This is a genomic window from Brevundimonas sp. (assembly GCF_027484365.1).
Lineage (GTDB): Bacteria > Pseudomonadota > Alphaproteobacteria > Caulobacterales > Caulobacteraceae > Brevundimonas.
In genome coordinates, this window is the sequence record NZ_JAIXTC010000013.1 from 1 (window position 1) to 54,154 (window position 54,154).

The 54,154-nt window shown below is 67.1% G+C and carries 50 protein-coding genes, 1 tRNA gene and 1 pseudogene; 27 read left to right on the forward strand and 25 right to left on the reverse strand.

Features of this window, described 5'->3' with window-relative positions:
- Positions 1-212, forward strand: a pseudogene (locus Q0044_RS05100) (hypothetical protein); the annotation flags it as partial.
- A 502-nt stretch (positions 213-714) separates the two neighbouring features.
- Here Q0044_RS05100 and Q0044_RS05105 read toward each other — a convergent pair.
- Both Q0044_RS05105 and Q0044_RS05110 read right to left on the reverse strand, forming a co-directional pair.
- The gene (locus tag Q0044_RS05105) at positions 715-1,143 is read right to left on the reverse strand and encodes a CBS domain-containing protein (RefSeq protein WP_298160412.1); all 429 of its coding nucleotides are present in this window, start codon (positions 1,141-1,143) and stop codon (positions 715-717) included.
- Positions 1,144-1,203: 60 nt separating this feature from the next.
- Entirely contained in the window at positions 1,204-1,887 is a 684-nt protein-coding gene (locus tag Q0044_RS05110; protein WP_298160414.1) for a rhomboid family intramembrane serine protease, read from the reverse strand.
- 128 nt (positions 1,888-2,015) lie between these two features.
- Here Q0044_RS05110 and hfaA point away from each other — a divergent pair, with 128 nt between their 5' ends.
- From hfaA to Q0044_RS05130, 4 genes are all read left to right on the forward strand, one after another.
- Positions 2,016-2,450, forward strand: a complete 435-nt coding sequence (gene hfaA, locus Q0044_RS05115) for a holdfast anchoring protein HfaA (protein WP_298160416.1) — start codon at positions 2,016-2,018, stop codon at positions 2,448-2,450.
- A gap of 8 nt (positions 2,451-2,458) precedes the next feature.
- Positions 2,459-3,457, forward strand: a complete 999-nt coding sequence (gene hfaB, locus Q0044_RS05120) for a holdfast anchoring protein HfaB (protein WP_298160418.1) — start codon at positions 2,459-2,461, stop codon at positions 3,455-3,457.
- Positions 3,384-4,628 (forward strand): holdfast anchor protein HfaD, encoded by a 1,245-nt coding sequence (hfaD, locus tag Q0044_RS05125; RefSeq protein WP_298160420.1) that lies wholly within the window; start codon positions 3,384-3,386, stop codon positions 4,626-4,628. Before hfaB ends, hfaD begins: the two co-directional genes overlap by 74 nt.
- A gap of 133 nt (positions 4,629-4,761) precedes the next feature.
- Positions 4,762-7,611: a M16 family metallopeptidase gene (locus Q0044_RS05130; RefSeq protein ID WP_298160422.1), complete on the forward strand. Its 2,850-nt coding sequence runs from the start codon at positions 4,762-4,764 to the stop codon at positions 7,609-7,611.
- A 147-nt stretch (positions 7,612-7,758) separates the two neighbouring features.
- Here the strand turns inward: Q0044_RS05130 and Q0044_RS05135 are convergent, their stop codons facing one another.
- On the reverse strand, positions 7,759-8,676 hold the full coding sequence (locus tag Q0044_RS05135) for a hypothetical protein (protein WP_298160424.1): 918 nt from the start codon (positions 8,674-8,676) through the stop codon (positions 7,759-7,761).
- Between the two features lie 194 nt (positions 8,677-8,870).
- On the opposite strand from Q0044_RS05135, the gene Q0044_RS05140 reads away from it, so the two are divergent.
- Complete coding sequence (locus tag Q0044_RS05140; protein WP_298160425.1) at positions 8,871-9,398, forward strand: PAS domain-containing protein; 528 nt, start codon at positions 8,871-8,873, stop codon at positions 9,396-9,398.
- A 26-nt stretch (positions 9,399-9,424) separates the two neighbouring features.
- Here Q0044_RS05140 and Q0044_RS05145 read toward each other — a convergent pair whose 3' ends face one another.
- Positions 9,425-9,955: a gamma carbonic anhydrase family protein gene (locus tag Q0044_RS05145; protein WP_298160427.1), complete on the reverse strand. Its 531-nt coding sequence runs from the start codon at positions 9,953-9,955 to the stop codon at positions 9,425-9,427.
- A 291-nt stretch (positions 9,956-10,246) separates the two neighbouring features.
- Here Q0044_RS05145 and Q0044_RS05150 point away from each other — a divergent pair, with 291 nt between their 5' ends.
- Positions 10,247-11,035: a PhoH family protein gene (locus Q0044_RS05150; protein WP_298160498.1), complete on the forward strand. Its 789-nt coding sequence runs from the start codon at positions 10,247-10,249 to the stop codon at positions 11,033-11,035.
- 72 nt (positions 11,036-11,107) lie between these two features.
- Here the strand turns inward: Q0044_RS05150 and Q0044_RS05155 are convergent, their stop codons facing one another.
- The 3 genes from Q0044_RS05155 to Q0044_RS05165 form a co-directional block, all read right to left on the reverse strand.
- On the reverse strand, positions 11,108-11,506 hold the full coding sequence (locus tag Q0044_RS05155; RefSeq protein WP_366941102.1) for a DoxX family protein: 399 nt from the start codon (positions 11,504-11,506) through the stop codon (positions 11,108-11,110).
- Between the two features lie 93 nt (positions 11,507-11,599).
- Positions 11,600-12,298 (reverse strand): pirin family protein, encoded by a 699-nt coding sequence (locus Q0044_RS05160; RefSeq protein WP_298160431.1) that lies wholly within the window; start codon positions 12,296-12,298, stop codon positions 11,600-11,602.
- A 144-nt stretch (positions 12,299-12,442) separates the two neighbouring features.
- Positions 12,443-13,189 (reverse strand): SIMPL domain-containing protein, encoded by a 747-nt coding sequence (locus tag Q0044_RS05165; protein ID WP_298160432.1) that lies wholly within the window; start codon positions 13,187-13,189, stop codon positions 12,443-12,445.
- A 210-nt stretch (positions 13,190-13,399) separates the two neighbouring features.
- On the opposite strand from Q0044_RS05165, the gene Q0044_RS05170 reads away from it, so the two are divergent.
- Positions 13,400-13,475, forward strand: a tRNA-Ile gene (locus Q0044_RS05170).
- Between the two features lie 227 nt (positions 13,476-13,702).
- The gene (locus tag Q0044_RS05175; protein WP_298160434.1) at positions 13,703-14,350 is read left to right on the forward strand and encodes a hypothetical protein; all 648 of its coding nucleotides are present in this window, start codon (positions 13,703-13,705) and stop codon (positions 14,348-14,350) included.
- A 1,017-nt stretch (positions 14,351-15,367) separates the two neighbouring features.
- On the opposite strand, the gene Q0044_RS05180 is transcribed toward Q0044_RS05175, so the two are convergent.
- Both Q0044_RS05180 and Q0044_RS05185 read right to left on the reverse strand, forming a co-directional pair.
- Positions 15,368-16,843 carry a right-handed parallel beta-helix repeat-containing protein gene (locus Q0044_RS05180; RefSeq protein WP_298160436.1) on the reverse strand — a complete coding sequence of 492 codons (1,476 nt, stop codon included), beginning with the start codon at positions 16,841-16,843 and terminating at the stop codon, positions 15,368-15,370.
- A 15-nt stretch (positions 16,844-16,858) separates the two neighbouring features.
- Complete coding sequence (locus tag Q0044_RS05185; protein WP_298160437.1) at positions 16,859-18,328, reverse strand: tetratricopeptide repeat protein; 1,470 nt, start codon at positions 18,326-18,328, stop codon at positions 16,859-16,861.
- Between the two features lie 259 nt (positions 18,329-18,587).
- Between Q0044_RS05185 and msrC the strand changes: the two genes are divergently transcribed.
- The 6 genes from msrC (at position 18,588) to Q0044_RS05215 (ending at position 24,496) form a co-directional block, all read left to right on the forward strand.
- Positions 18,588-19,082, forward strand: a complete 495-nt coding sequence (gene msrC, locus Q0044_RS05190) for a free L-methionine (R)-S-oxide reductase MsrC (RefSeq protein ID WP_298160439.1) — start codon at positions 18,588-18,590, stop codon at positions 19,080-19,082.
- 85 nt (positions 19,083-19,167) lie between these two features.
- On the forward strand, positions 19,168-19,845 hold the full coding sequence (locus tag Q0044_RS05195; RefSeq protein WP_298160440.1) for an SDR family NAD(P)-dependent oxidoreductase: 678 nt from the start codon (positions 19,168-19,170) through the stop codon (positions 19,843-19,845).
- Between the two features lie 2 nt (positions 19,846-19,847).
- Positions 19,848-20,681 (forward strand): HpcH/HpaI aldolase/citrate lyase family protein, encoded by an 834-nt coding sequence (locus tag Q0044_RS05200; protein ID WP_298160442.1) that lies wholly within the window; start codon positions 19,848-19,850, stop codon positions 20,679-20,681.
- Positions 20,682-20,713: 32 nt separating this feature from the next.
- A complete protein-coding gene (locus Q0044_RS05205; RefSeq protein WP_298160444.1) occupies positions 20,714-22,792 on the forward strand; it encodes a capsule polysaccharide biogenesis protein in 2,079 nt (692 codons plus the stop codon).
- A 122-nt stretch (positions 22,793-22,914) separates the two neighbouring features.
- Positions 22,915-24,066, forward strand: coding sequence for a beta-ketoacyl-ACP synthase III (locus tag Q0044_RS05210; RefSeq protein WP_298160445.1), 1,152 nt, complete (start codon positions 22,915-22,917; stop codon positions 24,064-24,066).
- Positions 24,067-24,085: 19 nt separating this feature from the next.
- Complete coding sequence (locus Q0044_RS05215; RefSeq protein ID WP_298160447.1) at positions 24,086-24,496, forward strand: hypothetical protein; 411 nt, start codon at positions 24,086-24,088, stop codon at positions 24,494-24,496.
- 10 nt (positions 24,497-24,506) lie between these two features.
- On the opposite strand, the gene Q0044_RS05220 is transcribed toward Q0044_RS05215, so the two are convergent.
- A complete protein-coding gene (locus Q0044_RS05220) occupies positions 24,507-25,706 on the reverse strand; it encodes a M48 family metalloprotease (protein WP_298160450.1) in 1,200 nt (399 codons plus the stop codon).
- 178 nt (positions 25,707-25,884) lie between these two features.
- Between Q0044_RS05220 and Q0044_RS05225 the strand changes: the two genes are divergently transcribed.
- Positions 25,885-26,148, forward strand: coding sequence for a hypothetical protein (locus Q0044_RS05225; RefSeq protein WP_298160452.1), 264 nt, complete (start codon positions 25,885-25,887; stop codon positions 26,146-26,148).
- A gap of 45 nt (positions 26,149-26,193) precedes the next feature.
- On the opposite strand, the gene Q0044_RS05230 is transcribed toward Q0044_RS05225, so the two are convergent.
- The 8 genes from Q0044_RS05230 to Q0044_RS05265 form a co-directional block, all read right to left on the reverse strand.
- Entirely contained in the window at positions 26,194-26,724 is a 531-nt protein-coding gene (locus tag Q0044_RS05230) for a porin family protein (protein WP_298160454.1), read from the reverse strand.
- 157 nt (positions 26,725-26,881) lie between these two features.
- Positions 26,882-27,775 carry a 2-dehydropantoate 2-reductase gene (locus Q0044_RS05235; RefSeq protein ID WP_298160455.1) on the reverse strand — a complete coding sequence of 298 codons (894 nt, stop codon included), beginning with the start codon at positions 27,773-27,775 and terminating at the stop codon, positions 26,882-26,884.
- Between the two features lie 40 nt (positions 27,776-27,815).
- Positions 27,816-30,506, reverse strand: a complete 2,691-nt coding sequence (gene ppdK, locus Q0044_RS05240; RefSeq protein ID WP_298160457.1) for a pyruvate, phosphate dikinase — start codon at positions 30,504-30,506, stop codon at positions 27,816-27,818.
- A 480-nt stretch (positions 30,507-30,986) separates the two neighbouring features.
- Positions 30,987-33,386, reverse strand: coding sequence for a glycine--tRNA ligase subunit beta (gene glyS, locus Q0044_RS05245; RefSeq protein ID WP_298160459.1), 2,400 nt, complete (start codon positions 33,384-33,386; stop codon positions 30,987-30,989).
- Entirely contained in the window at positions 33,386-34,279 is an 894-nt protein-coding gene (locus Q0044_RS05250; RefSeq protein WP_298160461.1) for a glycine--tRNA ligase subunit alpha, read from the reverse strand. The genes glyS and Q0044_RS05250 overlap by 1 nt, the downstream gene beginning before the upstream one ends.
- A 132-nt stretch (positions 34,280-34,411) precedes the next feature.
- Positions 34,412-35,314, reverse strand: coding sequence for a 4-(cytidine 5'-diphospho)-2-C-methyl-D-erythritol kinase (locus tag Q0044_RS05255; protein ID WP_524536149.1), 903 nt, complete (start codon positions 35,312-35,314; stop codon positions 34,412-34,414).
- Complete coding sequence (locus tag Q0044_RS05260) at positions 35,311-37,134, reverse strand: tetratricopeptide repeat protein (RefSeq protein WP_298160464.1); 1,824 nt, start codon at positions 37,132-37,134, stop codon at positions 35,311-35,313. The genes Q0044_RS05255 and Q0044_RS05260 overlap by 4 nt, the downstream gene beginning before the upstream one ends.
- A 64-nt stretch (positions 37,135-37,198) precedes the next feature.
- Positions 37,199-38,854 (reverse strand): electron transfer flavoprotein-ubiquinone oxidoreductase, encoded by a 1,656-nt coding sequence (locus Q0044_RS05265; RefSeq protein ID WP_298160500.1) that lies wholly within the window; start codon positions 38,852-38,854, stop codon positions 37,199-37,201.
- A gap of 197 nt (positions 38,855-39,051) precedes the next feature.
- Here Q0044_RS05265 and Q0044_RS05270 point away from each other — a divergent pair, with 197 nt between their 5' ends.
- Positions 39,052-39,843: a uracil-DNA glycosylase gene (locus tag Q0044_RS05270; RefSeq protein ID WP_298160466.1), complete on the forward strand. Its 792-nt coding sequence runs from the start codon at positions 39,052-39,054 to the stop codon at positions 39,841-39,843.
- A 93-nt stretch (positions 39,844-39,936) separates the two neighbouring features.
- Complete coding sequence (locus Q0044_RS05275) at positions 39,937-41,727, forward strand: lytic transglycosylase domain-containing protein (protein ID WP_298160468.1); 1,791 nt, start codon at positions 39,937-39,939, stop codon at positions 41,725-41,727.
- A gap of 138 nt (positions 41,728-41,865) precedes the next feature.
- On the opposite strand, the gene Q0044_RS05280 is transcribed toward Q0044_RS05275, so the two are convergent.
- Both Q0044_RS05280 and Q0044_RS05285 read right to left on the reverse strand, forming a co-directional pair.
- Complete coding sequence (locus tag Q0044_RS05280) at positions 41,866-42,003, reverse strand: hypothetical protein (protein WP_298160470.1); 138 nt, start codon at positions 42,001-42,003, stop codon at positions 41,866-41,868.
- 89 nt (positions 42,004-42,092) lie between these two features.
- Entirely contained in the window at positions 42,093-42,764 is a 672-nt protein-coding gene (locus tag Q0044_RS05285; RefSeq protein WP_298160472.1) for a glutathione S-transferase family protein, read from the reverse strand.
- 69 nt (positions 42,765-42,833) lie between these two features.
- Between Q0044_RS05285 and purB the strand changes: the two genes are divergently transcribed.
- From purB to Q0044_RS05310, 5 genes are all read left to right on the forward strand, one after another.
- Complete coding sequence (gene purB, locus Q0044_RS05290) at positions 42,834-44,129, forward strand: adenylosuccinate lyase (protein WP_298160474.1); 1,296 nt, start codon at positions 42,834-42,836, stop codon at positions 44,127-44,129.
- Positions 44,130-44,132: 3 nt separating this feature from the next.
- The gene (locus tag Q0044_RS05295; RefSeq protein ID WP_298160476.1) at positions 44,133-44,870 is read left to right on the forward strand and encodes a 2OG-Fe(II) oxygenase; all 738 of its coding nucleotides are present in this window, start codon (positions 44,133-44,135) and stop codon (positions 44,868-44,870) included.
- Entirely contained in the window at positions 44,867-45,376 is a 510-nt protein-coding gene (locus Q0044_RS05300) for a DNA-deoxyinosine glycosylase (protein ID WP_298160478.1), read from the forward strand. The genes Q0044_RS05295 and Q0044_RS05300 overlap by 4 nt, the downstream gene beginning before the upstream one ends.
- Positions 45,377-45,480: 104 nt before the next feature.
- Complete coding sequence (locus Q0044_RS05305; protein WP_298160479.1) at positions 45,481-46,095, forward strand: fasciclin domain-containing protein; 615 nt, start codon at positions 45,481-45,483, stop codon at positions 46,093-46,095.
- A 290-nt stretch (positions 46,096-46,385) separates the two neighbouring features.
- Positions 46,386-46,946, forward strand: coding sequence for a fasciclin domain-containing protein (locus Q0044_RS05310; protein ID WP_298160481.1), 561 nt, complete (start codon positions 46,386-46,388; stop codon positions 46,944-46,946).
- Positions 46,947-47,094: 148 nt separating this feature from the next.
- On the opposite strand, the gene Q0044_RS05315 is transcribed toward Q0044_RS05310, so the two are convergent.
- The 4 genes from Q0044_RS05315 to Q0044_RS05330 form a co-directional block, all read right to left on the reverse strand.
- Positions 47,095-47,259 carry a hypothetical protein gene (locus Q0044_RS05315; protein WP_298160482.1) on the reverse strand — a complete coding sequence of 55 codons (165 nt, stop codon included), beginning with the start codon at positions 47,257-47,259 and terminating at the stop codon, positions 47,095-47,097.
- A 731-nt stretch (positions 47,260-47,990) separates the two neighbouring features.
- On the reverse strand, positions 47,991-48,440 hold the full coding sequence (locus Q0044_RS05320; protein ID WP_298160484.1) for a hypothetical protein: 450 nt from the start codon (positions 48,438-48,440) through the stop codon (positions 47,991-47,993).
- 139 nt (positions 48,441-48,579) lie between these two features.
- On the reverse strand, positions 48,580-49,371 hold the full coding sequence (locus tag Q0044_RS05325) for a sterol desaturase family protein (RefSeq protein ID WP_298160486.1): 792 nt from the start codon (positions 49,369-49,371) through the stop codon (positions 48,580-48,582).
- 68 nt (positions 49,372-49,439) lie between these two features.
- Entirely contained in the window at positions 49,440-49,763 is a 324-nt protein-coding gene (locus Q0044_RS05330) for a DUF1476 domain-containing protein (protein ID WP_298160488.1), read from the reverse strand.
- Positions 49,764-50,054: 291 nt separating this feature from the next.
- Here Q0044_RS05330 and purC point away from each other — a divergent pair, with 291 nt between their 5' ends.
- From purC to Q0044_RS05345, 3 genes are read left to right on the forward strand one after another with little or no spacing between them, the layout of a single operon-like run.
- A complete protein-coding gene (gene purC / locus Q0044_RS05335; RefSeq protein ID WP_298160490.1) occupies positions 50,055-50,813 on the forward strand; it encodes a phosphoribosylaminoimidazolesuccinocarboxamide synthase in 759 nt (252 codons plus the stop codon).
- A complete protein-coding gene (gene purS, locus Q0044_RS05340; RefSeq protein ID WP_298160491.1) occupies positions 50,813-51,049 on the forward strand; it encodes a phosphoribosylformylglycinamidine synthase subunit PurS in 237 nt (78 codons plus the stop codon). Before purC ends, purS begins: the two co-directional genes overlap by 1 nt.
- 52 nt (positions 51,050-51,101) lie before the next feature.
- Positions 51,102-51,566, forward strand: coding sequence for a YbhB/YbcL family Raf kinase inhibitor-like protein (locus Q0044_RS05345; protein ID WP_298160493.1), 465 nt, complete (start codon positions 51,102-51,104; stop codon positions 51,564-51,566).
- A gap of 3 nt (positions 51,567-51,569) precedes the next feature.
- On the opposite strand, the gene Q0044_RS05350 is transcribed toward Q0044_RS05345, so the two are convergent.
- Positions 51,570-52,646 carry a carbohydrate porin gene (locus Q0044_RS05350; protein ID WP_298160495.1) on the reverse strand — a complete coding sequence of 359 codons (1,077 nt, stop codon included), beginning with the start codon at positions 52,644-52,646 and terminating at the stop codon, positions 51,570-51,572.
- A gap of 303 nt (positions 52,647-52,949) precedes the next feature.
- Here Q0044_RS05350 and Q0044_RS05355 point away from each other — a divergent pair.
- Positions 52,950-54,154: HAMP domain-containing protein (locus Q0044_RS05355; protein WP_298160496.1), on the forward strand; the 1,205-nt coding region annotated here is incomplete at its 3' end.

Here is a 54,154-nt window from a genome sequence, read left to right on the forward strand (position 1 = left end):
CGACATGGTTGTATCTTTCAAAAAGACCGCAGATTAACAGTTTCGTCGTATGGCAAAAGCCATCGCCAGAACACCGCCGCCTGCGTTTCTCTTTCCAAATCAACGATTTCAAAGACCAAGACCGGAGGAACCGGCCCCACTGTTTAACGCCGGTGAACGGCGGAGGCGGCGATGTAGTCGCCTCGGAAGTCCGTGTCAAGAAGTTCTTCTGAAAGAACTTTCCGACGTCGTCACCGGCCCGGAGGTCGGCGGAGGCGGCGATGTAGTCGCCTCCGTTTTCTGCGTCAAGTGGTTCTTTTTAAAGAAGAACCTCGGTCTGCAGAGCGGCCCCGGAGGGCTGCGGAGGCGGCTTCCTAAGGAAGGCCGAACCTCGTGTCAACCGGGCTGTTGAGCCATTCCGCGAACCGGTGAAGCCGGGCTTCTGGAGCGCAAAAAACCGTCGGGAGAAGCAAGAGGCCTCCCTCTGTTATCGTTTCCGACGATTCGATTGGAGCGGGGAGATTATGTGGAACCGGCCAGGGAAGCAAGGAGTTTCTAACCCCTCTTTTCCGTCCAGGTCCCTGACGACTTGCGTCCCCGAGGCCCCGGCGGCCAGCCCGTCTCCGAGCGAGGGGGCGATATACGGAGAGGCCTTCCTGCCCGCAAGCGGCATTTTCGCGGCAGGGCCAGTTTCTCGCGGAGTCCGGGTCAGCGACCGCAGTGACGGTCACGCCCCTAGCCCGCGGCTATATAGGTGCGCAGGCTTTCCGCCTCACGGGTGGCCTCGGCGATCTGGCATTTGACCACGTCGCCGATGGAGATCACGCCACTCAGCCGGTTGTCCTTAAGCACCGGCAGATGGCGGATCCGGCGGTCGGTCATCCGCTCCATGAGAATCGCCACCGTCTCGCCAGGCTCGGCGAAGATCACGTCCCGGGTCATATAGGCGGACACCGGCTTGCCCAGGCCGGCGACGCCGTCCGCAGCGACGGCCTTGACGACGTCCCTCTCGGATATGACGCCGACCACGCGATCCCCGTCGCAGACGATCAGGGCACCAACCCGCCGGCTGTCCAGCTCGGCGCAGGCGGCGGAGAGGGAGATGTCAGGCGCGACGCTGAAGACGTCGCCCCCTTTGCTCTTGAGGATTTCAGCGACCAGCACAGTGCGGCTCCTTCCCTTATGTTCTTGGGAACGGCCGTCGGCCGAAGAGCCGAAGCCGCTTCAGGTCGGAGGATCGCCCAGACCGCCGGACGAATCAAACCTTTCCTCCGGCCGCGCGAACACCCGGGCGAGCGGACCGATGGCCAGGATGCCGAACAGGAAACCGAAGGCGTGGGCCTCCCAGGCGATTCTCGCCCCCTCGACCCCCGGCGCGAAACCGATCAGGCCGACAACGGCGTTGACGGCCATCCAGGCGATCGAGGTCGTGACGACGGCGCGGCTGGTCAGGGGCAGAACCCGTCCTCGCCCGCCCAGCAGACGGGTCGCGGCACCGATCAGGCCGAACACCGCCCCGGAGGCTCCCACCAGCGGATCAGGACTGCCCAGGTGGACCAGACCATAGCCCAGGGTCGCAAAAATTCCGGCGCATATATAAAGTGCAAGAAACACCCCCACGCCGACCGTCCCCCGGAACAGTCTGGCCACCGGCGCACCGAAGGTCAGGGCTGCCACGGCATTCATCAGGGCATGCATCCAGCCGCCGTGCACCAGCATGGAGGTAAACAGCCCGCTGTAACGCCCATCGGCGAGGTCGACCGGCGCGAAGGCCAGTCCCAGCCAGTTGTCGCGGGAGCGTTCCTGAAAGAAGTAGAGCGCCGGCATCGAGGAGGCCAGCAGCACCGCCAGAAGGGGCGCGTTGAAGATGCGTTCTCTCGGGGACGGGCCGGCGAATCGGTCGGGCATGGGCTCCATCCCGGTCAAATGCGGAAAGGCCTAACCAATCTCAAGCGCTTCTTAATAACCATAACTCACTTTGGGAGCCGGACCGCGACCTGGCGGCCATGAATCGTGTGCGTATGGGATTGGCCGAAATGCCCTTCAAGAGGACGTCCATCGCCCTGCTGACCGTCGCCCTGGCGGCTCCGGGCGCAGCCCTGGCGCAGTCGAGCGGCTCGGCGGGCCTGTCGACATTCCAGAGCGGCTACGGCGGCGCGCGGCAGTCGGTGACCTCGGCCCAGACCGGATCGACCCGCGACCAGAACGGCAACCGCCTGATCGTCGATGGAATCATCCAGGCCGGTGCCTCGGCCTACTCCCGCCAGTCGGGCGGCGTGTCGAACACCTACTCCGGCGGCGTCGGCAACTCGCAGGGCACGACCATCGCGGGATCGACGGCCATCGGCAACAATCTGAACGTCGTGGTCCAGGGCAGCCACAACACGGTCATCGTCAACTCGCGCCAGACCAATACGGGCAATGTCAGTGCTCGAACGGATCTGACCGGTACCCTGACAGGCTTCGAATGAACGCGCGCATGTTTGGTCCCCGGCTGAAGAGCGGCGTGGCCGCCCTCGCAGCCGCTGCAATGTTGTCCGCCTGCGTCAGTCCCGTGGCGGGGCCCGGCGGTCTCTACGCCCGACCGATCGGCAATGCGCCGGTGACGGCCAACCCGACCCCCTATTCGACAGCACTTTATTGTCTCGCCGACTATGCCCGGCGCTACAACCTGCCCTCGCCCCGGATGGCGGTCGCCCGTATCGCCGACTACACGGGCACGGTGTCCGCTGACGGCGGTCGCCAGATCACCCAGGGCGCTTCACTCATGGCCATGAGCGCCCTGGCGAAGTCGGGTGCCCAGATCGTCGAGCGATACGACACCTCAGTCGGGGAGATGGAGCTCCGCTACGCCAACAACCGCCTGATCGCTGACCAGGGCGGTACGGCTGAGGAGCCGAACTATCGCCGGATCCTCGCGGGTCAGGTTCCCGGCTCGGACTTCTACATCGCCGGCGGCATTACCGAGGTGAACTACAATATCCGCTCGGCCGGTTTCGACGCCGCCGTGGGCGAGACCGACACCGACGTCCCCGGCTCGGGCATCGTGCAGGGCAAGGTCTATGTGATGAATGTCGCCCTGGACCTGCGTCTGATCCAGACGACGACATACGAGGTGGTCGACGTCATCTCCTACCAGAAGCAGATCATCGGCCGCGAAATCTCCGCCGGGGTGTTCGACTTCCTCAACGGCAACGTCATCGACGTCTCGGCCGGCACCGGCGGGATGGAGCCGGTCCAGCTGGCGGTCCGCGCCCTGATCGAGCGGGCGACGCTGGAGATGATGGCCAACCTGTACGGCGCGCCGGGTCCCGAGGTCTGCCTCGACGCCGCCAACGACCCCCTGAACACGGTGGGCGCGACCGGCGGCTACTACGCCGCCTACGACAACACGGGAACGAACAATGGCCAGACTCGCGCCGAACCGTCTCGCTGGCACGATCGCCGCGACGGCGATGTGCGTCGCAGCCGCTACTGAGGCCTGCGCCCAGGACCGTTCGATCGTCCTGAACCAGCAGCTTCAGCTCGGCGACGTCATCGCGGGCCAGACCCTGAACGTCGAGGACGCCTCCGGAGAGGTGGCCGTGAACAACGCCGCCCAGGGCAACAGCCTGTCCGGCACGGTCCAGAACGACGCCCTCAGCCTGAGCTCGACCCAGACGATGCGCGGCAACACCCGCGCGACAACCACAATGACCCTGACCGGCGAGACCGAGGGTCCGGTGAATGCGACGACACAGGCGCGCGGCAACTACCTGGCCGCCGGGGCCTATGGCGCCGATCTGACGATCGAGTCGACCCAGACGGTGGATCCGTCCGAGGTCACGGCCTCCTCCACGATCACGGGATCCTCGGCCCGCCTGATCGGCGGGGCCTCGGTCGGGGTCACGGCCATCGCCAACACCACGGCTATCGGGGCGAGCGGCTCCCACGTCCAGGGCACGGTGATCCAGAACTCCGCCGCCGGGGTTCGCTCCGAGAATTTCGCGGGCACCCAGTACATCCCCGAGACCGGCGAGTTCATCAGCCAGTCGATCGGCAACTCGGTTCTGGTCAACTCCGGCCTCGCGTCCAGCCAGAATCTGACCCTCCGCCAGCGTCAGGCCGGCGATCAGGTCACCGCCTCGACCAGCGCCAACTCCGGAAACGCCTGGGACCTGGCCGGGCGGGCGCGGGCCACGGGCAACCAGGCGGTGCTCTACAATCAGGGCGGCTCGGCCGTCGTGACGACCGACCAGTCCAACCTGTCCCGGATCCAGACCGCCAGCCGCGTCACCAGCTACGACTTCGGCGCGGCGACCTCGAACGCCTACGGCACGGGCAATGAGGTCTCGATCGGCAACAACGATCGCTATCTGGAGATCGACAATTCCCAGGTGAACTCCGGCGGGGTCGAGGTCGCCTCGACGTTCGAAGGCACGAACGGCTACGACGCCCATGTCGCTGCGGAGGCCGTCGGCAACTCGGTCACCGGCTACGCCTGCTCCGCCTGCGACGGCACGATGGACGTCACCAACGCCCAGACCAACTCCGGAAGCGTCTCGGCCACCGCCTCCACCACGATCCGCGGCAACGGCCGGTCGGTGACCACCGGAGCCAATGCCATCGGCAACAGCGCGACCTTCTACGTCTCTCGCCCCGGAACCTGACGTAAAGTTCATTTTACACCCGCGCCGGTTCGGGGCGAAGGTGACGACAACCGGCGGCGTCCGCTGGGATCACATCGTCATCTCTGTCCGGCCGCGCCCTCTACGGTGCGCCGACCGTTCCACCGGAGCCTGCATGTCCAACGCCCGTCGCCTTCTTCTCGTCGCCGCCTCCGGGCTGGCGCTCCTTACAGCCATGCCCGCCGTCGCCCAGACGGCCCAGCCTTCCGCCCCCTGGGCCCAGGCGGCAAGCGACATTCCAGCCGATTCGAACGTGCGCTTCGGTGTCCTGCCGAACGGCATGCGCTACGCCATCCTGCGCAACGCCACGCCTCCAGGACAGGCGAGCCTGCGTCTGCGCATCGCCGCCGGTTCGCTGATGGAGAACGACGACCAGCAGGGCCTGGCCCACTTCATGGAGCATATGGCCTTCAACGGGACGACCAACATCCCGGAGAATGACCTGCTGCGCATCCTTGAGCGTCTGGGTCTGGCCTTCGGCGCCGACACCAACGCCGCCACCAGCTGGGATCAGACCTTCTACCAGCTGGAACTGCCGCGCACGAACGACGAGACGGTCGATACGGCCCTGCGGATCATGCGCGAACAGGTGTCCGAAGCCCTGATGGACCCGGAAGCCATCGACGATGAGCGTAACGTCATCGTCGGCGAGGAGCGGACCCGCAACACGCCCGGACTGCGCTCGGCCAAGGCCCAGTTCGCCCTGCTCGCTCCGGGTCAGCGGATCTCGCAGCGGTTCCCGATCGGTGATCTGGATATCATCCGCACCGCGCCCCGCGATCGCTTCGTCGAGTTCTACAACAGCTACTACAGGCCTTCACGCGCCACCATGTTGGCCGTCGGCGACTTCGATGTGGATCAGATGGAGGCCAAGATCCGCGGCGCCTTCGAAAGCTGGCAGCCCAAGGCCGCCGATGGTCCGGAACCGGATCTGGGCCAGCTCGCGCCTCGTGGTCCGGAGACCCGTATCCTGGTCGAACCGGGTGTCCAGTCGTCGATCCAGCTGAACTGGACGCGCGCCCCTGACCTCGACCCCGACACCGTCGCCGAGCGCCAGTCGCGCATTCTGCGCAGCCTCGGTCTGTCGGTGCTGAACCGTCGCCTCGGCGAACTGGCGCGGGCCGACAATCCGCCGTTCATCGGCGCCGGCGCGTCCAGCTCCACCCTGTTCGACAGTCTGGAGATCGGCGGCGTCCAGGCCTCCTTCAACCCGGGCGGCCTGCAGCGGGCGCTGGAGACCATCGAACAGGAAACCCGTCGTCTGCAGGAATACGGCGTGACCGAGGCCGAGCTGCAGCGCGAGATCACCGACAACCGCACCAGCCTGGAGAACGCCGTCGCCGCCGCTGCGACCCGGACGACGCCCGCCCTGGTCAACGGTCTGCTTTCCGCGACCAATGACGACCGCGTCTTCTCCTCGCCCCAGACCAATCTCGACATCTTCAACGCCGCCGTCCAAGGCCTGACGCCCGCAGCCGTCGATACGGCGGTCAAGGCGGCCTTCGAAGGTCAGGGCCCGCTGGTCCTGGTGGTCACGCCGGAGCCGATCGAGGGCGGCGAGGCCGGGGTCACGGCCCTGCTCGAGGCCTCCCAGGCCACGCCGGTCATCGCCCGTGCGGTCCAGGCCGCTCTGGAATGGCCCTATGCCGAGTTCGGCGCAGCGGCCCAACCCACAGCCCGGCGCGAGATCGCAGACATCGGCGCCACCGTCGTGACCTTCGCCAACGGCACGACCCTGACGGTCAAGCCGACCGCCTTCCGCGACGAACAGATCCTGGTCAGCGTCCGCGCCGGTCTCGGCGAGCTCGGCCTGCCGACCGACCGGCAGGACCCGCAAACTCTCTCGTCATTCGTGTTCACGGCAGGCGGTCTGGGCAAGCTGACGGCGGATGAGCTGACCCGCGTGCTCAGCGGCCGCATCTATGGCGCCAACTTCTCGGTGGACGGCGACGCCTACCAGCTGTCAGGCGCCACCCGGCCCCAGGATCTGGCGCTCGAGATGCAGGTTCTGACCGCCTATCTGACCGACCCGGGCCTGCGTCCCGCCCCGTTCGAGCAGATCAAGGCTCTGTTCCCGCAGATCATCGCCCAGCAGATGGCTACGCCTGCCGGAGCATTCGCTATCCAGTCCTCGGGCCTCCTGGCCTCGGGCGACCCGCGCCAGACCTTCCCGACCGCCCAGGACATCGGCGGCTGGACCATGGACCAGCTCAAGTCCGGCCTGACCACGGGGCTCGGACAGGGTCCGGTCGACGTCGTCATGGTCGGCGACGTCACGGTGGACGACGCGATCGCGGCGGTCGGTTCGACGCTCGCCGCCCTGCCCGCCCGCCCGGCCCTGCCGACCCCGGCCGCCGGTGCCGATGTGCTGCGCTTCCCCGCCGGCACGGCCACGCCGGTCGTGCTGCGTCACACCGGGCCGGCCGAACAGGCCCTGGGCTATGTCGCCTGGCCCACGGTCGATGCGGTCGGCGATCGGACCGAGGCGCGCCTCGCCAATCTGCTGGCGGCCGTCATGGAACTGCGGGTTCTCGACGAAATCCGCGAGAAGCAGGCCCTGGCCTATTCGCCGGGCGTCGGCGCCTCGTCTTCGGATGTCTACGCGGGTTACGGCTCCATCTCCGTCACCGCCCAGACGACGCCGGAGAACCAGGCGAAGCTGTTCGAGGCTGTCGACGTCATCGCCGCCTCGCTGCGCGACACGCCGATCACCGAGGACGAGCTGACCCGGGCCCGCGCGCCCCAGGTAGAGGCCCTGCGCCGCAGCCAGGCAGGCAACGACTACTGGCTGGGCCAGCTCAACGATGTCGCAAGCGATGCGGACGCCGTGACCCAGATCACGACCCACATCTCTGACATCGAGGGCTTCACGCCGGCCGACATCCAGGCCGCCGCCCAACGCTGGCTCGTCGACGCCAAGGCCTGGCGAGCGTCGGTGATCTCGTCGAACGCTCCGGCGCAGTAGGACGAAAGAAGGCCCCGGGGCTTGCGCTCCGGGGCCAGGTTTTCACTCAGGATCGCCGGCGATGACCGACGATTGAACTATGCGCCCAGGACGATGCGCCCGGCGTGAACGGCGCGTTGTCCGCCGTTCACGTGGCGCGGGCGGCCACTAGAAGACCCGTCCGCCGACCCCGCCGTCCAGCATCATGGTCGCACCGACGATGGAGGCACCGGCCTGCTGCACGACCTCCTCGCGGTATTCGGTATAGACTTCCTCGCGGACCCAGGTGACCACCTTCACGCCTGCGCCGTAGCGGCGCAGCAGGGACCGCTCGTTGCAGTCGCGTTCCGGCCGCTGGACCCGGCAGGTGATCCCGCCGGACCGGTCGCGCCACAGGGCGTTGCCCTTCTCGCAGGCGAAGGTTTCGCCACCCTGGCCGCCGACTCCGCCGCCGCCATAGCTCGTCTGGTTCGACCACTCTGACCAGGTGACCTGCAGGTGGGTGCCGGCGATGCAGCGGAACAGTTCACCCTCGTAGCTGTCGGCGATGTCGCGGTCCGGAATGACCTGGGACGCCGGATGCGGGATGTCGCGATCGTCGATGCAGAAGGCCTGGATGACGACGCGCTTTTCCCAGCGGCGGCGGGCTTCGTAAGGCACGCGGACGACCTGGGACACCGCCCCGGCCTCGACGTTCAGGTTCTGGATAACCGTGGGATAGGGTTGTTCGACACTGAAATAGGCCGAACCGCCGGCACCACCGCGCAGGTTGCCGTAGCCGCCCGCGCGGGCGTTGACGCCGGCGCGCGCCGCTGCCGAAGCATTGGAGTTGGCGTTCGCATTGATGTTGACGTTGACGTTGATGTCGCCCGGCGTCGGATAGTCCGGCGGGCCCGGATGGGTGCAGCAATCCGGCGGGGGCGGCGGAGGGGGCGGAGGCGGAGGCGGCTGGCAGCCCGTGTCGCACGGCGGCGGCGGCGGCTGGCAGCCCGAGTTGCACTGCATCGAGCCGGCGGCGCTCGCCAGGCTCCAGAGGCCGGCGGCGCCCACGAGGGCCGGCAACCAGGTCTTGATCCGCACCCGCATGGGCTGGGCTCCTGCAAACAACATGCGGCGTCGCGCGGGGCGCGGGCCGGTTCAGCCTGACATCTGGCGGCAAAGGTCTTTCGTTTCCGTTAGCCACATGCCTCGCCCTACCGCTCGCGGCGCGGCCGCTCGCTTCTTGAAGGCGGTTCGAAGCTGGCCCACGCCTTGCGCCGCGCCTGTCGAAGGCGAGGGCGATGTTCCATCCCGGCACGCAAAATCTGATCGACGACTGGGCGGCCCTGCCCGAGGCCGGCCGGATTCCCGCGCGCGCCGCGTTCGAGCCGCTGCGGATGGGCCGGCTGGTCCCGCAACTGTTCACCGCCGACCGCGCCAGCGAGGGTGCGACCTTCCGGCTGGCCGGGGCCTGGATCGAGACCCTGCACGGCCGTCCCATGCGGGGCGTGCCGTGGCTGGAGCTGTGGGCTCCGGAGAGCCGACCGCTGGTGGCGAGCGCCGTGGTTCAGGCCTTTCGTGAGGCGCGTCCCGTGGTCATGGTCGCCGAGGCTGCGCGCCTGAGGGGGGTGCTGGAAATCGTCATCGCCCCAATGCGCCGGGCGGACGGCACGGCGGATCGCCTGATCGGCCTCTACCAGCCCGTGGCCGAACAGGAGCGCCGCAAGGAGGCGGTCGGGCCGCTGACCGCCCGACTGTCGATCGGCGTCGGAACGCCCAGTCGCGCGCCGCTGACGCTCGCGGCGCTGGACGGCCGCCGGATCGCCTGATCACGCCCGCTCCCCCAAGAGAGGAGCTATTCTGCGGCTTTCAACTCCGCCGCATACCGCTTCCAGTTCTGCACATAGTGCTGCGCCGACATCGTCAGGGCGGCGATCTGGCTCGCGTCCAGTTCGCGGACGACCTTTCCAGGCTGGCCCATGACGAGGGAGCCGTCGGGGATGACCTTGCCCTCGGGGATCAGGGCGTTCGCGCCGATCAGACAGTTCTTTCCGATCTGCGCACGATTGAGGATCACCGCCCCTATGCCGATCAGGCTGTTGTCCCCGACGGTGCACCCGTGAAGCATGACCTTGTGCCCCACGGTCACGTCCCGCCCGATGGTCAGGGGCGAGCCGGGGTCGGAATGCAGGACGCTGCCGTCCTGGATGTTGGTGTTCTCACCGATGGTAATCGGATCGTTGTCTCCACGGACGGTCGCCCCGAACCAGACGCTGGCGCCCGAACCGAGAATCACGTTCCCTAGGACGACAGCATTATCCGCGATCCAGTATTCGCCCTTCGGCGGAAGCTGCGGTTTCTTGTCCGCCAGCGAATAGATCGTCATCGAAACATCACCTTATTCTCAAGCAAATGAGGGCTTTAACCCTTCGCTAACCACGATAGCATCATTCTGTTGATGCGATTCGAGGTCGCCATTTCGGCCCCGAGTCCGTAACCGGATCAATCCCGGTCCGGTCAGAGCCTTGGGGGCGTGCGTGACGCGTTCGGGTATGCGGCGGGTTCTCCCGCTGGATGTGGGATACATCATCGACCCCGGATGCCGCTTCTGCGACTCCCCTTTCCTCCCCACCCTCGTTCGAGGCGATGCTTTCGCAGCATCGCCTTTTTTCATGCCCTGGAGGCACTGATGGCCAAGCGCGCAACCCTGAAGCGTCAAACCCGCGATGGAGGAGCCTTCGACGGCCCCGACTATGGCCAGGATGCGAAAATCCGCCGCCTGCCCACCCCGCAGAGTCGGGGCGCCTGGTCGCCGCATCCGTCCAATGACGATCGCGAGCAGGGTTATCTGAAGACCCTGAAACCGAAGTCCGAAGGCCAGGCCGCGCTGCTGAACGCTATCGACACCTCCAACCTGTGCGTGGCCCTGGGTCCGGCAGGCACGGGCAAGACCTATCTGGCGGTCGCCAAGGCGGTCGAGGCGCTGGAAGCGGGCAAGGTCGGACGCATCGTCCTGTCGCGCCCGGCCGTCGAGGCCGGCGAATCGATCGGCTTCCTGCCCGGCGCCATGGAGGACAAGCTGGCCCCCTATCTGCGGCCCCTCTACGACGCCCTGTCGGACCGGCTGACGATGAAGCGGGTCGGGGCCCTGATGGCCGAAGGCCTGATCGAGATCGCGCCGGTCGGCTATATGCGCGGCCGCACCCTGAACAACGCCTTCATCGTCATCGATGAAGCCCAGAACTGCACCTATGTGCAGCTGAAGATGCTGCTGACGCGGCTGGGCTGGCATTCGACCATGGTCGTCACGGGCGATCCGGGCCAGACCGACCTCCTGCCGTCGCTGTCGGGGCTGGCGGATATCGCGGCCCGTCTGGAGGCCGTGCCGGAGATTTCGGTCGTGCGCCTGGCCGAGGGGGACATCGTCCGTCACCCGCTGGTGGCGAGCATGATCGGGGTTCTCTGACCCTCTCGACCGGACAAGGAAAAGGCCGGCGGATCGCAGGATCCGCCGGCCTTCTTCATTTCAGCGAGGCGTTCAGCGCTTCCTGGCGCCGTCGAGGCTCCAGGCGCCGGGCCCCGAGGTGACGAGGTAGAGGAAGACGAAGCAGAACAGGATCGCCGCATCGCCGCCGTTGACGGCCGGGAACGGGCTGGAGGGGGCGTGGAACATCCAGTAGGCCACAGCCATCATGCCCGACAGGATGAAGGCGGTCGGACGGGTGAACAGGCCCAGAATGATCAGCACGCCCCCGACGGTTTCCAGCACGCTGCCGACGCCGAGGATGGTGGTGAGCGCCTGCTGACCCGGCTCGGCGCCTTCAGGAAAGCCGATCAGCTTGATCAGGCCGTGGCCGAGGAAGAGCAGGCCGGCGACGATGCGAAGGATCGCCAGGGCCTGCGGTTGGTATCTCGATGCGCCGTTGAAGACATTCATGGGTTTCATCCCTTTCTGTGGGTCGCGTTGAAGTGTGCAGCCCGTCTGGCGACGCTAAGCCGGACGGGCCGTTGGACAAGTCGCCTGCTGGTCTCAGGCTGCGTCGACCAGGACGATCTCGGCGTCGTTGACGGCCGTCACCGTGATCGTCGCCTCGTTAGAGATGGCGGCGCCGTCACGGGCGTTCAGGCGGACGCCGTTGACCTCGACCTCGCCGATCGCAGGGACCAGATAGCCGCGCCGGGTCGAGCCCAGAGGATAGGTCGCGCTCTCGCCCGCCTTCAGGGTCGCGCCGACGATGCGGGCGTCGGTCCGGATCGGCAGGGCGTCGTCATCGCCGTCGAAACCGGACGCCAGAACCACGAACTGTCCGGCGCGGTCGCCCTTGGGAAAGGGTTTGGCGCCCCAGGCCGGCGCCTCGCCGCGTTTGGTCGGTTCGATCCAGATCTGGAAGATGCGGGTCAGGGTCGACTCGGCATTGTATTCCGCGTGACGGATGCCGGTGCCCGCGCTCATTACCTGGACGTCGCCGGCTTCGGTGCGGCCCTTGTTGCCCAGGCTGTCCTCGTGGGTGATCGCGCCTTCGCGGACGTAGGTGATGATCTCCATGTCCGAGTGAGGATGCGGCGGGAAGCCCGTGCCGGCGGCGATCTCGTCGTCGTTCCAGACGCGCAGATTGCCCCAGCTCATGCGCGCCGGGTCATAGTAGTTGGCGAAGGAGAAATGGTGTTTGGCGTTCAGCCAGCCGTGGTTGGCGCCACCCAGGCTTTCGAACGGTCTGCGCTCGATCATTGAAGTCTCTCCGGCCGCAGGACGTCCCGCGGCGCTGTTGCTCGGACGATAACATAGGTGTCCGGGAGAGAACTGCAACAGTGCTAGTATCAGAAAAGACCCCTCCCTCTCCGGGCGGGAGAGGGAGGGGCAGAGGGTCAGTCGTCAGTGACCCAGGTCATAGATCCCGGTGATGTCGATCCGCACGGTCATCTCGCCGGCCGCGACCGGGGTCGAGGCATCGGCGGACTCCATCCGGGCCATGGCGTAGACCGGCATCGGCGGCTGCGGCGAGTAGCCGCCGCCTTCATTCAGCGAGCGGATGCCGCCCAGTTCGACGCCCAGGGCCTGGGCATAGAGACGCGCCTTGTCCTGGAGAGCGCGGACGGCAAGGATGCGGGCCTGATCCTCGGCGGCCTTGGGGTCCTTCAGGCCGAAAGCGATGCCGTTGATCTGGTTGACGCCGGCCCCGACCACGGCGTCCGCCGTCGTGCCGACCTTCGTCAGATCGTTGATGATCACCGTGACCTGGTTGGACGCCTGATAGCCGCGCAGGCGGGGCGGCTGGTTCTCGACATAGTCGTACTGGGCCGAGAGGTTCAGGCCCGAGGTCTGGATGTCGCGGTCGGCGATGCCGGCGCGGCTGAGGGCGGCGAAAACCTCCTGCATGCGGCGGGCGTTGTCGGCCATGGCGGCCCGGGCCGTCGGGGCCTCGGTCTGGACGCCGAAGGTGATGGTCGCCATGTCCGGGGCGACGCGGACTTCCCCAAAGGCGGACAGGTTGAGGGCGGGCCGGGCGGCCATGGCGTGCACCTGCATCGGGGCGGTCGGAACGGACTGCGCGAGGGCGGCGGGCGCGGCGAAGGCCGTCAGGGCGGCGCCCAGCATCAGGGCCTTGAAGGTGCGGGTCATGGAAGAATCCTCATCGAGAACGAAACCTGGGACGGCCCCCGTTCTCTGCGCAGGCCGTGGCCGAACCTTGGCGGCGCCCGCCTGAACGCCGGGGCCGGCCGATCTGGCAGGATCCGTTCACCTGAATGAATTCGTCGACAGGCTCCGGCCTCTTTCCCGGCCTTCGTCGCCCTGCTAGGCCGGACCTCCGCCCGAGGCCGTGCGGTTTGGGGGCGCGTAGCTCAATGGTTAGAGCCGACCGCTCATAACGGTCTGGTTGGGGGTTCGAGTCCCTCCGCGCCTACCACCCGCTTCAAAATACCCCTTATAATCATTTAGTTAAAAAGAATAGACAGCAGGGGTTAGACTCGGCCTGTTCTCGTTTCGGCCCGCAGCAGCCCGTCTCGCCGCGCAACCCAGCGGAAGCGTGAACTGGACGCGCAACTTGACGCTTCACAACCATAGCTGCACTAATGAGTTTCCAAATCAGCTTTGGTTGTGCTCGGCAGAGAGCGCCAATTTCGTGAGGCCTGTATGACCGATGTTCTTCCCCCAATTCTGGTGACCGGCCAACGTCGCCAGATCGCAGCAATGCACTTCCCCGGCCGTATGAACTCTCCATCCGGGGAACAGCCTATCGAGGTGTCCGGCGAGGGCGATCCGGAGGATCCTCCGATCTATGACCGGTGCGCGGATCCGGCGCAGCAGGTCGATTGGAACGCGGATGCAGCGGCAGCCGAAGCTTTGCGGCGTTTTCAAAACAGCGCTGGCGATCCGCTACTCGACAATCGAGAGCGCTCCATGGTCCTGATACGCAATCCGGTTACTGGGATGGTCACTGCGGAGAATCTCGAAGTTGGCGTTCCTGGGGCTGGCGAAGTCCCGTTCAACGTGGATGGCTTTGGCTGGGCGAACGTTGTCGGCCTTATCCACTCCCACCCAGGAAGTAGGTCGTTTCCGAGTTCAGCGGACCTGTACAACTATCCCGTTTGGCAAGGACTGGTCACTCAGGCGGGGGGAAGCCAAGGTCTAAGATTATACATAGTTGGCGCGGGAAATGACGGACCTGGAACGCCGGATAGGCTAATGATCAGGGTGTATAACCAAACCAACATCGCCAGCGGCGAACAAGGCCAAGCTGGACCTGAGGTCAACCAAAATGCGCTCCCGTGCAATGTTTAGGGCAATTCTCGTAGGTGCAACGCTCGTGACGACTTCGGCGTCGTCATCGATCGCCGGTGACAGCAGCTACCGGGTGCAGTTATTTGGCGGGGTTCCTCCGCTGGCGGGGTTTGAGATTGAACCTTCGCATAGTGACACATGGGAAGCCGTTGGCTTCTACGCAGTTGTGCATGCCACTGTTCGACTGCCCGACGGTCTGCCGTGGATCGAGTATGTTGCACGTCGTGAGTATCGAGATGAAACGGGACAGACTGCTGTGTTCTGGGCATCATCGATCACTTGCCCCAGTGTTCGGAATCTTTTGGCGTGGCTGACCGAGTTGTCGCCGCCCCGCATCGAAATCGCTGGCGTAACTCCGAGAAATGTGATGCCCGATGGCGCCCGACCGAGAACCTACATGGCCGACGGTGACGTGGTCACCATCTGGGGACGCGGTACCCAACCTGACAACGCAGCAGCGACATCCGTCGAGGTCAAAAGCAATGCTGGAGCGGTCGCCTCGTTTGGCCGCGCGGCGCGCTCTAGCTTGGCGTCCTGCTGGACAGGCACCGAGCCGCCGGTTGACGGGCCTGTCGTTTAACGATTTCCAGCATGGGGGCTGCGCGTTCCCGCGCCAGCCTGATGGACAGCCATTTCCTAGGCAAACCGTTCCGAAACAATAGATCCGGCTTGCCCGGTTCGCCGGAGCGGGCTTTCGTCGTTTCAGTCGGCCTTCTCTGCAGCAGGCTGCGCTCACGTGGACACGAATGTTGGCCAGCTGCAGATCGGCAGAGACGTGGAACTGGCTCAGGCAGCGGCACCTGCGAGGCTGCTAAGTGGTCGATTGCACGGCGCTGAGCAGTCCCGGACACCCCCGACCCCGGCCTCGCGCCGGGGGCTTTTTGCGTTTTGGAAGGTCCGAAAGGTTAGACATCGGGCCAACTCGTCAATGGTGGCCTATAGGCGGCCAGAACGGTTAGACACCGGTTGCGCCTTGATTTCACAAGGGGAGCTCAGGCCCTCCGCGCCTACCACGGCTCACCGCCGCCAGCGATCCTCGCCCCGGATCCGGCCGCCGTCGACATAGCGGCCATTGGAGTCGTACCAGCCGTCGCCCTGCTGGAAGCGCCCATAGTTGTCCGGCATGTAGGCATAGTCGTCGTAGGGGTCGCCATAGGCTCCGTCCATCTCGTCCCACCAGTCGCGCGGGTAGGCGGTGAACTGGCATTCGTAGCCCTGGTCGGGACGCTGGTACCATTGGGGCGCATAGCGGTCGCGGTAGCGAGCCTCCCAGCGCGGCCGGCACAGCTCATCGGACCAGACGCGGTTACCCGAGGCGTCGAGGGTCGCGCGATACTCGCGGTCGAAGACCTCGCGCATGCCGACGAAAGTGTTGTTGGTGACGACAGCCCGGCCGGACTGGACCGCCACCCCGACCGAGCCGGCGCGGATGCGGGTGTCCGTCAGCGTCAGTTCGCCGTTGTAGAGAACCGCGCCCTTGTCGGCCCGGCAGATCTTCGACCCCGAGACCGTGACAGAGGCTCCTTCGACCGCCACGCCCTCGGAGAAGCCGCAGATCCTGGTGTTGACGACCTCGACCCGGCCGTAGTCACGGCGCGACCGTACCGCCAGACCGATGGAGCGCGGGCCGAAATTGTTCGGCGTCTCGGTCCCGCTGACGGTCACCGAATCGATGCGCGACGGATCGGCGTTTCCGGGCACGATCTCGATGCCGGACTGGGATCCGGAGATGACCGTCTCCCACAGGTTCAGGGTCGCGTCGTCGGCGACGATGGCCGGGGCGATGGTCTGGGCGTCGATGATGGTGTCGCGCAGGTCGACCTCGCCTCCGTCGGCGTAGATGGCCGCCTCGTCGCCCGCATGACGGATGCCGAGCCGGTTGGCGACGATCTGGCCGCCGTAGCTGACGATACAGGCCGCGTCACCGCCGCGCGGCGAGGCCAGGACGACGTCGCGCAGTTCCAGCCGCACGCCGGACGCGACCGTGATGCAGGGCAGACCGTCGGGAGCCTGGAGCGTGATGGGCGATCCTTCGTTCCAGCGACGCGGATCGAAGCCGCCCTCACCGATGATGGTCATGGGCTTGTCGATGTTCAGCCAGCCGACACAGGCGCCGGCGCGGGCGCGGATGACGAGGGTGCCTCCGGGTCGCACGCGCTGGACCGCCGCTTCGACACCGCCGGTGCCGGGGTTGCCGCCGCAGTCCACCAGGACGATCTCCTCGCCACCGGGGATGATCGGGCCGCCGTAGGGGGGCTGATAGCCGGGCCGTCCGTCGGGGCGGTGCGCGCCGTAGTTCCAGCGGCGCGGCGGGATCTGGCGGCGGCTCTGGCTCGCGGGCGGATCCAGCAGCAGGCCGAAGTTCGGGCGGGTCTGGCTTTCGACCCGGGCAGCGGTCTGGGCCTGAACCTCGGGGGCCGAGACTATCAGTCCGGCGGCGACGGCCAGGGCGGAAACGGCGATGGTCAGACGGCTGAAGGTTTGGGTCTTCATCGGATCAGCCCCTCCTTAGCGGCGCTGCGAACGGGAAACCTGGGCCAGGACGGCCTGCAGGCGGGAGGCGGACGGGCCGAAGCCGGCCAGAGCCGAATCGATACGGAAGGCCACGGCCTCCGCTTTGTCCTGATCCGCCACCCCGGCGACGCCGAGCGCGAAATAGGTCGACATGGCGAACTTGGCCTCGGGCGAGCCCTGCTTGTCGGCCTGCTGGTACCAGTGGAAGGCGCGGGCGTAGTCGGGCGGAACCCCGATGCCCTCGGAATACATGACCGCCAGCACCAGCTGGGCCTCGGATGAGCCGTTCACCGCCGCCAACTGGATGGCGCGGACCATCTCCAGATAGGAGAGGCGCGACTCCATATTGTGGCCGAGCATGGCCTCCAGCGACTGGATCTGACGGGCCGACAGGTCATTCGGAGCGTTCACCACCTCCTCGGTCACACCGAGGTAGCGCAGGGCGCGACCGACGTGAACGAAGGGCAGTTCGGTCATCCGGCCCAGCGCATACTCATAGGCGTCGCCACGCGGACGGCTCTCGTCCGAGAAGGGCACGCCCGAGGCCGGGGCCTCGTTCGGATAGAATTCGAACGGCGGCACCCACTGGCGCGCCTTGGCCTCGACGAAGGCCCCGTAGCGGGACCGGCCCGGCGAGGACCGTTCGAAGTCCTTCAGCAGGACATAGGCGCCGACATCGCCCGTCTGGACCGCAAGGTAGTTGTACAGGTAGGCGTCGACGTCGTTCCGCGGGAACAGGCTGACGGCGGCGTAGTAGCCGGCGCGACGCCGGTCGGGCTGACCGCCGGCGTTCCGGCCCCAGGCCTCGCGCGCCTGGGCGTTGTCCTGCGGCTCGCCGAACGGGCCGTAGAGAGCGTCATGCAGCCGCGCCAGGGCGCGGAAGCCGTCGGCGTCCTGGGTCGAAAGGACATAGATGATGCGGTTACGGACCTCGGACTGCTCCTCCATCGTCATGCGCGACAGCTGGTCGTCCAGCCGTTGGTAGGCGACATGGCGTTCCCAGGCCCGACAGTCGTCGTAGCGGGAGACATTGCGGAAGCCGCCGAAGATGCCGCTGCGGTCCGCCCTGTTGATCGGGGCGTAGCCTTCGTCATTGGCCAGGGCCAGGCCGGTCCAGACCGCGCTCTCGATCGGGTCCTCGATATTCTTGTCGGTGGCCCGCAACGCCGCATAGCGGGTGCCGAGTTCGAGCTGGGCAAAGAAGTCGCCGCGGAAGGCCGCCCGTCGCAACTGGCGCAGGCCCGTTTCCTGGGCGTTGAATTCCGAGCCGGTGACCGACTGTGGCCGGGGGCAGGCGTTGGCGGCGGCGTTGTCGGCTCGCCGCCACAGGCCCGGGCCCGAATCGCTGCAGCTGGCGACGGTGCCGGCGGTCACCGCCAGGGCGACGATGACGGCGACGGCCGTGACGGGACCCCGCAGGCGGGAGCCTTGCGAGCGGTCGTCCCTGGCGTCGCGGTCGCGCATTCCCTCACCCGTTCCCCACGCAGCCAACTGGCGGCCCGACGTTAACCATTTCCCAAACCAGCGGTCTGGTCCAGTGAACTTCCGATCATGGTTAACGCTGTTTTACGACAAAGCGTTGCCGCAAGCAGACCGGAATCTTGTCCGGTCACGCTTAGTCTCGGGAAAACAGGGGCTTGCTTCCAAGAGGAAGCGTCTCGCTCGCCTTGGGCCAGACCACAGCCTATATGCGCCCCTCGCCAGTCGAAACTCCGGAGCCCCCATGTCCTACGTCGCCCGCGACGACCGTCCCGCCGACAAGGCCGCCCGCTACGCGGAGGTCGAGGCCGAGATCCTGGCGGTGCTGGAAGGCGAACCGAACGTGACCGCGCGCATGGCGACGGTGTCGTCGATGCTGGCTGATGCTTTCGAGGACTATTTCTGGACCGGCTTCTACGTCGTCGATCCGGAGACGGAGCGGGAGCTGGTGGTCGGTCCCTATCAGGGCACCCTGGGCTGCCTGCGAATCGCCTTCGGACGCGGGGTCTGCGGGACGGCGGCGGAGACGAAGGCGACCCAACTGGTCGAGGATGTCCACGCCTTCCCCGGCCATATCGCCTGTGACGGCCGGTCCGAGAGCGAAATCGTGGTTCCGGTGCTCGACGCATCGGGCGAGTTGATCGCCGTGTTCGACGTGGACGCGACCCGCAAGGCGGCTTTCGACGGCGTGGACGCCGAGGCGCTGGAACGGTTGCTGGCCAGGGTGTTCGCCCGCTAAGCCTTCCCATAAGGATCGGGATCGACTTCGGCGGAACCAGGATCGAGGCCGTCGATCTGGACCCCCACGGCCAAGGAGACCCCTCATGACCTCTCGCACCCTCGTCGTCACCGGCGGCCATGGCAGTCTCGGCAGGGCCGTCGTCGAGGCGGCGCTGGCCGACGGACTGAACGTCGCCCTCATCGACCATGCGACCGGCGAGGCCGCGCCTGACGGGGCGCTGGAGATCGGCGGCGTGGATCTGACCGACGCGGGCGGGACCGAGACGGCCATGGCCCAGGTGGTCGGGCGGTTCGGCGGCATCGACGCCCTGCTGAACATCGCCGGCGGATTTGTGTGGCAGACGACGGAAGACGCCGCGCCGGCGTGGGACCGGATGTTCGCGCTGAACCTGACCACCGCCCTCAACGCTTCGCGCGCCGCCCTGCCCCACCTGAAGGCCTCGGCCGAGGGGCGGATCATCAATGTCGGCGCCAATGGCGCGCTGAAGGCGGCGGCGGGTATGGGCGCCTACGGCGCGTCCAAGTCGGCGGTGCACCGGCTGACCGAGGCGCTCGCCGAGGAACTGAAAGAGACCTCGGTGACCGTCAACGCCGTCCTGCCGTCCATTCTGGATACGCCCCAGAACCGAAAGGACATGCCCGACACCGATCCGGCCCGCTGGGTCCAGCCGTCCGATCTGGCCGAGGTGATGCTATTCCTCGCCTCGCCGGCGTCGCGCGCGATCACGGGAGCCCTGATCCCCGTCACCGGTCGCGTCTGAACATGGACACCCCCCGCAGCCTGCTGTTCCTGCCCGCCTCCAATGCCCGCGCCGTCGAAAAGGCGCGCGGCCTGAACTGCGACCTCGCCGTGCTGGACCTCGAGGACGCGGTCGCTCCGGAGATGAAGGCCGGGGCGCGGGCGGCGGCGGTCGCTGCGCTGAAGGCCGGCGGTTTCAGGGGCGCGGTCGGGGTGCGGGTCAATGCACTGGGGACAGACTGGGGCGAAGCCGATCTGGAAGCGCTCTCCGGCCTGCCTCTGGCCTGGATCGTCGCGCCCAAGATCGAGGACCCCGGCCTGATCGACGCCTATGATGCGCGGATGGATGAAGGCGTGCGGCTCTGCGCCATGATCGAGACGCCACGGGCCCTGCTCGATCTCCAGTCTATCGCAGGCGCGGGAGGGCCGCTGAGGGCGCTCATGCTCGGGGTCAACGACCTGGCGGCCACCCTGGGGACCGGGCCCTCGAAGGACCGTGAACCGCTGAAGCCCTGGCTGGCGGCGACCGTGGCGGCGGCGCGGGCCAATGGTCTGGCGGCCATCGACGGAGTGTTCAACGGGTTGAGCGATCCGGAAGGCCTGGCGGCCGAATGCGCGCAGGGTCGGCTCTACGGCTTCGACGGCAAGAGCCTGATCCATCCGAACCAGATCGAGGCGGCGCACGCGGCTTTTTCTCCGACCCCGGAGGAGATCGCCCAGGCACAGGCCGTCGTCGACGCCTTCGCTGCTCCGGAGGCGGGCGGATCGGGCGCGATCCGGGTCGACGGCGCCATGGTCGAGCGGCTTCATCTCGCACGCGCACAGGCCCTGCTGGCGCGCGCCGCCCCGAGCCGATAGACCAATAGCCGAGCACGGCGAAAGCGTAACGGTTGCAACACCCTGTCCCTCTCAGCACGGATGTGCCCGGCGGTTCGCCCCGGCGGGCCTGGGTATGTTCGCCGGGCATCCTCGACGTTCCGTTCCTGCGAACCTTCCTGCCCGAGCTTGATCTGAAGGCCAGCCCGTTCGCGACCGTCGACGCCATAGTGGGCTGGGGCCTGAAGCCGTCGTCCAACGTCGGCCGCAAGCGCGCCGAAAGTCGGAACCTCCCCTATCTGGCGCTCGAGGACGGGTTCCTGCGCTCCATCGGACTGGGCGAAACCGGGTCGGCGTCGCTGAGCCTGATCGTCGACGACATCGGGATCTATTACGATGCGACCCGGCCCAGCCGGCTGGAACGGCTGATCGAGACGGCCCCGGACTGGTGCGACGCCGCGATGCGCGCGCGGTCGGCGGCGCTGATCGACAAGGTGGTGGTCTCGGGCCTGTCGAAGACCAACATGGGCGGACCGCTTGATCGGTCGATCCTGAAGCCGGGCAAGCGCATCCTGCTTGTCGACCAGACGGCGGGGGACGCCTCGATCGGCAACGGTCTGGCGGGGCCGGAGAGTTTCGCGACCATGGTGCGGACGGCCAGGACGGAGCGGCCCGAGGCCCAGCTGATCGTCAAACGCCACCCCGCCGTGGCGGCGGGCAAGAAGAAGGGCTGTATCACCGATGCGGACCTGAAGGGCGTCACCCTTCTGGACGCCGACGTGCGCCCGGCCGAACTTCTCGCCGAAGTGGACGAGGTCTGGTGCGTGACCTCGGCCCTGGGGTTCGAGGCCCTGCTGCGCCGCCTGCCTGTCCGGTGTTTCGGCGCCTCCTTCTATTCGGGCTGGGGGCTGACGACGGACGAGGTGCATACCGGACGGCGCGGGGTCGCCCGCGATCTGGAAACCGTCGCCGCCGCCGCCCTGATCGCCTATGCCCGCTACGTCGACCCGGTGACGGGTCTGCGCTGCGAGGTCGAGGCGGCGATCGAGCGACTGGTCTCGCTGCGGGATCGCGCCGATCGACTGGCGGGCTACTGGGCCGGCGTCGGGTTTTCGCCCGCCAAGCGGCCTCCGATCCGGCGACTGCTGAATGGCCCGCGCACCACGATGAAATACTTCGCCTCCGCCAGCCGCGCCGCGGCCAGGGCGGAGGAGACCGGCGGTCGGCTGATTTACTGGGCCGGCAAGGAGACGGCGGAGATCGCCGGCGTCGCCGCGACCACCCCCGCGCCGGTGGTGCGGATGGAAGACGGCTTCATCCGCTCGCGCGGTCTCGGCTCGGACTTCTTCGGAGCGCTCAGCGTCGCCCTGGACGACGAGGGCGTCTACTACGATCCGACCGGGCCTTCACGGCTGGAAAGCCTGATCGAGGGCGGCGGCCAGTCCCCGGCGATACTGGCGCGTGCTGACGCCCTTCGCGAACGGGTCGTCGACGCCGGCCTGTCGAAATACAATCTCGAGGGCGACGGACGCCGCCCCAACTGGCCGGGCGGGGCTCGTAAGGTGCTGGTCGTCGGCCAGGTCGAGAACGACAAGTCGATCCTGAAAGGCTGCGGCGACATCCGCACCAACTCGGGGCTCGTGGAGGCTGCGCGCGCGGACTATCCGGACGCCTTCCTGATCTACCGCAATCACCCGGACGTCATGAGCGGCAACCGGCCCGGGATGCTCGACGCCTCGGCGATCCATGCCGTGGACGCGACAGCGGACGATTTCGACATCATCGACTGTCTGGAGGCCTGCGACGTGCTGGCGACCCTGACGTCGCTGTCGGGGTTCGAGGCCCTTTTGCGGGGCAAGACGGTGGCGACCTATGGCCGGCCCTTCTATGGGGGCTGGGGCCTGACGCAGGACCGGATGACCTATGAGCGCCGGACCCGTCGGGCCAGTCTGGACGCGCTCGTGGCCGCAGCACTGATCGAATATCCGATCTACGTCACGCCGGCCGGCTGGCCCTGCGAAGCCGAGGATCTGGTGACCGCCCTGATCGCCGCACGCAACGACCCTCCGCCCGAGGCGCCGCCGCATCAGATCGCGCGTTGGTGGAAGGGCCTTCTCGCCAGTCTCGACCGACGCCCGCCACCGGCCTATTGAAACCAGTCTTGAGGGCGCTCACGTCCCTCAAACACCGAGGCGCCGCGCGCCGATCGACAGGGACGCCAACCGTCCCTCAAGCAGCGAAGCTCCCCGAGCCGAGCGATAGGGACGAAAACAGAGTGTCACACGCCGTCATCGCCGCCACCGGCCTGTTCACCCCCGAACAGTCGATCTCGAACGCCGAACTGGTGGAGGCCTACAACGCCTGGGCCGAGGCCTGGAACACCGACCACGCGCTCCAGATCGCCGAGGGCGACGTCGCCGCCCTGACCCCGTCCTCGGTCGAGTTCATCGAGAAGGCCTCAGGTATCAAGAGCCGGTTCGTGCTCGACAAGGCGGGCGTGCTCGATCCCCGACGGATGGCGCCGCGCATCCCGGAACGGAGCAACGACGAACTTTCGATCATGGCCGAGATGGCGGTGAAGGCCGCACGCCAGGCGATCGAGGCCTGGGGCAAGCCGGTCTCGGAGATCGGCGCCGTCCTGTGCGCCGCGTCCAACATGCCCCGCCCCTACCCGGCCCTCGCCGTTGAGATTCAGCAGGCTCTGGGAATCGACGGCTTCGGCTTCGATATGAACGTGGCCTGTTCCTCGGCGACCTTCGGCATCAAGACGGCGGCCGACTTCATCGCGTCGGGCTCGGTCAAGGCCGTGCTGATGGTGAACCCCGAGGTTTGTTCGGCGCATCTGAACTTCACCGACCGCGACAGCCACTTCATCTTCGGCGACGTCTGCACCGCGGTGATCGTGGAGAGCTCGGACACGGCCGGCCCCGGTGGCTGGGATGTCCTGGGGACGCGGTTGAAGACCGTCTTTTCCAACAACATCCGCAACAATTTCGGCTTCCTGAACCGCTGGGCTCTGGAGACGGACGCGCCTGCGGGGACCGATCGCGCCGCCGGCCAGCAGGACGACAAACTGTTCATCCAGCAGGGCCGCAAGGTGTTCAAGGACGTGGTGCCCATGGTCTCCGACATGATCATCGAACACGCTGGTGATCTGGGCATCGAGCCGACCGGCCTGAAGCGGATGTGGCTGCACCAGGCCAACATCAACATGAACCAGATGATCGGCCGCAAGGTTCTGGGCCGCGATCCTGACGCGGACGAGAACGTCATCATCCTGGACGAATACGCCAACACCTCGTCGGCCGGTTCGATCATCGCCTTCCACCTGCATCAGGACGGCTTCGAGGCCGGCGACACGGGCCTGATCTGCAGTTTCGGCGCGGGCTATTCCGCCGGAACGGTGTTCGTGCAAAAACGGAGCTGATCACCCGGGGAGGTCAGGAATGAAGGGTCTGTCGATTCCAGCACTGCTGGCGGTGTTCGCCCTCGGAGCCTGTGACAACACGACGGCTGAACCCGCGACCGGCGCGACGAGCCCGGCGCCGGTCGCGCCCGAGGTCGCGCATGCAACGTCGGAACCGGATCCGACCCACTGCCTAATCGTCGTGGACGGCAAGATCTATCTCGACGCGCCCTGCCCCGTGGACGACAGCGACCCGACGACGATCACCCTGAACACCGGCACGATCACAGCGCCCCAGGTGTTCGTCTACCTCAACACCTATGAGGGCGTGACCGAGGCCTTCTGGAACGGCGGCCAAGGGGCCTCCCACGCGCAAGAACCGCTCGGGGCCGTCACCCTGTCTGGCCGGTGCTGGACCAGCGCCCGCGTCCAGATCTGCCGACCGGCCTGACGGCTGACGATCAGGGCGTCCCGGGGCCGGAGGCTTCCGGCGGATGGGTCGCCTTCCATTCCATAGCCCGGCGGATCCGGTTTTCGACCGACGGGTGGTCGTAGAACAGGAACTCCTCCAGCGCGCCCGGCGACGGGGCCCGATATTCGGCGGTCTTGATCAGGGCTTTCGACAGCCCGTCGGGCTCATTGGCATGGACCAGCGAGAAGCGGTCGGCGTCGGCCTCTATCGTGCGGACCAGGGTCGACTGGACTGGTGTGGCCAACAGGCCGAGAACGGCCAGGACCGCGCCCAGAACCGGCAGACCCGCCGGATCAGAGATGTCGCCGACCCGGTCTGCGCCCAGGAGGCCTCTGGCCAGCGGATAGAGCCGATCGGTCAGGAAGAAGGCCAGCGCCGCCAGGATGCTGAGGACGCCCACAATCCACAGGGAATGCATGTGGACGTAGTGGCCCATCTCGTGGCCCACGACACCGCGCACCTCGGCGATGTCGGCATTCTGCCTGAACATCACGTCGCTCATCGCGACCCGCGCCGAGCCGAACAGGCCCGAAACATTGGCCGTATAGCGGTCCGACTGTCGGGAGCCGTCATAGATGTAGATCTTGTCTGACGGCGTGCCGGTCTTTTCGGCCAGGGCCACGACCGCGTCGCGCATCGCACCGTCAGGCGCAGGCGTGTAGGTGTTGAATATCGGTTCGATGAAGATCGGGCTGATCAGGAGCGTGAAGACGACAGCTGCAGCCGTCAACGCCGAGGCCCAGGCCCACCAAAGGCGACGCGCCCGGCGGATCAGCAAATAGATGCCCATGATCAGCACTGCGGTAAAGACGGTGGAGATGGCCGCACCGATGGCGGCCTCGGTCAGCCAGCCCACGAGAGACTGTTCGGTCAGGCCATAGTGTTTCTCGCGATACCAGCTGGCATACATCTCCCACGGCAGGGTCAGCACCCAGCTGAGCGCCAGATAAACCAGACCGACCACGAAGGACGCGAGCTTCGGCCTACGGCGACGTCGCTCCAGCGAGGATCGAATGGCGACCAGAAGGCCTGTCTTCACCAGGATGAGGGCGACCGCGATTGCGACCAGAAATCCGCCAAGGATCAGCCAGTGGCCCCCTTGCGTATAGGCGATGGCCCGGGCGGTCTCCTCTGGCGACAGGGTGGCGAGGTAGCGGGCAGTTTCGGCTGCGGGATCGAGTGTCGGCATGGGGCCCTCCGTCCGGCGAACAAGCCCCCGACAGCTCAGCTTGTCAGCTTAATTCGCCGACAGGTAGGGGCCGCGATCACGAACTGATGACCCGACGAACATCGGCATGGCTTGCGTCCGTCGGCCGACTCTGGGAGGACGGCGCAACCAGACACCGAGCGGCACGGAGTCCTCCCCGATGAGCCAATCGCCCGCCAAATCTCCCGGCTTTCTGGAAGCCCTCGCGCGCGACGTCGCGATGGTGCTGAAATCGCTTGGCGGTTCGGCGCACCAGAATGTCGTCATCGACTGCGTCGCGGCCCTGAAGCGACAGCGCGGCGAGCCGGTGACCCAGGACCTTCGTCTGGCCGTGGTCGAAGCCTTCGAACGTTATTCGGAATGGTTCACCCGGCCGTTCGGCGACGGGTCGATGCGCTGGGCCCTGGTGGCCGAGCCCGGCTGACGGACCTCCCCGCCCGCACAGCGGACGGGGAGCCGGCATTTTCGATCAGAAGCGGCGCACGTAGCTGACGCCGTAGGTGTCCACTTCACCACCGTTGTCATCGGTGAAGTCGCGACGCGTCCAGTCGGCGCGGACGCCGTTCCGGGCATCGAAGAAGTAGTTGGCGCCGACGCCGTAGTTGACGCTTTCGCCATCCGCCCCGGCGCGGATGCCGGCGGCCTCGGCCTTGATCGAGGTCGTGCCGTAGCCGACGCGACCGAACAGTTCGAAATTCGGCGAGACCGGCAGGATGCCGACAGCATAGGCGGCGGCGTCATAGTCGTGTTCGACCTTGGCGTTCACACCGGCGACGGTGACGTTGTCGTCACGGACGCCGATCGAGGCCTCGCCTTCCACGGCGAAGTTCGGGTGCAGGCGGGCTGTGACCCGGCCGGTGATCGCGCCGAAATCGGCGCCTTCGGCGTCGAGGGCCGTGTAGCCGGCCGATCCCGACCACTGAGGCGTGGAGACGGTCTGAGCCATCGCTGGAACAGCGAACAGTGAAATGGCAGCGGTCGCGAGAATAATGTTACGCATAGTTTCTATAGCTCCTAGATGCGGGACTGTTGTCCCGGCCCCATCCAGCGAGTGCTCAAGTATGAATGCAGCAGGGCCGTTCCAAGGCCAATTCATTACATGATGGAAACTGTGCGCACGGAAGCACAGACAGCGTTATACTCGCCGCTTTGCCGCCCTATTCCATCGCCGACAGCAGGGTCGCGGCCATGGCGTTCAGCGGCGTGGCGATGCCATGGGCTGCGCCGAAGCGGGCGATGACGCCGTTGCGGGCGTCCCACTCCATCGGGCGACCCGCCAGTCGGTCGCCGAGGAGCGAGTTGACGGAGTCGGGCGGGGAGGTCTCCGCCCGCTCCACGACCCAGTCGGGGACGTGGTCGCCCAGGTCCGCGCCGACCGCCCGGCCGACCAGCACGCATTCGCGCACCATGGCCCGCATCAGGTCGGCGACGCCGGCCTCGCGCACCACCCCGCCCGGGAGACCGGTCAGGGCATTGACCGCCCCGGCGCAGTTCAGGGCCAGCTTGGTCCAGGCGACGGTGACGAAGTCGTCCGTGACAGAGGCGTCGATGACGCTTTCGGCGAACAGGGCGACGAAGGCCTCGCCCGTCTCACCGGCCGGGACGATGACGGTCCCGTCGCGGCGGTGCTGGATCCGGCCGGGCGCGCTGCGTTCTGCAGGGATGTCGACAACGACGGGCAGGATCTTCTCCCGCGCGACGAAGGGCGCGAACCGTTCGACATGCTCGACGCCGTTCTGGAGGACGGCGACCCGGGTATCGGGGCCGACCAGGGGTTCCAGCCAAGCCGAGGCGGCTGCGACGTCATAGGCCTTGGTTGCGACGAGGACCCAGTCGGCGGGCTCCTTGATCCTCGACGGGTCGGTGACGACACGCGGACGGGCCTCGATCAGGCGCCCGCCAGGGACCTCGACCACAAGCCGGTCCAGGGACGTCCGGGCGCACAGGGTGACCGACGAGACGAGCGGGCTGTGCGACAGCCAGGCCGCGACCGTTCCGCCGATCGCACCGGGGCCGACGACGGCGATGGAAAGCTTTGCGGCGAAGGGCATAGGCGGGACTTAGGCCCTGCCCCGCCGGCCCGCAACGCGATCACCGATCCTTTTCGCGGGCCTCGCCGCCGCGTGAGACCAGGGCCGCCTGGGCCGCGGCCAGACGGGCGATCGGCACGCGGTAGGGGCTGCAGCTGACATAGGCGAGGCCGACCTCCTCGCAGAAGGCGATCGAGGCGGGGTCGCCGCCGTGCTCGCCGCAGATGCCCATCTTGATGTCGGGGCGCACGGCCCCGCCCCGCTCGGCGGCGATGCGGATCAGGTCGCCGACGCCTTCCTGGTCGAGGCGGACGAAGGGATCGGTCTCGAAGATGCCCTTGTCCATATAGGCCTGCAGGAAGCGGCCCGAGTCGTCGCGCGAGATGCCGAAGGTGGTCTGGGTCAGGTCGTTGGTGCCGAAGGAGAAGAACTCTGCGTGTTCGGCCAGGTCGCCCGCACGCAACGCCGCGCGCGGCAGTTCGATCATAGTGCCGACCAGGTATTGGACGCTGTCCCCGGCCTTCTCGAACACGGCCTTGGCCGTCCGGTCGGTCAGTTCGCGCAGGTATTTCATCTCCAGGCCCATGGCGACCAGGGGGTGCATGATCTCGGGAATGGGGGCCTCGGCGGCGGTCTTCTTGACCTCCAGCGCGGCCTCGAGGATCGCCCGGACCTGCATCTCGTAGATCTCGGGATAGGCGACGCCGAGGCGGCAGCCGCGGTGGCCGAGCATGGGGTTGGTCTCGTGCAGCTCACGGGCCCGGCGCTTCAACTTGGCCGCGTCGATGCCCGAGGTGGCGGCCAGGGCGTCGATGTCCTCGTCGGAGTGCGGGATGAACTCGTGCAGAGGCGGATCGAGCAGGCGGACGGTGACCGGCAGGCCGGCCATGATGGTGAACAGCTCGACGAAGTCCGACTTCTGGAACGGTTCGATCTTGTCGAGCGCCGTGCGGCGACCGGCCTCGTCGTCCGCCAGGATCATCTCGCGCACCGCGGCGATCCGGGCCTCGTCGAAGAACATGTGTTCGGTGCGGCACAGGCCGATGCCCTCGGCGCCGAACCCGCGCGCGGTGCGGGCGTCCAGCGGGGTCTCGGCATTGGCGCGGACCTTGAGGCGGCGGACCTTGTCGGCCCAGGCCATCAGGGTCTGGAAGTCGCCGGTCAGCTCGGGCTCGATCATGGCCACAGCGCCGTCCAGCACCTCGCCCTTCGACCCGTCGATGGTGATGACCTCGCCGGCCTTGAACGTCCGGCCGCGCGCCGTGAAGGTCTGGGCCTGTTCGTCGATGTGGATCTCGCCGGCGCCCGAGACGCAGGGACGCCCCATGCCGCGTGCGACGACGGCCGCGTGGCTGGTCATGCCGCCGCGCGCCGTGACGATGCCGCGCGCCGCGTGCATGCCGTGGATGTCCTCGGGCGAGGTCTCCTCGCGGACCAGGATCACCGCGTCGCCCAGCTGGTTCAGCCGCTCGGCCTCATCGGCGTCGAAACAGATCTTGCCGGTGGCGGCACCGGGCGAGGCCGGGAGACCGGCGGCCACGACCTTGCGGACCGCGTTGGGGTCCAGCGTCGGGTGGAGCAGCTGGTCCAGCGCGGACGGCTCGACGCGGCTGATCGCCTCTTCCTGGGTGATCACGCCCTCGGCGGCGAGGTCGACCGCGATCTTCAGCGCCGACTTGGCGGTGCGCTTGCCGTTGCGGGTCTGGAGCGTCCAGAGCCGGCCCTGTTCGACCGTGAACTCGATGTCCTGCATGTCGCGGTAGTGGCGTTCCAGCGTGCCGACGACGTCGACGAACCGGGCGAAGACCTCGGGCATCGCCTCTTCCATCGAAGGGGCGGTCTCGCCCATCTCCTCGCGGCCGGCCTTGGTCAGGGACTGGGGCGTGCGGATGCCGGCGACGACGTCCTCGCCCTGGGCGTTGATCAGGAACTCGCCGTACAGCTTCGATTCGCCCGTCGAGGGGTTGCGGGTGAAGGCGACGCCGGTGGCCGAGGTCTCGCCCATATTGCCGAAGACCATCGACTGGATGTTGACGGCCGTGCCCCAGCTTTCGGGGATGTCGTGCATGCGGCGATAGAATTTGGCCCGGTCGTTCATCCAGCTGGCGAAGACGGCCGAAACGGCGCCCCACAGCTGTTCATGCGGGTCCTGGGGGAAGGGCCGGCCCAGCTCGCGCTCGACCACGGTCTTGTATTCGGCGACGACCTTTTCCCAGTCGGCGGCCGAAAGGTCGGTGTCGACAGTGACGCCCAGACGATCCTTGTGGTCGTCCAGCACCTCTTCGAAGTCGTCGTGCGAGAGGCCCAGCACCACGTTCGAATACATGGTGATGAAGCGACGGTAGGAATCGAAGGCGAAGCGGCGGTCGCCCGACAGGTTCGCCAGGCCTTCGACGGTCTGGTCGTTGAGACCCAGGTTCAGGACCGTGTCCATCATCCCCGGCATGGAGGCGCGGGCGCCGGATCGCACGGAGACCAGCAGCGGATTGGCCGCATCACCGAAGGTCTTGCCCACGACCGATTCGACGGTCTTCAGACCGGTCGCGACCTGGCCGGCCAGATCGGACGGATAGGCGTTCCCGTTGGAGAAATAGTGGACGCAGGCCTCGGTCGTGATGGTGAAACCGGGGGGCACCGGCAGGCCCAGCTTCGCCATCTCGGCCAGGTTCGCACCCTTGCCGCCCAGCAGGTTCTTCATCGACGCATCGCCGTCGGCGGAACCGCCACCGAAGCCGTACACCCACTGAGTCATCAATAGTCCCCTGAAGCCGTGTCTTGACCGGCGGGTTCACCCCGCTCGCATGCCGCCCTGACTAACGTGCTGCGCGCGCGAAGGCGAGGCCGGGCTGTAACAAAGGGTGATGGGTTGTTTCGGTTCCGTGGGCGAGGCCGGACCCGAAAACACCGTCCGAAGCGTCCGAAGCGACCGGACCGTCCGGGACGGCGTGGGCTGACCCGGTATCATGCGCCCGTTTCGGAGGGTGATGGATATAAAGCGCTTCGTCAGAGCCGGGCGTTGATCCGATTGAGGAAATCGGGGCGTCTGATGATGGGTATGGGCCCTGCCCTTCTCCCCTTGCGGGAGAAGGTGGCCGAGCGAAGCGAGGTCGGATGAGGGGTCACGCGGACATCGAAGGTCAGTGCACGCTCAGCCCATTCCAACCGCCTGTGCGACCCCTCATCCGTCAGCCTCCGGCTGCCACCTTCTCCCGCAAGGGGAGAAGGAAGTCGGCTACCCCGCCACCTGGCCGAAGTCGGCGACCTTGCCCATGACGGCGCGGACCTGGCCCAGCAGTTTCAGGCGGTTGTCGCGTTCCTCGGCCACGTCGGAGTTGACCAGGACGTCGGTGAAGAAGGCGTCCACCGGGGCGCGCAGAGCGGCGAGGGCCGTCATGGCGGCGGCGAAATCCTCGGCGTCCAGAGCGATGTCGACGGCGGTGCGGGCCGCGTCGGCGGCGAAGGCGAGGCGCGCCTCGGCCTCGGGCTGGTTCGGAAGGCCGGTCTGGACCATGCCGGCCGGAACGGCGCCCTTCTTCTCCTCGGCCTTGAGGATGTTGGAGGCGCGCTTGTAGCCGGCCAGCAGGTTGGCGCCGTCGTCGGTGGCGAGGAAGGCGTCCAGCGCCTCCACCCGCCGCACTATGCGCACGAGGTCGTCGTCGCCCAGGGCGAAGACGGCGTCCACGAGGTCGTGGCGCTTGCCCTGGTCGCGGAGGAGGACTTTCAGGCGGTCGGCGAAGAAGGCCAGCAGGTCGTCGGCAAACGCAGATGGCGTCGGCACCGCCGTATAGGTCCAACCCCGTCCATCTTCGTTGCCAGCTCCGAGCGACGAAGCATCGGCGAGAACGAGGACCCCCGCCTCCGCCCTGGAGACGACAGCGGCCCTGCCTGCATAGCTGTCATTGGGCATGAAATCGGTGAACGCCGAAGTGCCTTCGACAGGATATCGGGCCAGATACTTCTGGCCTGCCTGATCCAGGACCGACCCGAATGCGAACTCGACGATCTGACCAAGGGAAACTCGAGCCTCGGACGATTGGATCAGCCGGATCACCCCCAGCGCCGCCCGCCGCAAGGCGAACGGATCCTTCGAGCCCGTAGGCTTCTCGTCGATGGCGAAGAAGCCGACGAGGGTGTCGAGCTTGTCGGCGAGGGCGACGGCGACGGTCAGGGGCGAGGTCGGGACCGTGTCGGCCGGGCCCTGCGGCTTGTAATGGTCGCGGATGGCGTCGGCGATCCGATCCCTTCTCCCCTCGGGGGAGAAGGTGGCAGGCGGAGCCTGACGGATGAGGGGGCTGGTCGAGGCAGACCCGGCGCCGGTCGGGGCGACGGACGCATCCCCCTCATCCGGCCCTGACGGGCCACCTTCTCCCCCGAGGGGAGAAGGAGACAGGCGCGCATAGTAGCCGCCCATGATCCCCTGAAGCTCCGGGAACTCCCCAACCATGCCGCTGGCCAGATCGGCCTTCGACAGACGCGCCGCCTCGAACGCCTCGTCGGGGTTCGCGCCGACCAGCGGGGCGATCTCGCGGGCGAGGGCGGCGATACGTTCGACGCGCTCGGCCATCGTGCCCAGTTTGGCGTGGAAGGTGACGCCGGACAGTTTCGACAGCCAGGCGTCGAAACCGACCTTGCGGTCCTCGTCCCAGAAGAAGCGGGCGTCGTTCAGGCGGGCGGACAGGACGCGGCTGTTGCCGGCGGCCAGGGCCGCGCCGCCGTCGGAGGCCTCGACATTGGCGACGACGAGGAAGTTGGGGGCCAGCTTGCCGGTCGAGGGATCGCGGACGGCGAAATATTTCTGGTGCACCTTCATCGACAGACGCACCACCTCGGGCGGCAGGTCGAGGAACTGCGGGTCCATGTCGCCCAGGATCGGCGTCGGCCACTCGGCGAGGCCGGCGACCTCCTCCAGCAGGCCGTCGTCGTCGACCATCTCCAGACCGCGCGCATGGCAGGCGGCGCGGGCGGCCTCGAGGATCTTCAGCTTGCGGTCGGCGACGTCGAGCAGGACGAAATGCTGTTCCAGCTTCGCGCGGTAGTCGGCGAAATCCTTGACCGCGAACGGTTGGCCCGAACCGAGGAAACGATGCCCCTCGGTCGTGTCGCCGCTCGCAATCGCACCGCCGCCGGGCGACCCATCAGCGATGGCGAACGGCACCACCTGACCGTCGAACAGGCAGACGATCCGCTTCAGCGGCCGCACCCAGCGCAGGGTCGCATCTGCCCAGCGCATCGACTTGGGCCAGGGGAAGTTCCGGACCACATGCTCGACCGTCTCGGCGACCACGGCGGTCGTCTCGACACCCTTCTGGTCGATCACGGCGAACAGGACGCCGTCGCGCTCGGTCAGCTGGTCACGGGTCAGGCCGGTCTTGCGCAGGAAGCCTTCCAGCGCCTGTTCCGGGGCATTGGCGCGCGGGCCCTTCAGCTCTTCCGAGCGGTCCGGGGTCGCGGTCGGCAGGCCTTCGATAACGAGCGTCAGGCGGCGCGGGCCTGCGTATGTGGTCAGGGCGTCCCAGGTGAGGCCGGCGGCCTTCAGCCGTTCAGAGGCCATGCGTTCGAGGTCGCGCGCGGCGCCCCCCTGCATGCGGGCGGGGATCTCTTCCGAGAACAGTTCGAGGAGGAGCTGGGGCATCAGGCGGTTTTCCGCTCTTGTTCGACGTAGGCGAGGGCGCAGGCTTTGCAGAGGTCGCGGATGCGGCCGATGTAGCTCTGCCGTTCGGCGACGGCGATGGCGCCGCGGGCGTCCATCAGGTTGAAGAGGTGGGACGCTTTCAGGACCTGGTCGTAGGCGGGCAGGACCAGCTGCTGGCCCTGGGGTCCCGTCATGGCGAGCAGGCGGGTCGATTCCGCCTCCATGTCCTCGAAGCGGCGCTTCAGGCCTTCGACGTCATAGCCGTGGAAATTGGCTTCCGACTGCTGGCGTTCGTTCTCGAGGAAGACCTCGCCATAGGTCAGGCCGTCCTTGTTGAACTTCAGGTCATAGACGTTGTCGACGCCCTGGACGTACATCGCCAGACGCTCGAGCCCATAGGTCAGCTCGCCCGAGACGACGTCGCACTCGATGCCGCCGACGCCCTGGAAATAGGTGAACTGGGTCACCTCCATGCCGTCGCACCAGACCTCCCAGCCCAGACCCCAGGCGCCCACGGTCGGGTTCTCCCAGTCGTCCTCGACGAAACGGATGTCGTGCAGCTTGGGATCGATGCCGATGGCGTGCAGCGAACCGAGATAGAGCTCCTGCAGGTCCGCCGGGTTCGGCTTCAGAATGACCTGGAACTGGTAGTAGTGCTGAAGCCGGTTGGGGTTCTCGCCATAGCGGCCGTCGCCGGGGCGGCGGCTGGGCTGGACGTAGGCGGCCTTCCACGGCTTCGTCCCGAGCGCGCGCAGGACCGTCGCGGGATGAAGCGTCCCGGCGCCGACCTGTTCGTCATAGGGCTGCAGGATCGCGCAGCCGCGATCACCCCAGTATTTCTGCAGGGTCAGGATCAGGTCCTGGAAGGCGAGCGGTTCGGTCGGTGCGGCCACGGGGGAGTCTTTTGGGCAAGGAGTAAAGGCGGCGGACCCTAGGGCGCGATCCGGAAAAGTGGAACCCGGTTTTCCGGTCGGATCACGCTGCGGCGAAGATTGGGCCCCTGAATTCACGCCAAAGGCCGGGACTCAAGGTCCGGCAGTCGCCGCATCGCCGCCCAACACTGTCGCCTCGATCCACCAATCGCCGTGGTTGTCGCGCAGGGCGGCGGCGGCACCGGCAGCGGCGGCGGCGTCCTCGAACAGGCCGAAGACGGTCGCCCCCGACCCCGACATCCGGGTCAGCCGTGCGCCGGTCGCCGCCATGGCGGACAGGGCCGCGCCGATTTCGGGCTCAAGGGCCACGGCGGGCGACTGAAGGTCGTTCCGCTGCCGGGCCAGCCAGTCGATCACGGTCGCGGGCGACCAGTCGGCCGGCGGGTCGGGACGGTCGGCCGACCTCGTCGCTCCGGCGTCATAGGCGCAATAGACGGCTCCGGTCGGCGACGGGCGACCCGGATTGGCGAGAACCGCGTGGAGCGGCGGAAGCGCGGGCTCGAAGGTCAGCCGGTCGCCGACGCCTTCCGCCCAGGCGGACCGGGCGGCCAGGCACATGGGACCGTCGGCTCCGACGACACGCGAGAGACCCGCCAGTTCGGCCTCGGTCAGATGGAGACCCAGAGCCTTCGTAGCGAGCTTCAGGGCGACGCCGGCGTCCGACGACCCGCCGCCCAGTCCCGCCGCGATCGGAAGCGTCTTCTCCAGGGTGATCGCCAGGGACGGCTCGCCGATGCCCGCCACATGCCCGAGCTCGCGCATGCCCCGCAGGATCAGGTTGTCGTCATCGCCCGCCAGGGCGGCGGCGAACGGACCGGTGACCGTCAGGGACAGGCGATCCGCGTGGGTCACCCAGACCCGGTCACCGACGTCGGCGAAGGCCACAAGGCTGGACAGGGGGTGGTAGCCGTCGGAGCCGGGCGCGGCGACATGGAGGAACAGATTGACCTTTGCCGGAGCCAGGGCCGACAGCGTGTCGGGCCAGGGCGTGGTCAGGGCTCCAGCCCCTGGGTCAGCTTGCGCTCCACCTCGGCGCGACGTTCGTCGTCCGGTTCGAGAGTCAGGACGCGGTTCCACTGGAAGCCCGCCTCGCGCCGCCGTCCCACCTGCCAGTAGGCGTCGCCGAGGTGGTCGTTGATCTCGGCGTTCGCGGGCTCCTTGGTCACGGCGTCTTCAAGGATGGCGACGGCCGTCTCGAACCGTCCCTGGCGGTAGAGCGCCCAGCCCATACTGTCCTGGATGTTGCCGTTGTCCGGGTCGGCGGCATGGGCGCGGGCGATCATCTCGGCGCCCTCGGCGATCCGGGCGCCCGAGTCGACCCAGAGGTAGCCGAGGTAATTCAGATAGGTTGGTTCCTCGGGCTCCGCCTGCAAGGCGGCCCACAGCTGGGCCTCGGCCTCGGGAATCCGGCCGAGGGATTCATAGGCGGCGCCGCGCATGAAGCGGATCTGGCCGCTCTGGTTCTCGACATCGAGAAGCGGTCCGTTCAGCAGGGTCAGCGCCTCTTCGTACCGCTCGAGCTGCAGTAGCTGGCCGGCAGTGACGAAGGCGATGGCCGGGTCGTTCGGGCGGGCCTCGCGCGCCGTCTGGAAGGCGGCGAGCGCCTCGTCCAGTTGCTGATCCTCGGCCAGGCTCAGGCCGATCGCGACCTGGGCAGCGGCGAAGAGGGGGGCATCGCTGCGCGGCACCAGGGCCAGGGCCGAACGCGAGGCCTTGTCGAGGTTCGCCTTGGCCAGGGTCTGGCCCAGCAGATAGCGGGTGTCGGCGTCGGGCTTCAGGTTCAGAGACAGGCGCAGATAGACGACCGCGAACTCGTTTGCATTTTCGTTTGACGCCTGACGGGAGGCGATGATGAGGGCGCGGGCGGCACCGTCCCGGTAGTCAGCGAGGGCCGGCGGCCGGCCCCGGGCAGCCACACGGGCCCTGGCAGCGACGATGGTCGTATCCTGCGATCCGGCGGCCAGGGTGGTGTCGTAGAAGGCCAGCGCCTCGGCCCGCTTGCCGCGGCGCTCGAGGAACTCGCCATAGGCGGCGCGGAACAGGGGCGCGGCGCGGGCATCAAGGGCCAGGGCGTGGAGTTCGGCCTCGGCCTCGTCGAAGCGACGGCGATGCTCCAGCAACTGGGCCTGATGATAGCGGCCGAACAGGACGGTGATCGGGTCCCCGGTCGGATTGGGTTCGGCGAGGGCCGTGTCCCAGTCCCCGGCGGCGGCAGCGATCCAGGGGCCGATCAGGGCGGCGGCGCGGGCGTGGGGGGCCAGGACCGGGCGGGCCTTCAGCGCCGCGTTGGCCGTGCGGGCGTCGCCGCCGACGAAGGTCTGGACCACGGACACCAGAGCCCCGGCCTCGGCGATGACGGGCGAGGCGGTTTCGGGATCGGGCGCGATCCGGGCGGCGACATCGAGATCGCCGGCCAGCAGGGCGGCGGTGAAAGCCTGGTCACGAACCGTCGGCTGTTCCGGGGTCAGGCTCTCCACGGCCCCGAGATAGACGGCTCCCGTTTCGGCTTCGCCACGGCTCAGCGCCGACCGGCCGGAGAGGTAGAGGCCATAGGCGGTGCGGCCCTCGTCATCGCGCGGCGCGGGAGACCAGACCCGGGGAATGGCCTCGATGGTCGGCGCGGGCGCCTCGGCCGCCTCGCCGACGGCGATCAGGGGGGCAACCGGCGGCAGGGGCGCGGCGACAGCCGGCTCAGGCAGGACATCCTGAATTCGCGGCGCGGGGTCCGCTACCGGCGGCGCCTCCTGCGCGAAGGCGGCAGCCGCCGTCAGGGCGGTGAAGGCGATGAGGATCGAGCGGAGGGAGGCATGACGCATTCCCCGACATTCACCGGCTTATGCGGCGGCGACAAGGCCCAATCCTCCCCCGTCAGGGTCGGGCCTACATGTTCGGATAGTTCGGACCGCCGCCGCCCTCAGGCGTCGTCCAGACGATGTTCTGTGACGGATCCTTGATGTCACAGGTTTTGCAGTGGACGCAGTTCTGGGCGTTGATGACGAACTTCGGATCGGTCCGGGCGACCTCGTCCGCGTAGACGACCTCATAGACCCCGGCCGGGCAGTAGAGGCGCGCGGGCTCCCCGTATTTCGGCAGGTTGACGCGGATCGGCACGGTCGGGTCGATCAGCTTCAGGTGAGCGGGCTGTTCCTCGGCGTGGTTGGTGTTGGAGATGAACACCGACGACAGCTTGTCGAAGCTGAGTTTGCCGTCCGGCTTCGGATAGGCGATCGCCTTGTGCTTCGAAGCCGGTTCGGTCGAGGCGGCGTCGGTCTTGGCGTGCTTCTGCGTTCCGAACAGCGACAGGCCGCCGAAGAGGGTTCCGAACCACATGTCGAAGATACCGAGCGCGCCGCCGACAGTGGTGCCGAACTTCGTCAGCAGGGGCTTGGCGTTCCGGACGCGTTTCAGCTCCTGATAGACCCAGCTGTTCTCGTAGGCGGTCTGGTATTCGACCAGTTCATCGCCTGCACGCCCCGACATCACGGCCTCATAGGCGGCGTCGGCGGCCAGCATGCCGGTCTTCATGGCGTTGTGGCTGCCCTTGATCCGCGGGACGTTCACGAAGCCGGCCGAGCAGCCGATCAGGACGCCGCCGGGGAAGCTGAGCTTCGGCACCGACTGGAAACCGCCCTCGGTGATGGCCCGCGCGCCATAGGAGATGCGGGTCCCGCCTTCCAGGTGTTCGGCGATGGCCGGGTGGTGTTTGAAGCGCTGGAACTCGTCGAACGGAGAGAGGAACGGGTTCTTGTAGTTCAGGTGCACGACGTAGCCGATGGCCACGTAGTTGTCCCCGAAGTGGTACATGAAGGAGCCGCCGCCGGTGAACTCGTCCAGCGGCCAACCCGTCGTGTGCTGGGCCAGGCCGGGCTGGTGCTTTTCGGGCGGAACCTGCCACAGTTCCTTGAGGCCGATGCCGTATTTCTGGGGCGACCGGCCGTCCTGCAGCCTGTGCCGCGCGGTGATGGTCTTGGCCAGCGAACCCCGCACGCCCTCGGCGATGAAGACGTATTTGCCGTGCAGTTCGATGCCCGGCTGGAAGTCGCCGGTCGGGGCGCCGTGCTTGTCGATGCCGAAAACGCCGGCGACCACGCCCTTCACCCGCCCGGACGGTTCGTCCCAGACGACATGGCTGGCGGCCATGCCAGGATAGATCTCGACGCCCAGACCCTCGGCCTGCTCGCCCAGCCAGCGTGTGACATTGCCGAGCGAGGCGATGTAGCAGCCGTCGTTATGCATCATGGGCGGCAGCATCGCCATCGGCAGGCTGATCTGGCCCATCGGCCCGAGGATCATGAACCGGTCCTTCGTGACCGAAGTCTCCAGAGGCGCGCCCATCGCCTTCCAGTCCGGGAACAGCTCGCCCAGCGCCTTCGGGTCGATCACAGCGCCGGACAGGATGTGGCCGCCGAGCTCGGCCGACTTCTCCAGCACGGCGACGGAAATCTCCTTCCCGTCCTTCTCCGCGCGTTGTTTCAGGCGGATGGCTGCGGCGAGGCCGGCCGGGCCGCCGCCGACGATCAGGACGTCATATTCCATGACCTCGCGCTCGACGCCCTGAAGCGCCTCCAGCGGCGGCAGGTTGTCGAGGATGGCTTCCTGGGCCGCCGTTTCAACGCCGCCTTCGATCGCTTCCTCGGCCATGTCGTTTCTCGTTCCTCGTGCGTCTTGTCGTTATCCACTTATCGGAAGGTGACGCGAGGGCGGTCAAGGCTTATCCCTGATCGCGTCCAGCCATGAACGCCGAACCCCGAGACATCGCCGCGATCGAAAGCCTGCTCGCCTTCTGGGCTGACGCAGGGGTGGACGCCTGTTTCGAAGAGGCCGCAGTCGACCGGACCATCGTCGTCGCCCCCGCCCTGAAGGCCGTGACCAGGGCGACGGCGTCGGTCACGACGGTCGTCGACATGGTCGATGCGACGTCGGACGCGCGCAGACTGGCCAACGGCGCGGACACGATGGAGGCGCTGGCCGAGGCCGCCGCCGGCTTCAAGGGCTGCGAACTGGTCGGGATGGGCGCCAGGGGCTGTGTCTTCGGTCGCGGCGATCCCCATGCCCCGATCCTGATCATCGGCGAGGCGCCCGGCGCCGAGGAGGACGCGGCGGGCCAGCCCTTCGTCGGCACGGCCGGCAAGCTGCTCGACCGGATGATCGCGGCGGCGGGGCTGACCGACAGGGTCTACATCACCAACACCGTCTTCTGGCGCCCCCCGGGCAACCGCACGCCGACGCCGCAGGAACAGGCGGTCTGCGCCCCGTTCGTGGAGCGGGCCTTCTTACTGATGAAGCCGAAGGCCGTGCTGCTGCTGGGCGCCGCGGCCGCCAAGGCGGTGCTCAGGACCGACGAGGGCATCATGCGCATGCGCGGCCAGTGGCGGGAGTGGCGACTGGCGGAGGGCGATGTCTCGGCCCCGGTCATCGCGACCCTGCATCCCGCCTTCCTGCTGAGGCAGCCCCAGGCGAAGCGTCAGGCCTGGGCGGACATGCTGGAACTGGCCGTGAGGCTGGACGCCCCGCAAAAGCCGTAGACCCGGACATATGGTGTCCATGCCGCTGATGTGATTGAGGAAGTCACAGCTTTGCGGCATACTTCCGCTTTGACGACCGATCGCAGACCGCGCGTGGCATCCCGAATCGAGACGGGAAACGCGCAGCACGAGGGGGCCGCCGCCTTGTTCAGTTTCCGCCGCCGCGTCCTCCGGGCGCCGACGCTCGCCTTTGTGATGGCCGCCGCATCGGCCGTCGCCCTGCCCGTCATGGCCGCGCCTGAACCCTATGTTTCCACGGTCGCTGCCGAGAACTCTGAAGAGGGCGAACAGGGCCTCCGCATCAGCACCAACGCCCTCTCGAACGCCGACCGGCTGAGCTACACCACCGCCTTCGACGCCCTGCGTCGGGGTGACCTGGAGACCGCCCGCAATTCGGCGCGTCAGGCCAATGACCGGGTCCTGCTGGGCCAGGTCGAGTTCGAACGGCTGTTCCACCCCGACTACACTGCGACCTATGATGAACTGGCGGCCTGGCTTCAGGATTATGCCGACCTGCCGAGCGCGCAGAGGGTCTATGCCCTGGCAGAACGTCGCCGCCCGGACGGCGCCGAGCCGCCGCGCCGCCCGACCGGGGCCTATTTCAGCCGAGCCTGGGACCAGGTGGCTGCGGCCGGGGGCAACTCAGAAGCCGATCCCGCCAAGGCCGCGCGCGTCGCTCTGAACCGCGACGACCTGCAGGGCGCCGTCAGCCAGGGCGAGCAGATCGGCGACTGGTGGGTCGTGGGTCTCGCCGCGTGGCGGATGGGCGACTTTCCCCGGTCCTTCACCGCCTTCGAACGCGTCGCCGTCGATCCGACGGAAGACAGCTGGACCCGTGCGGGCGCCGGCGTCTGGGCCGCCCGCGCAGCTGGTCAGATCGGCCGTCAGGACCGGGTCCAGGAATTCCTGACCCTGTCCGCCCGCTGGCCCGCGACCTTCTACGGCCAGATCGCCCTGCGTCAGCTGGGACAGGAGCCGACCGTCGTGAACAGCGGCGGCCCGGTTCCCTACGAAGCGGTGGCCCGCACAACACCGTCCAGCGACGGCCCCATCGGCATCAACCAGCGCGAGATGGACGAGTTCCTGAACACCGAGCCCCGCGCGCGACGCACGGTGGCCTTCTTCGAGATCGGTCGCGCCGGCGACGCCCGTGACGAGCTGAGGAACGGCCTGCGCACGGCCAGCGAGCGGACGCGCCGCCTCTGGACCGGGCTCGCCCGCGTGTTGGGACCGCGTCTGGGCGGCGGCAACGGCGGCGATACGACCCGGATCGACGCGGCCAACTATCCGATGCCGGAGATCGTCCCCGATGGCGGCTGGACGCTGGAACGGTCGCTCGTCTACGCGATCGCCCGCAAGGAAAGCGCCTTCAACGCCTCCGCCCGTTCACCCGTCGGCGCCTATGGCCTGATGCAGGTGATGCCGTCGACCGCGGCGGAAATGACCGGCGACCGGGGTTTCGTCTCCAACCCCCGGCGGCTGTTCACGCCGGCGACCAATGTCCGCCTCGGCCAGACCTATGTGAACCGCATGCTCGCGCGGCCGGAGTTCCAGGGCGACCTGCTGCGCGCCGTGGCCAGCTACAACGCCGGACCGGGACCGATGCTGGGCGCCTTGCGCCGACTGGGATCGAACCCCGATCCCCTGCTGCTGATCGAGACGATCGACGTGCCCCAGGCCCGCGAATATGTGGAGAAGGTGGTCGCAGCCTACTGGATCTATCAGCGCATGACGGGCGGACCGCTGAATACGCTCGACGCCGTCGCGGCCGGCCAGACCCTGGTGCCGATCAGCCTGGACTATGTGGCTCCGCCTCCCGGCGCGACGCCCGCCCCGACCGAGCCGGTTCAGGTGGCGTCGATGGCGCCGGTCGGGACGCGCTGAGCCCCCTGCACTTCGATGGACTCGGCGTGCCCGGGTCCACAGAGTCCAAATCTTGATCGTCTGAGCTAAGACCCAGCGGCAACATACGGATTTATATAATTTTTTCTAGCACCGCCCGCGCCTTGGCGGCCGTGCACCTTAGAGAATGCTGCCCACGAGCGAGGCGCACAGGCAGCAACCGACGAGGATGAAGACGCCATAGGTCATCAGCGTCGGGCGACGCTGTGCGGCCTGCGGGGGAGCGACATTCGGGGCGGTCGTCGGGTGCGAGGACATGGCGAAGGGGTCTCGGGTTCGATCGGGACCGTAACGCCGTTCCCTTAAGGGCTCGTTCGCAGGTCTCGTTAATCGGCAGTGACGCTGACCTAAGGCCGAACCGTGACAGCCAGTTCCGTCCATTCGAGGAAGTCCGGCTGCTGTAGCAACGCGGCAACATATGTGGCCGCAACGCCATCGACGTCGCCGTGGGCCGCCAGATCGATCTGATAGTGGCGGAAGCGCGTGGCCAGGGGGGTGAAGAAGGCGTCGGGCATCGACCAGTCGCCGAACAGCCAGGGACCGCCCGCGCCGAACCGCTCTCGCATCTCCCGCACGATCGACACGAAGCGGCGGACGTCGGCAGCGACCGTCTCGCTGGTCGGGGTCGGGGCGCGGTCGGGGCCGACCATTGTGTGGATGACGCCCGCCGCGTCCGGCCCCATGCTGCATTCGTTGCGCAGAGCCCCGAAACCGGAATGCATCTCGCAGGCGACCGAACGGGCCAGCCAGCGGGCATGGGCGTCGGCGGGCCACAGCTTCGCCTGCGGGAATCGCTCGGCGGCGAAGACGCAGATCGCCATCGAGTCCCAGATGGTCACCCCCTCGACCTTCAGGACCGGCACCTTGCCGGTCGGCGAGTGCTCGGCGAGGGCGGCAGCCGAGTCCGGCCCGTACAGCGGGACCTCGCGGACGGTGAATTCCGCCCCGCAGCGCTTGAGCACCAGCCAGGGACGCAGCGACCAGGTCGAGAAGGCGATGTTGCCGACGATCAATTCCAAGGTGGTTCTCCCCGCGATGACGCCGACTTTCCTTGACAGATTCGGCCCGGAAAGCCTTTACCCGCGCCCATGATCAGTCGCTATTCCCGCCCCGAAGCCGTCGCCATCTGGTCCAGCGAGACCAAGTACAAGATCTGGTTCGAGATCGAGGCCCATGCCGCCACCAAAATGGCCGAGCTGGGCGTGATCCCGACCGAGGCCGCCGAGGCCATCTGGACCAAGGGCGAGAACGCCGCCTGGGACTCCGACCGGATCGACGAGATCGAGCGGACGACCAAGCACGACGTCATCGCCTTCCTGACCCATGTCTCCGAGACGGTCGGCGAGGAAGCCCGGTTCCTGCATCAGGGCATGACCTCTTCGGACGTGCTGGACACCTGTTTCGCGGTGCAGCTGGCGCGGGCGTCGGACCTGCTGATCGCCGGCGTCGACCGGGTGCTGGCGGCGCTGGAGGCGCGGGCGAAGGAACACAAGTTCACGCCGACCGTCGGCCGTTCGCACGGCATCCATGCCGAACCGGTGACCTTCGGCCTGAAGCTGGCCGGCTATCACGCCGAGTTCCAGCGGGCGAAGCGCCGGCTGATCACAGCCAAGGAAGAGATCGCCACCTGCGCCATCTCCGGCGCCGTGGGGACCTTCGCCAACGTCGATCCGGCGGTCGAGGAGTATGTCGCCGCCAAGATGGGATTGCAGGTCGAGACTGTCTCGACCCAGGTGATCCCTCGTGACCGTCACGCCGCCTTCTTCGCTGCATTGGGCGTCGTGGCCTCGTCGATAGAGCGTCTGGCGGTCGAGATCCGCCACCTGCAGCGCACCGAAGTCCTCGAAGCCGAGGAGTTCTTCGACAAGGGTCAGAAGGGCTCGTCGGCCATGCCGCACAAGCGCAACCCCATCCTGACCGAGAACCTGACCGGCCTCGCCCGTCTGGTCCGCTCGTCGGTCGTGCCGGCGATGGAGAACGTCGCCCTGTGGCACGAGCGGGACATCAGCCATTCGTCGGTCGAGCGCGGCATCGGCCCGGATGCGACCATCCACCTGGACTTCGCCCTGAACCGCCTGGCCGGGGTGATGGAGCGGCTGCTGGTCTATCCAGAGAATATGCAGAAGAACCTCGACAAGCTCGGCGGCCTTGTCCACTCGCAGCGCGTCCTGCTGGCCCTGACGCAGCTGGGTCAGTCGCGCGAGGACTCCTATGCGGCGGTCCAGCGCAACGCGATGAAGGTCTGGCGCGGCGAGGGCAATTTCCTCGACTTCCTCAAGGAAGACCCCGAGGTCATCGTGCCGGACGCCGAGCTCGAGGCCCTGTTCGATCTCGGCTACCACACCAAGCATGTGGACACGGTGTTCAGGCGCGTGTTCGGATAGGGCGTGCCTGACCCGATCCGCCTGAACCCGGACCTCGACGCCCGCGACTATGCGGATGCGTTCCAACGCGACGGCATGGTTCAGGTGCCGGACTTCCTGACGCCCGACAGCGCCGACCGGCTCGAGGCCGCGCTGAAGACCGCGACGCCCTGGGGGCTGTCGCTGACCGATGCGGCGGGAAAGGGCGAATGGCTGTCACCCGCGGCGATCCAGACACTGGGTCGCGACGGGGTGGCGGCCAGGGCGCGCGAGGCGATGACCGCCGCCCGGACCGGGTTCGGTTTCAGCTTCCTGTCCTATCCGATCATCGACGCCCTGGTGGCCGGTCGCGAACCCGGACACCTGACCCACGCGCTCGCGGAGTTGCTCAACAGTCCCGAGGCGCGGGGCTTCTGCGCCGCCGTGGCCGGAGAGACCGGGATCACCAAGATCGACGCCCAGGCGACCCTGTTCCGGCCGGGCGACTATCTGACCCTGCACAACGATACGGGCGTGGGCGAACGGCGGGCGGCCTATACCCTGGGGCTGACCCGCGACTGGCGGACCGACTGGGGCGGCCAGCTCCTGTTCCACGACGAGGCCGGAGACGTGCCACGCGGACTGATGCCGAGGTTCAACGTCCTGACCCTGTTCCGGACGCCGCAATGGCATACGGTCGCGACCGTGGCCCCCTATGCCGGGGCGCCGAGGCTGTCGATCACGGGCTGGCTGCGCGACGACAAGCCCTACGTCGACCGGTGACGGCGACGGTCAAGCACGCCTTCGCGCCCCTCGCCGACGACCGGACACGTCTTCTGGTCCTGGGCAGTCTGCCGGGCGACGCCTCGCTGAAGGCCGCACAATACTATGCCCACCCGCAGAACGGCTTCTGGCGCCTGATCGGCGTGGCGATCGGTCGTGACCTTCACGCCATGGCCTATGCCGACCGCATCGAGGCCCTGCGGGTGGCGGGGATCGGCCTGTGGGACGTGATCGCCTCGGCGGAACGCCCGGGAAGTCTGGACGCCGCCATCCGGTCGCCCCAGGCGGCAGACCTCCGCGGCCTGATCAGCGCACTGCCGAACCTGAAGGCCGTCGCCTTCAACGGCTCGACGGCGGCGAAGGGCGGGCGAAAGATTCTGGCGGGCGTCGAGGGGCTGACCCTGATCGACCTGCCGTCCTCGAGCCCGGCCCACGCAACGCGCACCCTGGCCGAGAAGGCGGAACGCTGGGCCCTGCTGAAGGACGTCCTCGCCATAGACCGTTGAAGGCCGGCGCCCTGCGACGTTTTGGTCGCCGTGCATCCTTTCGCGCTCCCACCCGTCTTTGCTCAGACGCCGCCGATCACAGGCGGTTCTCAGGAGAAGACGCCATGAATTCCCGCATGCTCACCCTCACCGTCGCCTCGGCCGCCCTGCTGGGCCTGGCCGCGTGCAACAACGGAGCCGAGACCGAAGCCCCCGCCGCCGAAGCGGCCCCGGCCCAGACCGCACCGGTCTCGACCGACCCGATGGTCGGCGGCGCCGCCATGAGCCCGAATGAAACCATCGTCGCCAACGCCGCCAAGGCCTCGAACCTGACGACGCTGGTCAGCGCCGTCCAGGCCGCCGGCCTGGCCGAGACGCTGTCGGGTCCGGGCCCGTTCACGGTCTTCGCGCCGGACAACGCCGCCTTCGAGAAGGTGCCCGCCGCGACCCGGGAGGCCCTGATGGCGCCGGCCGGCAAGGCGGACCTGACCGAGATCCTGACCTATCACGTGGTGCCCGGCCGTCTGACCGCCGCCGATCTGGCCACCCAGGCCCAGGCCAACGGCGGCAAGGTCGAGCTGACCACGGTCGAAGGCGACACCCTGACAGTCAATGTGAACCCGGACGGCTCGGTCACACTGACCGACCAGAAGGGCGGAACCTCACGCGTGACCCAGGCCGATGTCCTGCAATCGAACGGCGTGGTTCACGTCATCGATACCGTCGTGATGCCGGACTGAACTTTTCGGTGAACCCTTTGGGTCCTGCCGCATTCTCATGATGCGCAAGACGCAAGACATCGGGTGAGGCTATCCCCCCCGGCCCCCGATAAAGGAAGGGCCGCACTCCCCCCGGGTGCGGCCCTTTTTTGCCTGATTCACGACACGCGACACGTGCCTCGATGTGGCTTATAATCTTGTAATCATTGCAAAAACTTAATCAGATTGGTGACATCCACAACGGGCCGTCGGCAGTAGCTCCTGTCCGAGCCGCCTCATTATCGAAGGTGGCCACTCAAAGGAGCTGACTGATGATCCGAACCGCCCTTCTCGCAGCCGCCCTCGTTCTTGGCCTCACGACCACGACGGCCTCTGCCCATGACCGCCCCAACCCCACGCGACATGGGGCATCTGCCACGGCTGCCACGCTTGTTGGCGTCGCCGCGTCCAATCCTGAATTTTCGACCCTGGTGACGGCTGTACAAGCTGCAGGACTCGCAGGCACGCTTTCGGGTGCCGGCCCCTTCACCGTCTTCGCCCCGACCAACGCCGGGTTCAATGCCTTGCCGGAAGGGACTGTGGCACGTCTGGTCCAGCCCCAACGCCGCGATCAGTTGACCCGCATTCTGACCTATCATGTGGTGCCGGGCCGCATCTCGGCCGCCGACCTGATCACCGCCGTGCGCGTCGGCGGGGGCAGCGCGACGCTGGAGACCGTAGAGGGAGGTCGCCTCGTGGCCCAGGATGCCGGGCGTGGCCGCCTGCGCCTGGTCGATTCCACAGGCGAGACCTTCTGGATTACGGGCACGGACGTGAACGCATCCAACGGCGTGATCCACGTTATCGACGGGGTCCTGACCCCGGGTCACTGAGACGACAGACGTCGGCGGGCATCGCTCGCCGACGTTTATGCCCCCGAACGACTGCCGTGACGAGCCCTCCATGCAATCGGGCATAAGGCTCAGCTCCCCCCGGGTGCGGCCCTTTTCCGTGTTTCACCCGAAGAGGCGTGGGCGTCGCTCAGGCCGCACCGAGGTCGTCCGGACCGGCCGACTGGCGCGACCGCCGGGCCAGCACGACCGCGCCACCGAGCAGCAGCAGGCCGGTAAGGCCCCACAAGGTCCATTCACCCACCGTCGGCACCGCCACGGCCGTATTGACGGTCTGGGAATAGGTCCGGGTCATCCCCCTGCAGGTGGTCAGCCCCCCCGAAGGGGTGCCCGTTACGGTCCTGGCGCCGGGCGTCGGAAACGGGGCCGAACAAGTTCCGGTGGTCGAGCCTATGATGTTGGCTGTGCACAGGGCTTGGTTGCCGTTGCCGCCGTCGGTGAAGGCCACCGACCCGGTGCAGGGGAGGCTAAATGTAGCTGTCAGAGTGACCGACTGCCCGACGGTCGATGGATTGGGCGCTCCGAGCACTGAAGTCAGAATCACCCCATCGCCGGCATGGACCGAGGATGCCGCCGCCAGCACGCCCAGCGCCGCTATTCGTGCGGCAAATCGAACCCCCGCTCCCCCCACAGGCACCCCCAAGATCCTTTCAAGCCCTTCAAAAATAGTCGAGAGATCAAGCCGAGGCAAACTGCAACGCTTGTACGCGACCCTTCTTCTTTCAGCGTTTCGGGCTCACCGGCGAAGGGGCTCCAAGAGAGGCCAAGGAATACCCACCCCGGCGCGAAAAACGCGCACTCCGACCGGCATGAGGATACTGTCCTGCTCAGGTTACAGACGACAGGTGCCGAACAGCCGGTCCGAGAACGAGACCACAACGCCGAAGCTACGGACGTCGTCGGGCATCGCTCGCCGACGTTTACTCACATGCACAACGGCTCTGGCATTATGCTCGGCCGTCAGGCCCGACTCCCACGGGGTGCGGCCTGTTCTGTGAGCGTCAGTCGATACGTCTTGAGCGCCGCTCAGGCCGCACCGAGGTCGTCCGGACCGGCCGTCTGCCGTGTCCGGCGCGCCAGCATGACCGCGCCGCCGATCAGCAACAGGCCTGCGAGGCCCCACATGGTCCACTCGCCGACAGTAGGGACGATGACCGCCGCATTGACGGTTTGGGAATAGGTCTGGGCAATCCCCATACAGTTGAAAGTCCCCGAAGGGGTGCCTGTGACGGTCCTGACGCCGGGGGTCGGAAACGACGCCGAGCAAGTACCCGTGTTGGTGCCCGGGACGGTGGCTGTGCAAAGGGCTGCATTGCCGTTGCCGCCGTCGGTGAAGGCCACCGTGCCATCACAGGTGCCGGTGAATGTGGCGGTGAGAGTGACCGACTGGCCGACGGTCGATGGATTGGGCCCCCCGGACACAGATGCCAGGGGCGCGCTGGCCTGGGCCGCCGCTGCCGCTATCAACACGCCCACGGCCGCAATTCCTGCGGTCGATCGAAGCAACGCACGCATCGCTACCCCCAAGCCCCGTTAACGGATCCGACCGTAGGCGAGAGATCGACCGGCGAAAACCCGGATTTGTCGACGGCGCCGCTTTTTCAGCTTTTCAGTCTCACCGGCGGAGGGGCTCGACGAGAGGCCCAAGAACACCCGCTCCGGCGGGAAAGCCGCCGACTCCGACCGGCATGTGGATACGCTCCTGCTCGGGTCGCAGACGATAGGTGCCGAACAGGCGGTCCCAGATGGAGAAGACCACGCCGAAATTGCTGTTGCCCTCCCGCATCTCCACGGAATGGTGCATCCGGTGCAGGCCCGGCGTGACCAGAACCCATCTGAGCGGCCGATCGATCGCCTCGGGCAACCGCACGTCGATGTGGTGGAAGAACTGCCAGACGCCGACGATGACCGCATAGGCCACAACCACCAGAAGCGGCAGGCCGAGCAGGACAAACAGAGTCAGCTGGAACGCCCCGAGCACAAGCGTCTCCAGCGGATGGTGGCGAACCGTGGTCGAACCATCGACGATCTCGTCAGAATGGTGGGTCCGGTGAAGGCGCCAGAGCCACGGCGTCATGTGCGCGAGCAGGTGGCCGAGATAGCCGATGAAATCGATCAGCAGAAACGAGACCAAGATCAGGGCCCAGGCGGGCAGCCCCATCGTAGCCAGAGGGGGAATCGGCAGCAGGCCTTGAACGCGCAGTGCGAAATCCAGCAGCAGGGGTGAAGCGGCGGCGAAAAGCCCGATCCCCAGCGCGAACAGGACGAGATTGGCCGCCCACCGCGTCCAGCGTCCCTGTTTGAGTCCCCGCAGCGGAAACAACTGCTCCAACCCGGCGGTCAGGACGAAGGCGCACAGAACCAGCACCACCTGCCAGCGGTTCATCTCCAACAGCAGATCGCCCATGCCAGCCCCCTATTCGAGCCGGACCACGCCCCTGTTCACAGCGGCCGGGCTCCCCATACCCTGAGGCCCTATTCTCCGGCGCGGACCTGATCGCGGGCCATCGAGGCCAGTTCGTCCATCTTGGAGCGGATTTCGCCCTCGGAGACGGTCAGGCCGGAGCCCTTGAAGTCGCCGGCGATCTTGCGGAACACGTCTTCCTCGCCCGGCTGTTCGAAGTCGGCGCGAACGACGGCCTTGCCGTATTCCTCGGCCGAATCGGGGCTCAGGCCCATCTTCTCGGCGGCCCACAGTCCCAGCAGCTTGTTGCGGCGGGCCATGGCCTTGAACTCTTGCTCCTGATCGAGCGCGAACTTGGACTCAAAGCCCTTTTCCCGATCATTGAAGGTCGTCATCAGTCGTCAGTCCATCCGTCGCGGGCCAGAGAAGGATGCGGCACCGCGAGGCTGGTCTATGACCGGGCGTCAACGAACGCAACGGATAACGGCTCGCAGCCACGACCCGTCCACGGACTTTTCACAGGTGTGGCTTCGGACGGTCATTTGTGTCGCAGGGCGCATTCGGCTAAGGAGAGCCCGACCTATTTCCCGCTCAGCTCGAGACCGGATCGCGCCGCCCAGACGACACTCTGGCCGCGCGATTTTCGTTTTCAGGCGACAGCGCATCCCCGTTCGGGACCCAAGATGATGAATTCGAAGCGCAAGAAGATTTACGAAGGCAAGGCCAAGATCCTCTACGAGGGACCCGAGCCCGGCACCCTGATCCAGTATTTCAAGGACGACGCCACCGCCTTCAACGCCCAGAAGAAGGCGACTCTGGAGGGCAAGGGCGTCATCAACAATCGTATCAGCGAGTTCGTGATGACCCGCCTGAACGGCATCGGCGTCACCAACCACTTCATCAAGCGGCTGAACCTGCGCGAGCAGCTGATCCGCGAGGTCGAGATCATTCCGCTGGAAGTCGTGTGCCGCAATATCGTGGCCGGCTCGCTGGCGACGCGTCTCGGCCAGGAGGAGGGCACGCCCCTGCCCCGCTCGATCATCGAGTTCTACTACAAGAAGGACGAGCTGAACGACCCGATGGTGACGGAAGAGCACATCACGGCGTTCAACTGGGCGAGCACCCAGGAGATCGACGACATCCTGGCCATGACCCTGCGCGTGAACGACTATCTGTCGGGCATGTTCGGCGCGGTCGGCATCACCCTGGTGGACTTCAAGATCGAGTTCGGACGGGTGTGGGAGAACGACTTCGCCCGCGTCATCCTCGCTGACGAGATCAGCCCCGACAGCTGCCGTCTGTGGGACACCGCAACCGGCGAGAAGATGGACAAGGACCGGTTCCGCCGCGACCTGGGCAATGTGATCGAAAGCTACACCGAGGTCGCCAAACGCCTCGGCATCATGAAGGACATGCCGACCGTGATTCAGGGGGGACTGCACTGATGGCGAAGGTCAAGGTTCACGTCTTCCTCAAGCCCGGCGTGCTGGACGTTCAGGGCAAGGCCGTCGAAGGCGCGCTCAAGGGTCTGGGGTGGGCCGGCGTCACCGACGCCCGGGTCGGCAAGCTGATCGAGTTCGATCTCGACGGCGTGGAGGATCCCGCCGCCGAGGCGAAGAAGATGTGCGAGACCCTTCTGGCCAACACGGTCATCGAAAGCTACCGGGTCGAGGTCGCCTAGCAACCGTTCCTGCGAGCGGTCGTTTCAGACGCCGAACGTAAAGGAGCGCGCTATGGTCTTCACCCTGACCTCCAACGACTTCAAGGACGGCGACGTCCTGCCCGACGCCCAGGTGCAGGCGAAGGGGAACACCTCTCCGCATCTGGCCTGGTCCGGTGCGCCCGAGGGGACGAAGTCGTTCGCCGTCACCCTTTACGATCCCGACGCGCCGACAGGCTCGGGGTTCTGGCACTGGACCGTGGCCAACATCCCCGCCGACGTCAGCGAGATCCCGGCGGGCGGTCCCGTACCGTTGGGCGCGGTCGAGGGTCGCACGGACTACGGATCGCCGGGCTTCGGCGGGGCCGCGCCGCCTCCCGGACACGGCCCGCATCGTTACATCTTCACCGTCTTCGCCGTGGATACGGAGACGCTCGACGTGACGCCGGACAACTCCGGAGCCGTTTTCGGCTTCAACCTGTGTTTCCATACCCTGGCGCGGGCCTCGATCACCGCGACCTACGAGAACCGGGGCTGAGCCCTACCTCAGGGTCAGGATGACGCGCAGGCCGGCGGTCAGGATCGGGTCGCGATCCTCGTCTCCGCCCGGATTGTAGATCCACTGCAGGTCGGGCTGGATCGTGAAGGGTCCGAAGGTGTCGGCGTAGGTCAGCTCGATGCCGCCTTCGGCCTCGCCGAAGGTCACGCCCCCATCCCGGGCATTGGCCTGGGCCTTGTCCGACAGGAGGCCCTGGTGGAAGCCGATCGAGAAGGCGCTGTCGGGCCGGCCTTCGAACACGGAGTCGACCCGAAGGCCGGTCTGCCATCCGCCGTTGAAGTCGGTGGTGTCTCCGTCCGATACGCCCAGCCGAACGAAGGCGCGGACCGTCGGGGCGTCCTCTGCTTCGAACACGGTTCCCTCCGCGACGAGATAGGCGCCCTGGGCGTCGCTGAGCGCCGGGTCGCCGCCGGGCAGGACGTCCCGGATATCCTCCTGGCCCTCCCCATAGCGCCAGGCGCCGACGGCGATCCGCACGGGACCGGTCCATCCGGCCTCGGCCAGGTAGAGAATGCCGTCGTCCATCGTGGTATCGACGCCGCCGTCGTCACCGATTGTTCCGGCCCGGGCGTTCACCGCGGCGGCCTGGACATGGAGCCCTTCGCGCGAGCCGATCCGCACCCGAACCGCCAGCGAGGTCGACGGGAAGATGGCCGGCCCGTTTGGTCCGGTCGCGGCCAGTTCGGAGCCGATGCCGAACGGGGGCGCGATCAACAGGTCAGAGGCCTCGGTGGCATAGAACTCGCTGTTCACGTCGTAGAGACCCGCCAGCACCGAGCCGGCGCCATCGGCCAGATCCTGTTCGATCCAGGCCTCGTACAGACGCACGCCCGGGGAACCGACCTCGATATTGTCATAGCCCTGAAGCGTCCCGGCGATCGCGTTCGGCTCGCCCCCGCCGTTGGCCAGCAGGCTGAAGTGGACGCGCGCGCCACGCCAGCCGAACTGACGTTCAAGATCGCCGTCCAGCGAGAGGTCGAGATTGTCCAGAAAGCGTCCGGCAGGGGTCTCGATGCCATCCACCACGCCGATGACGTCGGCGGTGTAGGCGGACTGCAATTGCCAGACTGGCTCAACCGCAGGCTCTGCAGGTCCGTCGCCAACTCCGGCGAAAGCGACAGTTGACGATAACAATACGCCTACAGCAACCGATACAGTTACATGCGAAATCGAGATCATGGCGCTGCCTTTCCATTCTGGAATGGGGCGAAATTCAACAACATCCGCCGCCCGTTTCCATGAGTGTCACTCATGCCCATCAAGAAAACGCGTGTTTCCGGATACGTAGAGTTCCCTACTCGGGATATCGGCAGTCGTTAGGATTCTTTGATTACTGAAAAGGGTGAAGAACCGGAGACCGCCGTGCTGTCAACGATCCGATCCAAAGTGAAATTCGCGGGTTATGCCGTTCTGGCCCTTTGCGGTCTGAGCTCGGGCGTGGGTCTGGTGGTCGCACTTATGCTGAGCGCATCACTGGCGGACTCGACCCGAACATCGCAGATCATGCGGAACCACCTCGAGGGCGACATGATGCATGACGCCCTCAACAGCGATGTGCTCGCCGCACTGCTCGCCGCCGAACAGGGGCGGGTGTCAGAAATTGGCGGCATCCGGACGGATCTGGAGGAGCATGCCGCCCATTTCCGCGCCATGATCGCGGAGAACAAGGCGATCGCCACGGACCCCGGGACCATCGAGGTGCTGACGGCGGTCGAACAACCGCTGGAGCAGTACATCGCCGCGGCCGAGGCGATCGTGGCCCTGGCCGCCACCGACCCGGTGGGCGCCAACGCCGCCCTGCCGGCCTTCAGTACTCGATTCAGCGAGCTCGAAGACCGGAACGGGGCCGCCTCTGAAGCGATCGAGGCGACACTGACTGACACCAAGGCCCGCGCCGACTTTCTCGTCGTGGGCGGCGATATCCTGATCGGCCTGACAGTTCTGCTGGCGATCGGTCTGACCCTGCTGCTCAATCGCCAGGCGGTGCGGACGGTGGTGGAGCCGATCGGCGTGCTTAATGATGAAATGACCGCCCTGTCGGCAGGGGACACCACCGTCGAATTGACCAGTGCGGGCCGTCAGGACGAAATCGGGAAGGTCGGCCGCTCGGTCGTGGACCTGCAGGCCCTGATCATCGAACGCGCGCGCGCCGAGGCCCAGGCCCAGGCGACCCAGCGCAGTGTGGCGGAACAGGCCCAGCTGGCCGTCGCCGAACAGCAGGCCGAGGTCGTGACCGCCATGGCGGAGGGCTTGGATCATCTGATGCGCGGCGACCTGAGCCATCGCATCGAGCGCCGCTTCCCTGAGGGGTATGAAAAGCTGAAGGCCGATTTCAACGCCGCCATGGCGCAACTCCAGGAAACCTTGTTGTCGGTCGATGGCAACGCTTCAGTGATCCGCAGCGGCGCCCATGAGATGACCCAGGCCACCGACGACCTGTCGCGCCGGACCGAGCAGCAGGCCGCCTCTCTGGAGGAGACCGCCGCCGCCCTGGACGAGATCACCGCCACGGTGAACCGCACGGCCTCGGGCGCGCGTCAGGCCTCGGAGACGGTCCAGGCCGCCAA

Bases quoted from the DNA above. Each gene is read 5' to 3' on its own strand.
- Q0044_RS05135 (WP_298160424.1), bottom strand. From the start codon at position 8,676: ATGCGGGTGCGGATCAAGACCTGGTTGCCGGCCCTCGTGGGCGCCGCC.
- Q0044_RS05265 (WP_298160500.1), bottom strand. From the start codon at position 38,854: ATGGAATATGACGTCCTGATCGTCGGCGGCGGCCCGGCCGGCCTCGCC.
- Q0044_RS05130 (WP_298160422.1), top strand. From the start codon at position 4,762: ATGTCCAACGCCCGTCGCCTTCTTCTCGTCGCCGCCTCCGGGCTGGCG.
- Q0044_RS05330 (WP_298160488.1), bottom strand. From the start codon at position 49,763: ATGACGACCTTCAATGATCGGGAAAAGGGCTTTGAGTCCAAGTTCGCG.
- msrC (WP_298160439.1), top strand. From the start codon at position 18,588: ATGTCCTACGTCGCCCGCGACGACCGTCCCGCCGACAAGGCCGCCCGC.
- Q0044_RS05175 (WP_298160434.1), top strand. From the start codon at position 13,703: ATGACCGATGTTCTTCCCCCAATTCTGGTGACCGGCCAACGTCGCCAG.
- Q0044_RS05235 (WP_298160455.1), bottom strand. From the start codon at position 27,775: ATGCCCTTCGCCGCAAAGCTTTCCATCGCCGTCGTCGGCCCCGGTGCG.
- purS (WP_298160491.1), top strand. From the start codon at position 50,813: ATGGCGAAGGTCAAGGTTCACGTCTTCCTCAAGCCCGGCGTGCTGGAC.
- hfaA (WP_298160416.1), top strand. From the start codon at position 2,016: ATGCCCTTCAAGAGGACGTCCATCGCCCTGCTGACCGTCGCCCTGGCG.
- Q0044_RS05225 (WP_298160452.1), top strand. From the start codon at position 25,885: ATGAGCCAATCGCCCGCCAAATCTCCCGGCTTTCTGGAAGCCCTCGCG.
- Q0044_RS05160 (WP_298160431.1), bottom strand. From the start codon at position 12,298: ATGATCGAGCGCAGACCGTTCGAAAGCCTGGGTGGCGCCAACCACGGC.
- Q0044_RS05215 (WP_298160447.1), top strand. From the start codon at position 24,086: ATGAAGGGTCTGTCGATTCCAGCACTGCTGGCGGTGTTCGCCCTCGGA.
- ppdK (WP_298160457.1), bottom strand. From the start codon at position 30,506: ATGACTCAGTGGGTGTACGGCTTCGGTGGCGGTTCCGCCGACGGCGAT.
- Q0044_RS05110 (WP_298160414.1), bottom strand. From the start codon at position 1,887: ATGCCCGACCGATTCGCCGGCCCGTCCCCGAGAGAACGCATCTTCAAC.
- Q0044_RS05185 (WP_298160437.1), bottom strand. From the start codon at position 18,328: ATGCGCGACCGCGACGCCAGGGACGACCGCTCGCAAGGCTCCCGCCTG.
- Q0044_RS05230 (WP_298160454.1), bottom strand. From the start codon at position 26,724: ATGCGTAACATTATTCTCGCGACCGCTGCCATTTCACTGTTCGCTGTT.
- Q0044_RS05315 (WP_298160482.1), bottom strand. From the start codon at position 47,259: ATGACCCGGACCTATTCCCAGACCGTCAATACGGCCGTGGCGGTGCCG.
- Q0044_RS05180 (WP_298160436.1), bottom strand. From the start codon at position 16,843: ATGAAGACCCAAACCTTCAGCCGTCTGACCATCGCCGTTTCCGCCCTG.
- Q0044_RS05270 (WP_298160466.1), top strand. From the start codon at position 39,052: ATGAACGCCGAACCCCGAGACATCGCCGCGATCGAAAGCCTGCTCGCC.
- Q0044_RS05145 (WP_298160427.1), bottom strand. From the start codon at position 9,955: ATGACGATCTATTCGCTGGCGGACAAGAAACCGCAGCTTCCGCCGAAG.
- Q0044_RS05310 (WP_298160481.1), top strand. From the start codon at position 46,386: ATGATCCGAACCGCCCTTCTCGCAGCCGCCCTCGTTCTTGGCCTCACG.
- Q0044_RS05140 (WP_298160425.1), top strand. From the start codon at position 8,871: ATGTTCCATCCCGGCACGCAAAATCTGATCGACGACTGGGCGGCCCTG.
- Q0044_RS05345 (WP_298160493.1), top strand. From the start codon at position 51,102: ATGGTCTTCACCCTGACCTCCAACGACTTCAAGGACGGCGACGTCCTG.
- hfaD (WP_298160420.1), top strand. From the start codon at position 3,384: ATGGCCAGACTCGCGCCGAACCGTCTCGCTGGCACGATCGCCGCGACG.
- Q0044_RS05220 (WP_298160450.1), bottom strand. From the start codon at position 25,706: ATGCCGACACTCGATCCCGCAGCCGAAACTGCCCGCTACCTCGCCACC.
- Q0044_RS05200 (WP_298160442.1), top strand. From the start codon at position 19,848: ATGGACACCCCCCGCAGCCTGCTGTTCCTGCCCGCCTCCAATGCCCGC.
- hfaB (WP_298160418.1), top strand. From the start codon at position 2,459: ATGTTTGGTCCCCGGCTGAAGAGCGGCGTGGCCGCCCTCGCAGCCGCT.
- Q0044_RS05325 (WP_298160486.1), bottom strand. From the start codon at position 49,371: ATGGGCGATCTGCTGTTGGAGATGAACCGCTGGCAGGTGGTGCTGGTT.
- purB (WP_298160474.1), top strand. From the start codon at position 42,834: ATGATCAGTCGCTATTCCCGCCCCGAAGCCGTCGCCATCTGGTCCAGC.
- Q0044_RS05195 (WP_298160440.1), top strand. From the start codon at position 19,168: ATGACCTCTCGCACCCTCGTCGTCACCGGCGGCCATGGCAGTCTCGGC.
- Q0044_RS05155 (WP_366941102.1), bottom strand. From the start codon at position 11,506: ATGAATGTCTTCAACGGCGCATCGAGATACCAACCGCAGGCCCTGGCG.
- Q0044_RS05165 (WP_298160432.1), bottom strand. From the start codon at position 13,189: ATGACCCGCACCTTCAAGGCCCTGATGCTGGGCGCCGCCCTGACGGCC.
- glyS (WP_298160459.1), bottom strand. From the start codon at position 33,386: ATGCCCCAGCTCCTCCTCGAACTGTTCTCGGAAGAGATCCCCGCCCGC.
- purC (WP_298160490.1), top strand. From the start codon at position 50,055: ATGAATTCGAAGCGCAAGAAGATTTACGAAGGCAAGGCCAAGATCCTC.
- Q0044_RS05280 (WP_298160470.1), bottom strand. From the start codon at position 42,003: ATGTCCTCGCACCCGACGACCGCCCCGAATGTCGCTCCCCCGCAGGCC.
- Q0044_RS05305 (WP_298160479.1), top strand. From the start codon at position 45,481: ATGAATTCCCGCATGCTCACCCTCACCGTCGCCTCGGCCGCCCTGCTG.
- Q0044_RS05260 (WP_298160464.1), bottom strand. From the start codon at position 37,134: ATGCGTCATGCCTCCCTCCGCTCGATCCTCATCGCCTTCACCGCCCTG.